Origin of the sequence: Streptomyces sp. NPDC048288 (assembly GCF_043201555.1) — a bacterium.
GTDB lineage: Bacteria > Actinomycetota > Actinomycetes > Streptomycetales > Streptomycetaceae > Streptomyces.
The window spans coordinates 395,161-443,331 of the sequence record NZ_JBICZD010000011.1; the positions used below are offsets into that span (position 1 = coordinate 395,161).

The following is a 48,171-nucleotide window of genomic DNA, read 5'->3' on the forward strand; positions in this document are numbered from 1 at the left end:
GCATCGCCAGCGCCATCGCGGTGTTCCTGCTCCTCCTGGTGATCCCGGTGATGTGGTTCAACGTGCGCAGGCTGCGGCGGGAGGAGCGGCGATGAGCTGGGTGCTGGAGAAGCTCAACAGCGGTCTGGTCCGGGTCTTCCTCATCGTCGTCGCCCTGTTCTGGCTGGTCCCGACGATCGGTCTGCTCGCCTCCTCCCTGCGCTCCCCGGAGGACATGAGCGCGAGCGGCTGGTGGACCGTCTTCAGCAAGCCGTCCCAACTCACGTTCGACAGCTACCAGAAGCTCCTCGAAAACCCCGACATCACCAGCTCCCTCTGGAACACCGTCCTGATCACCGTCCCGGCGACGATCCTGGTGGTGGTCATCGGGGCGCTGGCCGGATACGCGTTCGCGTGGATGGAGTTCCCGGGCCGGGACTGGTGGTTCCTGATCGTGGTCAGTCTGCTGGTGGTGCCCGTGCAGGTGGCGCTGATCCCGATCGCGGAACTCTTCGGCAGGATCGGCCTGTTCGGGACGATCCTCGGGGTGGTCCTGTTCCATGTCGGCTTCGGGCTGCCGTTCGCGGTGTTCCTGCTGCGGAACTTCTTCGCGGAGATCCCGCGCGAGCTGCTGGAGGCGGCCCGGCTGGACGGCGCCGGCGAACTGCGGCTGTTCGCACGGGTCGTGATGCCCCTCGGCGGACCGGCGATCGCCAGCCTGGGCATCTTCCAGTTCCTGTGGGTGTGGAACGACATGCTGGTCGCGCTGGTGTTCACCAAGTCCGGGACGCAGCCGATCACGGTCGCGCTGCAGACCCAGGTCCGCCAGTTCGGCAACAACGTGGACGTCCTGGCCCCCGGCGCCTTCATCTCGATGGTGATCCCGCTGGCCGTGTTCTTCGCGTTCCAGCGGCAGTTCGTGACCGGGGTGATGGCGGGCGCGGTCAAATAACTCTCCGGAGCTACTCACATGGAGTCACTCACATGACGTAACGAACCGTAACCGAATCACTCCATTGGCCGTTCCCGGGCAGAACGCCCGCGCCGACCGACCCATGGATGCCCCTTGCCCAGGTTCAGTGTCATCGTCCCCGCGTACCAGGTCCAGGCGTATCTGCCCGAGTGCCTGGACTCGGTGCTCTCGCAGTCGTACCCCGATCTCGAACTGATCGCCGTGGACGACCGCTCGCCGGACGCCTGCGGCACGATCATCGACGAGTACGCGGCCCGCGACGCGCGCGTGCGGCCCGTGCACCTGCCGGAGAACCAGGGCCTGGGCGGCGCCCGCAACGCCGGGACCGCGCAGGCGCGCGGCGACTACCTGCTCTTCCTGGACGGCGACGACACCCTGACCCCCGACGCGTTGCGGGCGATCGCCGACCGGATCAAGGAGACCGGCGAGCCGGACGTCCTCGTGTACGACTACGCGCGGACGTTCTGGACCGGCCGCGCGGAGCGCAACAAGCTCGCGTCGCAGCTGGCCGAGCAGGGTCCGGCGCCCTTCCGGCTGGAGGACCGGCCGGGTCTGCTCCGGGTGCTGATGGTGGCCTGGAACAAGGCGTACCGGCGGGAGTTCGTCGAGAAGCACGGCTTCCGCTTCCCGCCCGGCTACTACGAGGACACCCCCTGGACCTACCCGGTCCTGATGACCGCCGGGACGATCGCCACCCTCGACCGGGTGTGCGTCCACTACCGGCAGCGGCGGGGCAGCATCCTCGGCACGACCAGCCGCCGGCACTTCGACATCTTCGAACAGTACGACCGGGTCTTCGCGTTCCTCGACGAGCGGCCCGAACTCGCGCTCTGGCGGCCGGTGTTGTTCCGCCGCATGATCGACCACTTCTCGACGGTGTTCACCCGCCGGGACCGGCTCCCGAAGGGCGCCCGCGCCGAGTTCCTGCGCACGGCCCGCGCCCACTGCCGCCGCCACCGGACCAAGGGCGCCCCGGTCCCCTTCCGCACCCGCATCCGCCACGCCCTCGTCCACCACGGTCTGCACCGCACCTACCGCGCCCTCCAGCTGGCGATGTCCGTCCGCCGCCGCGCGGTCAAGGCGGGCGTCAAGTCCCTCCGCGGCCTGCGCTCGGCCCTCCTCCAACTGCACTACCGGGTCCAGCTGCGCCTTCCGCTGCGCGCCGACCGCGCGGTGTTCGCCGCCTACTGGAACCGCGGCCACGGCTGCAACCCGGGCGCGCTGGAGGCCGCGTTCCGCAGCCACGCCCCGCACATCCGCACCGCCTGGATCGCCCGCCCCGAGCACCAGCACACGGTCCCGCCGGGCCCGCGCCGGCTGCGCCCGGGCAGCTTCGCCTACTGGACGGCGCTGGCCCGCTCCAAGTACCTGGTGAACAACGTCAACTTCGACCGCCGGCTGAAGAAGCGCCCCGGCCAGGTGTTCGTGCAGACCCAGCACGGCACCCCGCTCAAGCACATGGGCCTTGACCTCCAGGAACACCCGGCGGCCGCCGCCGACCTGGACTTCGAGGAACTCCTGCGGGGCGTCGACAAGTGGGACTACCTGCTCTCCGCCAACCGCCACACCACCCTGACCTGGGAGCGGGTCTACCCCGGCCGTTACACCACCCTCGAATACGGCTATCCCCGCAACGACGTCTTCCAGCGGGCCACCTCGGCCGACGTGGCCCGGATCCGGGAGTCGCTGGGCGTCCCCGAGGGCGCCGTCGCCCTCCTCTACGCGCCCACCCACCGCGACTACCGGCGCACCCAGCGCCCCGCCCTCGACCTGGACCGGATCACACGCCGGCTCGGCCCGCGCTTCGTGGTCCTGGCCCGCGCCCACTACTGGCACGGCGGCCCCCTCGGGTCCGGGGGCCGGGTGATCGACGTCAGCGGCCACCCCGGCGTGGAGTCCCTCTGCCTGGCCTCCGACGCGCTGATCACCGACTACTCCTCCCTCATGTTCGACTACGCCAACCTGGACCGGCCGATCGTCGTGCACACCGAGGACTGGGACGCCTACCACGCGGCCCGCGGCACCTACTTCGACCTGCGCTCCGGCCCGCCCGGCGCGGTCGCCCGCACCGAGGACGAGCTGATCGACATCTTCGCCAGCGGCCACTGGCGCGGCTCCCGCTCGGCCCAGCTGCGGGCCGCCTTCCGCGAGCGGTTCTGCCGGTACGACGACGGACGCGCCGCCGAACGGGTCGTACGGCATGTGGTGCTCGGCGAGACGGCCGGGCTGCCGGAGTTCATCCCGCTCGCCGAACGCCACCCCGTCCCCTCGGCCGCCTCCGGGCTCGCACACTCCCCGCTGGCCACCGTTCCGCAACCTTCCGGCCATCTGCCCGTCACCGAGGGCCGCTGAACACCGTTTGCCTTCCAGGGAGTCTCCTCATGCCCCCCAACACCTCGCGGCCCACTCCGTCCCGGCCGTCCACCTGGCGACCCGCGGGGAGGCCGGGCCGCATGGACACCTGAGAAAGAGCAGCATGCCCCGCTTCAGCATCATCGTCCCGTCCCACGGGGTCGCCGGCCGGCTGTCCCAGGCACTGGACTCGGTCCTCGCCCAGTCCTTCGGCGACCTGGAGCTGATCCCGGTCTGCGACGCGCCCGACGCCCCGGCCGCCTCGGTCGCCGCCGGTTACGCCGAGCGCGACTCCCGGGTGGCCCCGGTGCACTCACCGCCGTCCGCCGGGCTGAGCGGGGCCCGCAACACGGGACTGCGGGCGGCGAACGGCACGTATCTGCTCTTCCTCGACGGCGACGACACGCTGGTCCCGGGTGCCCTGGCGGCGCTCGACGCACGGCTCGCCGAGACCGGCGACGTGGACGTCCTGTACTTCGAGCACGAGCGGACGCCCTGGTGGGAGGGCGAGCCGACCAACCCGGCGGCGCCGCTGCTGGCGGTCACCCCGCCGGGCGGATTCGCCCCGGACCGGGCGCCGGCGCTGACCGGCGTGGCGCTGCCGGCGTGGAGCGCGGCCTACCGCCGGGCGTTCCTCACGGACCAGCGGCTGCTCTTCCCCGACGGCCACTTCACGGACCTCGGCTGGGGCGGGCTGACCGGCATCGCCGCCTCCCGTCTCGCGGTGCTGCGCTCGGTCGTCGTACGGCACCGGCCGCGCCGGCAGGGCAGCCGGCTGAATCTGCCGGGGCCGCACCAGCGGGACCTCCTCGACCAGGTGGAGCTGGTGCTGGAGCGGGCCGCCGCGCTGCCCGGCGAGCGGGCGCGGCCGCTGTTCGAGCAGCTCTTCGGGGTGGTGCTGAAGACGGCCGCGCGGCCGGACCGGCTGCCGTCCGGGCACCGCGCCTTCTTCCGGCGGGCGGGTCGGCTGCACCGCAGGCACCGGCCGGCCGGGTTCCGGATGCCCGCCGGGAGCCTCGGGATCCAGCACCGGCTCCTCGCGGCGGGCGCGTACACGGCGTTCCGGGCGCTGCGCGGCGCCAACCGGGCGGCGGCCCGGGCGGCCGAGCGGCTGCCCCGCCCGCGGCTGCCGCTCACCCGGCTGCGCTACGCCCTCGACCTGCGCCGCCCGCTGGATGCCAACCTCGCCGTGTACTGCGCGTACTGGGGGCGCGGCTATGTCTGCAACCCGGCCGCGATCCACGCCGTGGCCCGCGTGCTCGCCCCGCACATCCGCTCCGTGTTCCTGGTCGAGGCCGGCCAGGAACACACCGTGCCCGAGGACGTCGAGTACGCGGTGATCGGCAGCCGCCGCTACTGGCAGGTGCTGGCCCGCGCCAAGTACCTGGTGAACAACGCCAACTTCGCCGAGGGGGTCGTCAAGCGGCCGGGCAGCGTGCACCTGCAGACGCAGCACGGCACCCCGCTGAAACGGATGGGCGTCGACCAGTCCACGTACCCGGTGGTCGCCGCGCAGACCGGCAGCTTCGGCAAGCTGCTCGGCCGGGTCGACCGCTGGGACTTCAACCTCTCCGCCAACCGCCACTCCACCCAGACCTGGGAGCGCGCCTTCCCCGGCTCGTACCGGACGCTGGAGTACGGCTATCCGCGCAACGACGTCTACTACACGGCCACCGCCCACGACGTGGTCCGCGTCCGGCGCGCGCTGGGCGTCCCGGACGGGAAGACAGCCGTCCTGTACGCCCCCACCCACCGCGACCACCACACCGGCTTCGAACCGGGCCTGGACCTGGAGGCGTTCTGCGCGGCGGCCGGCGAGAACGTCGTCGTCCTGCTGCGCGCGCACTACTTCTACGACCGGGGGCGGCGGGCGGGCGGCGGCCGGGTCATCGACGTCACCGCGCACCGCTCGGCCGAGGAGGTGTGCCTCGCGGCGGACGCGCTGATCACCGACTACTCCTCCATCATGTTCGACTACGCCAACCTGGACCGGCCGATCGTCGTGTACGCCGACGACTGGGAGGTCTACCGGCAGACCCGGGGCGTCTGCTTCGACCTGATGGCCGAGCCGCCGGGCCCGGTCGCCCGCACCCCGGAGGAACTGGCCCGGATCTTCCGCGACGGCTCCTGGGCGGGCCCGGAGTCCAAGCGGCTGCGGGCCGAGTTCCGCACCCGCTTCTGCCAGTTCGACGACGGGCTGGCCGCCGAGCGGGTGGTACGGCGGGTGTTCCTGGGCCGGCCGCCGGAGACGGTCCCGGCGGTGATCCCGCTCGCCGAACGCCTGCCCGCCCCGGCCGCGACCCTCGTCAGGAGCTGACCGTGCCCCGACTCAGTCTGATCGTCCCCTGTTTCCAGGTGCAGGGCTTCCTGCGCGAGTGCCTCGACTCGGTCCTGGAGCAGTCCTTCCACGACATCGAGGTGATCGCCGTCGACGACCGCTCCCCGGACGGCTGCGGCGCGATCCTCGACGAGTACGCGGCCCGCGACCCTCGGGTGCAGGTCCTGCACCTGCCGGAGAACGTCGGCCTCGGCCGCGCCCGCAACGCCGGACTGCCCTACGCCACCGGGGACTTCGTCTTCTTCCTCGACAGCGACGACACCCTCACGCCGGGCGCGCTGGGCGCGATCGCCGACCGGCTGGCGGAGACCGGCGACCCGGACGTGCTGGTCTTCGACTACGCCCGCACCTACTGGTGGGGCGGCACGCGCCGCAACGCGCTCGCGGAGGTCCTCGGCGCGACCTCGGAGGTCTTCACGGCGGCCGGACACCCCGCGATCCTCGACCTGTTGATGGTGGTGTGGAACAAGGTCTACCGGCGGGACTTCGTCGAGGAGAACGGCTTCCGCTTCCCGCCGGGCTACTACGAGGACACCCCCTGGACCTTCCCGGTCCTGCTCAGCGCCGCCCGCATCGCCACCCTCGACCGGATCTGCCTGAACTACCGCCAGCGCCGCCAGGGCAACATCCTCTCCACCACCAGCCGCAAGCACTTCGACGTCCTCGACCAGTACCGACGGGTCTTCGCCTTCCTCGACTCCCGCCCCGAACTGGACCACTGGCGGCCCTATCTGCACCGGAAGATGGGCGAGCACTGCCTGGACATCCTCGCCAAGCCGGACCGGCTGCCGCCCGCCGCCAAGGCCGAGTTCTTCCGGCGAACGGCGGAGCTGTACCGGGCGCTGCGGCCCGAGGGAACCGACCTGGGGGTGCTGGGCGGCACGTACCCGGCGTACCTGCTGCGGCAGCGGGCCGGGCGGCTCGGCCGGGAGGGCGGCCGGCAGGCGCAGCGGGTACGGCGGACGGCGGGGGCTCCGGCCCGGCGCGCGCTCACCGGACTGCGCGGCCTGCGCGCCCTGGACGAGGACCTGGTCCTGTACTCGGCGTCCTCGCACCGGGGCCTGCTGGGCGACCCGGCGGCCGTGTACCGCACGGCCCGGGAGATCGCCCCGCATCTGCGCGGGGTGTGGGTGGTGAAGGACGCGGAGGTGGCGGCGGGGCTGCCGGCGGACGTGGAGCACGTACTGCTGGACTCCCCGGACTACCGCCGGCTCACCGCCCGGGCGAAGTTCTTCGTCAACGACGTCAACTGGCCGGGCGCGCTGGTCAAACGCCCCGGCAGTGTGCACGTCCACACCCACCGGGGCACCCCGCTGAAGTACCTGGGCGCCGACCTGCTGGGCAAGCCCGGCGCCCGGCTCGGCCTCGACGTGCCGCAGATGCTGCGCCGGGCCGACCGCTGGGACCACAGCCTGGTCGCCAACCGCCACTCGGAGCTGGTCTGGGAGCGGGCCTACCCCTGCCACTTCGCCTCGGCCCGCACCGGCAGCCCGCGCAACGACGTGCTGGTCAGAGGCGGCCGGTCGGACTTCCGGGACCGGCACGGCATCCCCGCCGACCACACGGTCGTGCTGTACGCCCCGACCCGCCGCGACTACATCCGGGGCGGGCACGTCGACCGGATCGACCTGACCCGGTTCGCGGCCGACCTCGGCGCGGGCCGCACCCTCGTGGTCCGGCTGCATCCGTCCCTGGTGACCGGTCCCGCGCGCGGACTGGGCCTGGCCGAGCTGCACCGGCGCGGGATCGTGGTCGACGCGACCGCCGAACCGCACGCGGCGGAGGTCATGCTGGCCGCGGACGTCCTGGTCACCGACTACTCGTCCCTCATGTTCGACTACGCCACCCTGGACCGCCCGATCGTGGTGCACGCCGACGACTGGGCCACCTTCACCGCCAGCCGGGGCGCCTATCTCGATGTCACCGCCGAGGCACCGGGCCATGTGTCCCACTCCTACCGGGAGTTGGCGTGGCTGTTCGCCTCGGGCGGCTGGCGGGACGAGGAGTCCGCGCGACTGCGGGCCGACTTCCGGTCCCGGTTCTGCGAGTTCGACGACGGACGGGCCGCCGAACGGGTCGTCCGGACGCTGCTGCTCGGCGAGCCGATGCCCATCAGTGGCGTACGGCTGCCGGAACCGGCCTCGGGCCACCGCCTGCCGGCGTCGACATGAGGCCGCGCATGAGGCCGTACTTGGGGCCGCGCGCCTGGGTTTTGCTGCTGGCGGCCGTGTTCGCGCTGTGCCAGCTCGCCGACGTGACCGGCCGGGACACGCCCGACTCCAAGAACTACGTGTCGTACGCGCTGGCCCTGGGCGGGGCGGGCGAACGGCGGGCGGCTGCCGAGACGGTCGACTGGGTGTGCGCCGGCGAGGCGTCGGCGGCGGCCCGCGCGCAGCGCGTGGACGTGGTGCGCTTCCATGCGCCGAGCCCGGCGGGACGGGTGTTCGCGGACTGCTGGGACAGTGAACTGCGGCGCGTGGACCGGCGGCTGGACGCCGGGCGGACGGACGGGCACATCGTGCCCTTCGTCGGCCCCCGGCTGCGGGCCATCTTCGAGGTGCGCCCCGGCTATCCGGTGTTCCTGCTGCCGTTCGTCACCGTGCTCGGGGTGACCTGGGGGGTGTGGCTGGCGAGTGTGCTGGTCACGGTGGCGGGCGGGGTGCTGGTCTTCCGGGTCCTGCGGACGGTGTCGGTGCCGGTGCCGCTCGCGCTGACCGGGCAGGCCCTGTACTTCGTCCTGCCGGTCGGCACGACCGCGATGCGGCCGATGACCGAGGGCCTGCTGCTGGCGCTGACCCTGACCGCCCTGTGGGGGTGCGCGCTGGCCCTCACCGGGCGGATCCGGGCGGGCACGGCACTGGTGGCGGGCGCCCTGCTCGCCCTGTTCGCGGTGAAGCACTCGCAGGCGCTGTTCCTCGGGGTGTGCCTGGCCGGGGCCGGTGCGGCGGTCGCGCTGTGGCGGCGCCGGCACGGCCGGCCGCCCGGGCGCGGGGTGACGGCGATCGCGGCGGCGGGCTGCGCGGCGGTCGCGGGCACGCTGCTGCTGGTACGGCTGCTGCGCTACCCCTCCGAGGCGGAGAGCGTGCAGGACCTGCTGACCAGCCACTACACCCATCCGGACCGGGTCCACCCGTGGCGGGAGTTCCTCCATCTGGAGTGGGACTTCTGGGTGGAGTGGCTGCGCCGGCAGCTGACCGTGCCGCTGTTCCTCGTCGCACTGGCGGCCGGGGCGCGGGGTGCGCGGCGGCGGCCGGCCTTCGGGGTCTTCCTGCTGGCGGCGGCGGGCACCGGGATCCTCACCCAGGCCGCCCATCCCGACATCACCATCGGCGGCGACCGGCTGATCGTGCTGGCCTGGCTGCTGCCGGTGGTGGGGGTACCGCTGCTGCTCGAACCGCTGGTGCGGCGCGGGGCGGCGGTGCCGGCGCAGGGCGCTCCCCGGGCCGTCGGCATCACCCGATGACCGCTTCACCCGATGACCGGCGTCACCCAATCAGGTGAAGGTCGGCAAAGCCTGCGGGGCGGGCGGGAAGACTCGGCAAATGGTCCGACCTGTCCGTTCCCTCCGGTGAGCACCGGCGCCCTGGTCCGGCGCGCCACCGGCGGCTCCACCGCCCTGCGGGGCGGCCGGGTCCGCAGACTCACCCCGTACCAGGTCTTCGGCCTGCTGTTCTGGCTGCTGATGACGCTGGCGTACTGGCGGGTGCCGCCGTGCTGCGAGGCCGGTCAGCACGCGGCGGCGGTGGAACGGCTGCGGGCCGGTCTCACGGACGCCGCGGTGTCGCCGTACGTGCTCGCCCAGGGCGCGCTCGCCCGGCTGACCGGACTGACGGGGTGGCAGCTGCTGCGTGTCTGCGGCCCGGTCCATCTGCTGGTGCTGCTGACGGGCCTGGGCCGCCTGGTTCGGGTGCTCACCCCGCGCCCCTGGGCACCGGTGCTGGCCCTCGCCTTCCTGGCCGTGCTGTGCGGTACGGAACCGGCCCCCGGCGCCGGCTCGCTGGCTCTGCTGCCGCTGACCGGGAGCCTCGGCTATCCGTCCGCGCTCGCCCTCGGCCTCACGTTCTGGGCCTGGGCCCTGACCGGCGCCCGCTCCCGCGACCTGCGCCGGGTGCGCTACGTCGGCCCGAGCGGGCTGCGCAGCCTCTCCGGATACGCGGTGCTCGGGGCGCTGTACGGGACGGTCGCGCTGATCGACCCGGTCACCGGCGTCGGCGCGGGGGCCGGGGCGGTGGCCTTCGCGGCGGGGTGGCAGCGGGGGTGGCGGGGCGCGGTGCGGTGGCGGTGGGGGGTGCTGGGCGGGGTGGCGGCCGGGGTGGTCGTCCTGGGGATGCATGCGGGTGTGCTGGCGCGGGCTTACGGGGCGTACGGGTCGTACGGGTCGTATGAGGGGGCGATCCCCCAGTGGTGGCTGGCGCTGATCGGGGTGCCGGCGCTGTGGCTGCGGGCGCGGCGGGCGGCCGGGCGGGGGATCCGGGGGCGGGCGGCGAGGGAGCGGGCGGTGCGACGGCGGGCTGCGTGGCTTGCGGCTTGGCGCGATCCGCTCGTACTGCTGTTCGCGCTGGAGTCTCTGCTCGCGGGATACGGCCGACACGGCCTGGGCGAGCTGCTCGGGCCGGCGCTGCTGGCGCCGCAGTGCGCGCTCGCGGTGGAGCTGGCGGCGGAACGCCCCTGGCCGGGGTGGCGGCGGGCGCTCGGCTGGGCCGCGGCCGGCGGGGCCTGCCTGGGCTTCCTGGCCGCGCAGGCCGGGGCGGTCGTGCCGCGTTCGGTGGACCCGGTCGGCTTCGTCCAGCCGCCGCGCTGGCCGTCGTACGACTGGGCGGCCCGGCACATCGGGCCCGGCGAACCGGTGCGCACGGACGCCTACCACGCCGTCCGGCTGCTCCCCGGGTACGGCATCGAACTGGACGACGGCCACGACCACCGCCCCCGGGTGCGCTGGCTGCTGCTGACGCGGCAGGAGCGGCTGCCCGCGGGGGCGGTGGTCGTGGACTGGAGCCGGCGTACCGGGGAGGTGCTCGCGCGGCTCACCCGTACGAGGGAGGTACCGGTGTCCGCTCGGCCGACTACTCGACGATGAGCTCGACCGGGATGTTGCCCTTGGTGGCCTTGGAGTAGGGGCAGAACTCGTGGGCCTGGTGGACCAGCTTCTCGCCGGTCTCGTTGGCGAGCTCCTCGGGAAGCTCGACGCGCAGGGTGACCTTGAGCGCGAAGCCGCCGTCGGACTCGTCCTTGCCGATACCGACCTCGGCGGTCACGGAGATCTCGCCGGTGTCGACCTTGGCCTGGCGGCCGATGGCGCCCAGGGCGCTGGCGAAACAGGCGGCGTAACCGGCGGCGAAGAGCTGCTCGGGGTTGGTGCCCTGGCCGTTGCCGCCGAGCGCCGGCGGGAACGCCAGCGCGAGGTCCAGCTGCCCGTCCGAGCTGACCGCCCGTCCCTCCCGGCCGGTGGCGGTGGCGGCTGCGGTGTAGAGCGCGTCCATGGAAGACCATCCCTCTCGAAATTCGCTGGTTCGGTGGTCCGGCGGCCCTGGTCCGGCCGCCCTCACGACCACAAGTAGAGCACACAACTAAGTTGTGCACAACTGAATGGCTCGCAAGAGCTACGATTGAGCCATGACCGCGACGACCCCGACCCCAGCCCCCACCCCCGCGTCCGCCCCCGAGTCGGAGTGGCTCCGTCTGGACCGCCAGATCTGCTTCTCCCTGCACGCCGCGTCCCGCGCGTTCAACGGCGTCTACCGCGTGATCCTCAAGGACCTCGGGCTCACCTATCCCCAGTACCTGGTGATGCTGGTGCTGTGGGAGCAGGGCGACCTGCCGGTCAAGAAGCTCGGCGAACACCTGCGGCTGGACTCCGGCACCCTCTCCCCGCTGCTCAAGCGCCTGGAGACAGCGGGCCTGGTCCACCGGGAGCGCAGCGCCCGCGACGAGCGCTCGGTGGAGATACGGCTCACGGAGGCGGGCGCCGCGCTGCGCGAGCGGGCACTGGAGGTACCGCGCCGGATCGTGTCGGCGACGGGCTTCGACGTCGACGAGATCCGCGATCTGAAGGCCCGCCTGGACCAACTGACGGGGACGCTGGACGCGGCGGCAGCGGAGGAGGGCACACGCTCAAGCGCCCCGCACTGAAGCGCCCCGCCAGGGGCGCGGGGCCGTATCGATGTGCGGCTACCGCCGCGTGGGCGCGACCAGCCCCCACCGGCCCGCACGTCACACCCGACCTTCCTCCCCCCGAATCGGCCGCACATACAACCGCAGCGCGACCCGATCCACCACGATCTCCTCCCGCAACACGAACTGCTGGTTCAGCACGGCCACTTTCGCCCGCTCCGTCGACAACCGCGGCCGATACCCGCTCACCAGCGCGTACTTCTCCACCACCGCCCACACCTGATCCACCCCGGCCAACCGCCGCCGCAGCGTCCCGGCCCCCACCTCGTGCCCGTACAACGTCCCCGAATCCGGCCCCGGCTCGGCCAGGGCGACGTCCCACGTGGTTCCGAAGTCGGCCGGATAGGCGAGCTGCGTCCCGCGCGCGTGCGCCGGCAGGTACAGCACCGGGTCGCCCGGCCGCAGCGCCCGCGCCGCCGCCTCCGCGACCGCGCCGAGGTCGTCGGGCCGGGTGCCCGCGATCCGGTCGTGTCGCAGCAGCGGAAGCTGGTGGGTGAAGGCGAGGACGAGTGCCAGCACCCCGGCCAGGGTGAACGCGGGCGACCGGGACACCGTCGCCGTGCCGTGCGTCCAGAACCGGCCCAGGAGCCCGGCCACCCGGTCCGCGCCCAGCGCCACCAGCAGGGGCGCACCGGCGAGCGCGTACAGCACATACCGGTCGACGTACAGCGGTGTGAGCTGCGAGGCCAGCATCAGCACCACCGGCGGCAGCACCGCGAGCGGCAGCGCGACCGCCGCGAGGGTCAGCTCACCGCGCCGGCCCACCAGCCGGGTCAGCCCGAGCAGCCCCAGCGCCAGGCACGCCCAGTACACCCCGTCGGTCGGTCCGAGGTACTGGCGCAGCAGTTCCTGCGCGGTCTCCACGTCCGGCTCCCGCAACCACGCGACCTGGGCCGACTGCCTGTGCGAGACGACGACCATCGGCAGCAGCGACAGCGCCACGCCCCCGGCCGCGCAGCCCCAGCCCCGCCACACCCTTCCCGACGAACGGGCCAGCGCCAGAGTTCCCGCGTGCGCGAGCAGCAGCAGGACGGCGAACTCGTGCAGCCAGCAGGTCAGTCCGAGGACGGCGCCGTACCAGCACCAGGCCCGCCGCCCGTCCCGTTCCGCCGCCCGTACGAGGAGCAGCGTCGCGCCGGTCGCGCCCGCGGCGACCAGGGCGTACGAGCGGCCCTCCTGCGCGTAGTGGCCGACCAGCGGGGTGAGCGCGTACATCAGCCCGGCCCACAGGCCGACGCGCGGCCGGGCCAGGCGGGTGCCGAGGGCGGCCACCAGGCCCGCGGTGACGGCGGCCGCGCACACCGAGGGCAGCCGGAGGTCGACCTCGCCCGGGCGGCCGGGGGCGGCGCCGAGGACGATGTGCATCAGCAGGTAGTAGAGGCCGTGCACGGCGTCGACCTCGTGCAGCAGCCGCCAGATCTGCGGCACCGTGCGCCGGGCGACCTGGTAGGTGACGGCCTCGTCGCGCCACATCCCGCCGCGGTGCAGCCCCCAGAGTCCGACCGCGAGCATCACCGCGGCCGGAGCGGCCACGGCCGCTCCGCGGCGGCCGCGGCCGGGGCCGGGGCGCCCGCGCGGTGATCCGCCCAACGGGTTCGGCCGACTCGATGGAGTCGGCCGTCCGGTGTCCGTCGTTCGCGAGGTCCGCGGATGTGCTTTTACGAGAGGCCCGATACTCACCACGGCCCGATCTTTTGCGATTAGCCAACCTTTGCCGGGTATTGACGGCGTATCGGCATGGATACACCATCCGCGCGGCTTACGCTCACGGTTGATGAATCGCCGCTCGTACTTCCCGCTCCCCCGCGCCCCGTTCGCCTCGGCTGTTCGACTCCCGGGTCTCCCACGGCCCGTCCGGCTCCCCGCTCTCCTCTGCCTCACCGCCTTCTGGATCGCCACGCGCGCGCTGATGCTGTGGCTTCTCGCCCACAACAACGAGCGAGTGCTGGGACACGGAGCGGTCGCGCGGGAAGTGCGGCGGCTCTACTTCCACTGGTACGGCGTTCTGTCACACGGCGCGTTCCCGGCGCACGACACGTTGTGGCAGTACCCGCCGGGCGCCGGCGCGGTGCTGCTCGCGCCGGGGCTGGTGCCCGGGCTCAGCTACTTCCAGGCGTTCGTGGCGCTCACCCTGGCCACCGACGCGCTGATCACGGCGGCGCTCGTCCGCGCGGGCACGCGCCCCGGCCGCACCCTGCTCGGCGCGGCCCTGTGGACCGGCGGCCTCCCCCTCCTGCTGCACCTCCCGCTCGCCCGCTACGACATGGTGGTCACCGCCCTCGCCGTGCTCTCCCTGCTCACGCTGTCGCGCTCCACGCGCGCGTGCGGGGTGCTCGCGGCCCTGGGCGCGCTGGTGAAGGTGTGGCCGGCGCTGGTGCTGCTGGGCGTCGAGCGCGGACGCCCCACCCGTACGTCATGGAGCTGGGCGGCCGTCACCGGAGGCGTGACGCTCGCCTTCTTCGTGCTTTCGTTCCGCAACCCCCTCGCCTTCCTCCGTCAACAGGGCGGCCGGGGCGTGCAGATCGAGTCCCTCGGCGGCACCGCGCTCAGCCTCGCGCGGCACGCCGGCTGGCCCGGCAGGGTCCGCTACCAGTACGGCGCGATGGAGCTGGTCGGCCCGCACGTACACGCCGTCGCGACCGCCTCCCTCGTGCTCACCGCGGTCGCTTTCACGCTCCTGCTGCTGTGGCGCGTCCGGGCCCGGCGCTGGACCGAGGCCACCCCCTACGACGCGGCGCTGAGCGCCGTGCTCCTCTTCACCGTCACCAGCCGGGTGATCAGTCCGCAGTACATGATCTGGCTGCTCGGACTGGCCGCCGTGTGCCTGACCTCCCGGCACACCACCCAGCGCCCGGTCGCCGCGCTGGTCGTGACGGCGACCGCGCTCAGCTCCGTCGCCTACCCCGCCTTCTACTCGGAGGTCGTCGGCTGCACCTGGACGGGCTGTCTGCTGATGCTGGCCCGCAACGGGCTGCTGGCCGCGGCGGCCGTCCTCTCCCTCACCCGCCTGTGGCGCGCCACCCGCCGCCGTACGAACACGGTGGTCGACCCCGTGATCGCCGGCAGCCGTCCCGGCCGTCCCCGGATGTCCGTCGCAGCTGCTTCACTGGGAGAGGACCGCGGCTGAAGCAGACCACTGACGGAGGGGACCGCCACACATGACCTGGCTGATCACCGGCGGCGCCGGCTACATCGGGGCGCATGTCGTCCGCGCGATGACCGAGGCGGGCGAGCGGACGGTCGTGTACGACGACCTGTCCACCGGCATCGCCGAGCGCGTGCCGGAGGACGTGCCCCTGGTGGTCGGCTCCACCCTGGACGGCGAGAGGGTCGCGCACGCCCTGGCCGAGCACGAGGTGACCGGGGTCGTCCATCTGGCGGCGAAGAAGCAGGTGGGCGAGTCGGTGGACCGTCCCCTGCACTACTACCACGAGAACGTCGAGGGCCTGCGCGTCCTCCTGGAGGCCGTGACGGAGGCCCGGGTCCCGTCCTTCGTGTTCTCCTCCTCGGCCGCCGTCTACGGCATGCCGGACGTCGACCTGGTGACGGAGGAGACGCCCTGCGTGCCGATGTCGCCGTACGGCGAGACGAAGCTCGCGGGCGAGTGGCTGGTCCGCGCGACGGGCCGGGCGACCGGCCTGTCGACCGCGTCGCTGCGCTACTTCAACGTGGCGGGCGCGGCGAGCCCCGAACTCGCCGACGTGGGCGTCTACAACCTCATCCCGATGGTCTTCGAGAAGCTCACGGAGAACGCGCCGCCGCGCGTCTTCGGCGACGACTACCCCACCCCGGACGGCACCTGCGTCCGCGACTACATCCACGTGGTGGACCTCGCCGAGGCCCACGTGGCCGCGGCCCGCGCCCTCCAGGCCGACCCCGGCCGCGCACTCACCCTCAACATCGGCCGCGGCGAAGGCGTCTCCGTCCGCGAGATGATCGACCGCATCAACACCGTCACCGGCTACGACCGCCCCCCGGCCGTCACCCCCCGCCGCCCCGGCGACCCCGCCCGCGTCGTCGCCTCCGCGGACCGCATCACCACCGAACTCGGCTGGAAAGCCAAACACGACGTCCACGACATGATCACCTCAGCCTGGCACGGCTGGACCCGCCTCCACCCGGAAACGCCCCGGGGCTGAGCCGCGGCGGTTCGTGAGCTGTCGTCAGTCGCGCTCCCGGCGGGCCTGTTTGAGCTCTTCGGAGAGGGTCCAGGCGTCGGCGACGGGGCCGAGGTGGGCGAGTTTGTCGGGGTTGAGGACGAGGCGGATGGTGTGGACGCGGCCGTCGAGGATGTCGAGGGAGAAGGTCTGGAGGGTTCTGCCGTCGCGGTCGCGGAAGACCGCGCCGGGCTGACCGTTGACCTCATGGGGTTCGCAGGTCACCTGGACCCGGGCCAGTACGGGGAAGACGGCGGCGAGGAGGCGGGCCACGTTCTGGGCGCCGGCGACCGCGCGGGCCAGCTGCGGGGCCTTGCCGCCGCCGTCGCCGACCAGGGAGACGTCGGCGGCGAGCAGGTCCTGGAGGGCGGCGACATCGCCCTCGTGGAGGGCCTCGAAGAAGCGTGCGGCCAGTTCGTCGCGTTCCCGGCGGTCCGCCTCGAAGCGGGGGCGGCCCTCCGCCATGTGGCGGCGGGCCCGCGTCGCAAGCTGACGGCAGGCCGGCTCCGAGCGGCCCACGGCCGCCGCGACCTCGGGGAAGCCGAAGTCGAACACCTCGCGGAGGACGAAGACGGCGCGCTCCAGGGGGCTGAGGCGTTCGAGGAGCAGCAGGGCCGCCATCGAGAGCGAGTCGGCCAGTTCCGCCGACCGCTCCGGGTCCTCGTAGGGGTCGGCGAGCAGCGGCTCGGGGAACCACGGGCCGACGTACGCCTCGCGCCGGACGCGGGCCGAGCGCAGTACGTCGATGGAGATCCGGGTCACCGCGGCCGACAGGAAGGCCTTGGGCGACCTGACCTCCGTCGGTGAGGTCTCGAAGCGCAGCCAGGTCTCCTGGACCGCGTCCTCCGCCTCGCTCACGCTGCCCAGGATCCGGTACGCGATCGAGAACAGCAGCGGCCGCAGCTCCTGGAACTCCTCGGTCCTGTTCATGTCCCGCTTCCTCCCCCTTCGGTCGTCCGGCACTTCGGCATCAGAACGCGCCGGGGCCGAACCGGCCCACCGCGACGGCCAGCGCGATCACGAGATAGACCAGGTTCAACGCGACGAACGCCCGTTCGCCGCGCCGGCCGTGGGTGATCATCGCGCCGATCATCAGCAGGGTCCAGGCGGTGGCGGTCACCGGCACCAGGACCGGTGCGATACCGGTGGCGGCCGGCAGGACCAGGCCCGCCGCGGCCAGGAGTTCGAGGACCCCCAGGGTCTTCACGAAGCCGTCCCCGACGGCACCGGTCCAGCCGCCGCCGTGGGCCGCGGCCAGCTTCTCCCGCGGCACGAACGTCTTGCTGACGCCACCGGTCAGGGCCACCGCGGCGAGCAGTCCGGCGGCGATCCACAGGGCGAGGTTCATCGTCCACTCCCAGGTCGAGGATGTCTGCGCCCCCTACGACGAGACGGCCGACCCGCCTGTGACATCCCCGGCCGAGTGGTTCACAGCGCCTTGAGCGCCTCCGTGGTCCCGCGGGCCAGCGCCCCCAGATAACCCTTCGGCAGCTTCGGGGTGCGGATCACCACCGAGCGCCAGTACAGCGGGCCGGAGATCAGGTCCATGGCCAGGTCGTCGTCGAGGTCGGCGGCGAGTTCACCGCGCCGCTGCGCCGACTCGATGATCTTGCTGGCGACGCCTTCCTGGCCCTCGCGCAGCGTCTTCTGCATGGCCTCGGCGATCTCGGGGTTGCGGGCCGCCTCGGCCTGGAGGTCCGGGATGATCTGCGAGGCGACGGGGTGGCGCAGCGCACGGGACGTGACCTCGTACAGGAGCCGCAGGTCGCCCTCCAGGGAGCCGGTGTCGGGCACCGGCAGGCCCAGCACGGCGAGCGCGGAGACGACGTCGAGGACGAGGTGCAGTTTGGAGCGCCAGCGGCGGTAGACGGCGGTCTTGCCGACGCCCGCGCGGCGCGCGATGCCCTCGATGGACATCCGGGCGTAGCCGACCGCCGCGAGTTCCTCGAAGACGGCGGCCCGGATGGCCTCGGTCACGTCCTCGCGGAGGACGGCCGCCCCGGCGGGGGCTCGTCGGCGCGGACGCGTCTGGGACTCCTCGGCGTTCGTCGTCATGCCACCCAGCATAGGGGCGTAACGACGAAACGGTTGCGTCCCGACGGGTCACCCATACCGGGCCGCCACCCGATCGCCGCAACGCGGTCGCGCTGAACACCCCGCAGCTCACCGCCGTACCCGAACACGCGCTCCACCCTCTCGCACAACGAATCGGTCGCGCCCCGACCTCGGAAGTGTCACGGCACACACGCACCCGTGACGACGAAACGGTTGCGTTCCGACGCCAACTCGGCCTACGCTCCCGTTGCGACGATACGGTCCCGTCCCGACGTAAGAAAACGTGAAGAGAAGCGTAAGGAAACTTCGGATGACGGGCCCGGCGCCCAGCCGGACGCCGCAGCACCCCCACCCCCCGAGTGAAAGCAGCGGATGTGACCCAGGTTCTCCACACACCGCCCCCGACTCCGGTCATGGCCGAGGACGACCTCGCGGCGCTCGCCGCCCGGCACGGCCTCACGGTCAGCGGCGCCCGGCCCACCCTGCCCCAGTACATCCGGCAGCTGTGGGCCCGACGGCACTTCATCGTCGCGTTCGCCACCGCCAAGCTCACCGCCCAGTACGCCCAGGCGAAGCTCGGCCAGGTCTGGCAAGTCATGACCCCGCTGCTGAACGCCACGGTGTACTACTTCATCTTCGGCATTCTGCTGGAGTCCAAGAAGGGCGTGCCGGACTACATCCCGTTCCTGGTCACGGGCGTGTTCATCTGGACGTTCACGTCGAGCTCGATCATGACCGGCACCCGCGCCATCGCCGGCAACCTCGGTCTCGTCCGCGCCCTGCACTTCCCGCGGGCCGCGCTCCCGATCTCCTTCTGCCTCCAGCAGCTGCAGCAGCTGCTGTTCTCCATGTGCGCCCTGATCGTCATCCTGCTCTGCTTCGGCGTGCCGGTGGCGGCCTCCTGGGTGCTGGCCATCCCGGCGCTGCTCCTGCAGTTCATGTTCAACACCGGCATGTCGCTGATCATGGCCCGCTGGGGCGCCAAGACCCCGGACATCTCCCAGCTGATGCCGTTCGTGCTGCGCACCTGGATGTACATCTCGGGCGTCATGTGGAGCATCGACAAGCTGACCGGCAAGCACAAGGGCATGCCGGACTGGGTGGGTCCGGTACTCAAGGACAACCCGGCCGCCGTCTACATCGACCTGATGCGCTACTCCCTGATCGACAGCTTCCACGGCAGCCAGCTGCCGCCCCACGTATGGCTCGTCGCGACCGGCTGGGCCCTCGTCGTCGGCGTCGGCGGGTTCATCTACTTCTGGAAGGCTGAGGAGACGTACGGCCGTGGCTGAGAACGTGAACGACACCCCCAGCGTGGACGAGACACCCATCGAGCGTGAGCCCCGCACCGTGAGCGACATCCCCACCGTCGTCTGCGACGGCGTCGACATCGTCTACCGGGTCAACGGCACCGGAGCCGGACGCGGCTCCGCCACCGCCGCCCTCAACCGCATCCTGCGCGGCAAGAAGAAGGCCGAGAACGCGGCGGGCGTCCGCAAGGTGCACGCGGTCAAGAACGTCTCCTTCGTCGCCTACAAGGGCGAGGCGATCGGCCTCATCGGCAGCAACGGCTCCGGCAAGTCGACCCTGCTCAAGGCCGTCGCCGGCCTGCTCCCGGTGGAGAACGGCGCCATCTACACCGACGGCCAGCCCTCCCTCCTCGGCGTCAACGCGGCCCTGATGGGCGACCTGACCGGCGAGAAGAACGTCTACCTCGGCGGCCTCGCCATGGGCATGTCCCGCGAGGAGATCAAGGAGCGCTACCAGGACATCGTCGACTTCTCCGGCATCAACGAGAAGGGTGACTTCATCACCCTCCCGATGCGGACCTACTCCTCCGGCATGGGCGCCCGGCTGCGCTTCTCCATCGCCGCCGCCAAGGACCACGACGTCCTGCTCATCGACGAGGCCCTGGCCACCGGTGACGCGTCCTTCCGGATGCGGTCCGAGGAGCGCATCCGCGAGCTGCGCCAGCACGCGGGCACGGTGTTCCTGGTCAGCCACAACAACAAGTCCATCCGTGACACCTGCGAGCGGGTGCTGTGGCTGGAGCGCGGGGTGCTGCGTATGGACGGCCCCACCGAGGACGTCCTCGCCGAGTACGAGGCCTTCACCGGCGACAAGTCCGACAAGACCAAGCCGAAGCCCAAGCCCAAGCCGAAGCCCAAGGTCGCCCCGTCTCCTTCCTGACCGGGACCTACGACAGGAAAGGCGCCCCCGGCCGTCATGGCCGGGGGCGCCTTTCCTGTCACTGCCTACTGCTCGTACTACCGCGTTGTACGGCTACGAGTGCGTGCGCAGCAGCGTCCGCATCGTCCGCATGGCCACCGACAGGTTGGCCAGGTCGAAGGAGTCCGAGCTGCGGATCTCCTCCAGGGTGGCCCGGGCCCGGCCCAGGATCGCCGAGTTCTTCTGCTCCCAGGCCGCGTAGCGCTGCTCGGGCGTCGAGGTGCCGTTGCCCACGGCGAGCACGTCGGCGGTGAGCATCGCGTGGGCCGCGTACAGGTCCTCGCGGATGGAGGCGCGGGCCATCGACTGCCAGCGGTCGGCGCGCGGGAGCTCGATGATGCGGTCCATCAGCTGGGTGACGCCGAGCCGGTCGGCGAGGTCGTAGTAGACCTCGGCGACATCCAGCGGTTCCCTGCCCATGCGGTCGGCCACCGAGACGATGTCCAGCGCCGGGAAGGCGGAGGAGAAGCCGGCCACCCGGGTCGCCAGCTCGTCCGGGACACCGGACGCGGACAGCTCGTCGTACACGTGCTGGTACCACTCCGCGTCCGCGCCGCGCAGCAGCTTGGGCAGCTGCTGCCAGACCTGTTCGACCCGCTCGGAGAAGAAGTCGACGGTCTCGGCGAGCTCCAGCGGCTGCGGGCGGTTGTTGAGCAGCCAGCGGGTGCCGCGCTCGACCAGACGGCGCGAGTGCAGCCGGATCCGGGTCTGGACGGCCGCGTCGACCCTGTTGTCCAGTTCCTCGACGCCGTCCCACACCGGGGCGGAGCGGAAGATCGCGCGGGCCGCGGTCTGCGCCCGGACGATCTCCTCCAGGGAGGCCCCGGTCTCCTCGCGGAGCCGGTGCAGATACGTCGTACCACCGGTGTTGACCGTGTCGTTGACCAGGACCGTGGTCGTGATCTCGCGGCGCAGCGGGTGGCTGATGAGCGCGGCGGCGAACTGCTCGCGCAGCGCGGTCGGGAAGTAGGCGTGCAGCAGGCTGCTCAGATACGGGTCGTCCGGCAGCGAGGTCGCCAGCAGCTCGTCGGCGACCGTGATCTTCGTGTACGCCAGCAGGACGGCCGTCTCCGGGCCGGTCAGGCCCTGGCCGGTGCCGATGCGCTCGCGGATCTGGCGGTCCGTGGGCAGGAACTCCAGGGCGCGGTCGAGGTGGCCCTCGCGCACCAGGTGGCGCAGGAAGCGCTGCTGGGCGTGGAGCATGTCCCCGGACTGGGCCAGCGCGTTGGCGATCGCCACGTTCTGCGCGTAGTTGTTGCGCAGCACCAGGGCGCCGACCTCGTCGGTCATCTCGGCCAGCAGCTTGTTGCGCTGCTTGACCGTCATGTCGCCGTCCGCGACCACGCCGTTGAGCAGGATCTTGATGTTCACCTCGTGGTCCGAGGTGTCCACGCCCGCGCTGTTGTCGATGGCGTCGGTGTTGATCTTGCCGCCCTGGCGGGCGAACTCGATCCGGCCGAGCTGGGTCAGGCCCAGGTTGCCGCCCTCGCCGACGACCTTGACGCGCAGGTCGGCGCCGTCGACGCGGATGGCGTCGTTGGCCTTGTCGCCGACGTCCGCGTTCGACTCGGTGGACGCCTTGACGTAGGTGCCGATGCCGCCGTTCCACAGCAGGTCGACCGGTGCCGCCAGGATCGCCTTCATCAGCTCGGCCGGGGTCACCTTGGCGACCTTGTCCTCGATGCCGAGGGCCTCGCGGATGTGGCCGTTGACCGGGATGGCCTTGGCGCTGCGCGGGAAGATCCCGCCGCCCGCCGAGAGCAGGTCGGTGTTGTAGTCGCCCCAGCTGGAGCGGGGCAGCTCGAACAGGCGGCGGCGCTCGGCGTAGGAGGTGGCCGCGTCCGGGTTCGGGTCGATGAAGATGTGCCGGTGGTCGAAGGCGGCGACCAGGCGGATGTGCTCGCTGAGCAGCATGCCGTTGCCGAACACGTCACCGGACATGTCACCGATGCCGACGACCGTGAAGTCCTCGCTCTGGGTGTCGACGCCCAGCTCCCGGAAGTGCCGCTTCACGGACTCCCAGGCGCCGCGCGCGGTGATGCCCATGCCCTTGTGGTCGTAGCCCGCGGAGCCGCCGGAGGCGAAGGCGTCGCCGAGCCAGAAGTTGTAGCTGCCGGCGACCTCGTTGGCGATGTCGGAGAACGTCGCCGTGCCCTTGTCGGCCGCGACCACCAGATAGGTGTCGTCCTCGTCGTGCCGGACCACGTCCTGCGGGGGCACGATCTCGCCGGCCACCATGTTGTCGGTGATGTCGAGCAGCGCCGAGATGAACGTCTTGTAGCTGGCGATGCCCTCCGCGAGCCACGCGTCCCGGTCCTTGCCCGGGTCCGGCAGCTGCTTGGCGACGAAGCCGCCCTTGGCGCCGACCGGCACGATGACGGTGTTCTTCACCATCTGCGCCTTGACCAGGCCGAGGATCTCGGTGCGGAAGTCCTCACGCCGGTCGGACCAGCGCAGACCGCCGCGCGCGACCTTGCCGAACCGCAGGTGCACGCCCTCGACACGCGGCGAGTACACCCAGATCTCGTACGCCGGGCGGGGCGCCGGGAGGTCGGGGATGGCCTGCGGGTCGAACTTCATGGAGACGTAGGAGTGCGGCCTGCCCTCGGCCGTCTCCTGGAAGAAGTTGGTGCGCAGCGTCGCCTTGATGACGGTCAGGAAGGAACGCAGGATGCGGTCCTCGTCGAGACTCGCCACCTGGTCGAGGGCCGCGTCCAGCTCCTCCAGGAGGGCGTCGGTGATCTCCAGGCCGGCCTTCTGCCGGTCCGGCGACATCCGCGCCTCGAAGAGGGAGACCAGCAGCCGGGTGGTGTGGACGTTGTGGCGGAGCGTGGTCTCCATGTAGTCCTGGCTGAACGTGGAGCCGGCCTGCCGCAGGTACTTGGCGTACGCCCGCAGCACCATCGCCTGCCGCCAGCTCAGCCCGGCACTCAGCACCAGCGCGTTGAAGCCGTCGTTCTCCGCCTGGCCGGTCCAGGTCGCCGCGAAGGCGTCCTGGAACCGCTCACGGCCGTCCTCGCCGAGGTAGTCGCCGTTCGCGCTGCCCTGGACCTTCGGCACCCGCAGGCCGAAGTCGTAGATCCAGGCGGTCGTCCGGTCCGCGCAGCGCAGTTCGTACGGCCGCTCGTCGATCACCTCGACGCCGATCCGGTTGAGCACCGGCAGCACGGCCGACAGGGAGATCGCCGCGCCCTTGCGGTAGATCTTGAAGCGGCGCTCGTCGGGGGCGGCGCCCACCGGCTCGTAGAGGCTGAGCGCGAAGTCGTTGCCCTCCTCCTCGGTGAGCCGCTCCAGGTGCACGAGGTCGGCGACCGCCGCGCGCGGGGTGTGGTCGGCCTTGTAGCCCTCGGGGAAGGAGTTGGTGTACTTGCGCAGCAGCTCGGCCGCGCGCTCCTCGCCGCACTCGGCGTTGAGCGCCTCGCCGAAGGCGTCGGCCCAGGAGCGGGCCGCCTCGACCAGGCGGGCCTCGATGCGGTCCTTGTCGGTGTCGGACAGCTCGGGCAGCTCGGTGCCCTGCGGGACACGGACGACGAAGTGCAGCCGGGAGAGGATCGACTCGGTGTTCCAGGCCGTGAAGTCGACGCTGGTGCCGCCGAGCTCCTCCTTCAGGATGTCGATGATCCGCAGCCGGACGCCGGTGGTGTACCGGTCCCGGGGGAGGTAGACGAGGGCCGAGTAGTAGCGGCCGTACTCGTCCTGGCGCAGGTACAGCCGCAGCCGGCGGCGTTCCTGCAGGTAGAGGACGCTGGTGACGATCGACTCCAGCTCGGGGACCGGGGTCTGGAACAGCTCGTCGCGCGGGTAGGTCTCCATGATCTGGAGCAGGTCGCGGCCGTCGTGGCTGTTGGGCGAGAAGCCGGCCCGGTCCAGCACCGCGTCGACCTTGCGGCGGATGACGGGCACCCGGCGCACCGACTCGGTGTAGGCGGCGGACGAGAACAGACCCAGGAAGCGCCGCTCGCCGACCACGTTGCCGTCCGCGTCGAACTTCTTGACGCCGACGTAGTCCAGGTACGACGGCCGGTGCACGGTCGACCGGCTGTTCGCCTTGGTCAGCACCAGCAGCTTGTGCTCGCGGGCCTTGGCACGCGCGTCGGCCGGGAGCCGCTCGAAGGAGGGGCTGACCGGGTGGCCCTCCTCACCCGCGTGCTGCGGGTCGGAGCGCAGGATGCCGAGGCCGGTGCCGGGCACGGCGGCCAGGGAGTCGTCCTCGCGGAGCTGGTACTCGCGGAAGCCGAGGAAGGTGAAGTGGTCGGCGGCCAGCCAGCGCAGCAGCTCGCGGGCCTCCTCGACCTCGGGGCGCGGCAGGTCGCCGGGCACGGGCTCGTCACCGAGTTCCTCGGCGATGCGGGCGGCGGCCTCCCGCATCTTCTCCCAGTCCTCGACGGCCTCCCGGACGTCGGAGAGCACGCGCAGCAGGTCGGCGGTGATCTGCTTGAGGTCGGAGCGGTCGGTCTCGCGGTCGATCTCGACGTGGATCCAGGACTCGATGTGCGCGTCGTGCGGCAGTTCCCCGTCCGTGGCCGGGGTCGGCAGCACCTCGATCAGCTTGCCGGTGAGGTCGCGGCGGACGACGAACTGGGGGTGGATGACGACGTGAATGCCCCGCCCCTGCCGGGTCAGCTCATTGGTGACCGAGTCGACGAGGAACGGCATGTCGTCGGTGACGACCTCCACCACGGTGTGGCTGCAGGTCCACCCGTTCTCCTCGACGGTCGGGGTGTGGACCCGGACGTTGGCGGTGCCCTGCGGCCGGGTCTCGGCAAGACGGTAGTGCGAGACGGCGGCGCCGAAGACGTCGACCGGGTCGCGGTCGGCGAGGTCCTCCGGTGCGGTGTGCAGGTAGTAGCGCTGGAGGAACGCGAACACGGACTCCTGGTCCGCCTCTCCCGTCGTCCCAGTCGGTAGGTGCCCCCCTGCCGGGCTGTTCTCAGCTACCCGGGCGGCCCGATCGAGCAGCTCGGCCTTGGCTTCGTCCAGCTTGGTCTGCATTGTCCTCTGGCTCCTGTCGCGCGCCATTGCGTGACGTAGAAGGAAGTACGGGCTCTTCCCCCTGCGGCTCGACGCCACGGCCGGGGTGTCCGGTCTGCTCCGACGCTATGCCGCAAGGTGAGATGAGCGGGGGGTATTGAGCCATATTTGAGCTGCTCCGCAGGTGTGATGCTGCTCTCGGCAGCGCCCCTGCCAGGGCCGCTTTCGGCGCCCTCCGCCCGGGAAGACCAGCGACCGCCGCCCGGTCACGGAGGTGTTCCGTGCTCACCGGGCGCAGGGCAGGGGCGGTGACGCCCCCGCGAACTATCGCGCTGATCACGCCACCAGGCTATCGCTCCCCACCCGGGGCCCGTCATGAGCCGTATGTGTACAAAACAGGGGGGCGAACTTTGACACTCTGCACAGGGACGGCGGCCCCGAGGAGGCTCACGCCACCATCCGCTCCGCTTCCTCGACCGCCTCCGCCAGCGAGTCCACCACCGGGACCCCGACCTCCTCCAGGCTCGCCCGGCCGTGCGACCCCCCGGTGTACAGCACCGCCTTCGCGCCCACGGCGTGCGCCGCCACCGCGTCGTCCGCCGCGTCCCCGATCACCACGGTCCGCCCCGGCTCCACGTCCCCCAGCTGCCGCAGATGCCGGACCATGTGCTCGGCCTTGCTGCCCCCGGACGGCCCGACCCGGCCCTCCACCCGTACGAAGTGCGGCTCGATCCCGAACCCCCGCACCAGCGGTACGAGTTCGTCGTGCACGTACATGCTCAGCAGCGACTGGCTGCGCCCGGCCGAACGCCAGCCGGCCAGCAGCTCGGCCGCCCCGTCGGTCAGCCCGCACAGACCGCGGTGCTCGGCGTAGTAGCGGTGGAAGATCACGTCCATGACCTCCCACTCGGTGTCCGTCGGCAGCCGCCCCATCAGCCGCTCGTAGAACCTCGGCACCGGCACGCAGTACAGCGCCCGGTACTGCTCCAGTGTGATCGGCGCCAGGCCCAGCTCGGCCGAGGCCGCGTTCGTCGCCCCGATGATCGCGTCGTTGTCGTGGAACAGCGTGCCGTTCCAGTCCCAGACAATGTGTGCGCTGTCGTGCTTCCCCATGCCAAAAACGCTACCCGCCGCCACTGACAATCAAGACCGCGGATGCGTCACCGCAGGTCACACACGCCTCGTCGGCTCAGCCGAGCCCCATCAGGTTCGGGATCTCCTGCGTGGCGTACCAGAGCAGCTCGTGGTCCTCGGCCCCGTCCACGACGAACTGGGCGTCGTCGTCCCCGCCGTCGGCCGCCGCCAGCGCCCCGGCCGCGGCGGTCACGTCCTCCTCCGCGTCGTCGGAGTCGACGTGCACCGCGGCCGCCTTGGCCAGCGCGACCGTCCCGGTCACCCGCACCTCGCCCAGCGCCGCCGGGTCGAGCCCGCGGTCCGGGTCGGCCGTCGCCGTGCCGTCGGGGACGTCCACGGCCACCACGACCCGGCGCCGCGCCGCACCCGGCTCGGCGGCCAGCAGCCGCAGCGAGGCCAGGGCGGCCCGGTTGAGCGCCGCGTACTCCAGCTCCTCCATGTCGTCGGAGAGGTACCACTCCCGCAGCGCCGGCGTGACGGCGTAGGCGACGAACGGACCGGTCCCCAGCTCGCCCGTCTTGTGCGCCTCGGCAAGCCCGGGGAGGGTCAGGGGGACATAGACGCGCATGCTGGCCGCTCTTTTCTCGACTCTTCGACTCCGCGGGTCCCCCGGAGGTCCTGACGCCTCCCGGAGGGCCTTCAGGATACGTGCGGGCGTCCCCTTTCGGGTCCCGGGCGGTGACGCCGGGAGCGTCCACCCGGCACCCTCCGATTCACCCGGTACCGGCCGCCGCCCGACCGGGTCCGGGCGCCCCGGATCACTCGGATAGGTGAACATTCCCGGGCCTCCGACACGGGCCGCAGGCGCCTTGCTGCCGCCGTCCCGGCCCCCGTACAAGATCCCCGACCGCAAGTTACCGCCCGGTACTCCGGGCCTGCCGAACGGGGATCCCCATGAACAAGGTCATGACCAGGACCGCCCAGCTCCGCCCGGGCACCCGCCCGCCCGGCCGCCGGGACTCCCGCCGCCCCGGAACGCCCTCGTCCCGCAGGCCGCTCACCCCTCCGGCGACCCCGCCGAGCCCCCGCCCCACGGACCTCTTCGCGGAGCGCCTGCTCGCCGTCCTCAGCGGCCGCCGACCGGTCCACTGGATGCTCCGGCACACCGCCGGTCCCGCCTACGACGATCTGGCCCGCCTCGCCGAACGCGGCCCCCTGCGCACCCGCGGCGCCGACCCCGTCGTCCGCGACATCGGCTACTACGTCCCCCGCGCCGGCGCCCTTGAGGTCTTCGCCCGCATCGCCGCCGGCGACCAGCTCCGCGCCATGGCCTTCCGCCTCGAACAGGGCCCCGACCTCCGCTGGCGCTGCACAGCCGTAGAACTGGGCGGACCCCGAGCACCGCGCGCCAGCTAGGGGGCTGGGCCGGTCCTGAGGGCCCGGTCCCGGGGGGTGGTCCTGGGGGGTCCTGGGAGGGGGCTCGGCCAGTCCAGGGGGCTGGGCCGGTCCCAGGGGAGGCTGGGCCAGCCTCCTAGGGGGCTGAGCCTTGGGCCGGTCCAGAAGGGAGGCTGGGCCTGTCTGGCAGGCGCGAGAGGGCCTTGTGGCAAGCCTGGGAGGGCTCGGCGTGGCCAGAAGCCCGGAGGGGCCTGGGCAAGCCCCAGAAGGCCCGCCGGGCACACCGAAGGGCCGGGCACGCCGAAGGGCCGGCCCCCTTGTGGGGTGGCCGGCCCCTCGGCGTGGTGGTGTCGGCGTCACTTCCTGCGGCGGCGGCTGCCCTTCGCCTGCTTGCGGCGCTCCGCGCGGGTCAGGCCGTCCGCCTCGGAGCGGGCCGGCTCCTCGTCGTCGTAGGTGAAGTCGCCCTCGACGAGGCCGCCCTCTCCGTCCACGGTGGCCGCGGAGAAGTGCATGCCCCGGCGCTGCGGTGCCTCCAGGCCCTTGGCGCGGATCTCGGGACGGGAGCCCGCCTGGGCCGGCACCGCGTCCTGGACGCTGTCGGAAACCGCCTCGGTGTCCTCGACCGGGACCTCCTCGACCTGCTGCTCGACCTGGACCTCCAGGTTGAACAGGTAGCCGACGGACTCCTCCTTGATGCCGTCCATCATGGCCGTGAACATGTCGAAGCCCTCGCGCTGGTACTCGACCAGGGGGTCCTTCTGGGCCATCGCGCGCAGGCCGATGCCCTCCTGGAGGTAGTCCATCTCGTAGAGGTGCTCGCGCCACTTGCGGTCCAGGACCGACAGCACGACGCGGCGCTCCAGCTCCCGCATGATCTCGGAGCCGAGCTGCGACTCGCGCGACTCGTACTGCTCGTGGACGTCGTCCTTGATGGACTCGGAGATGTACTCGGCGGTCAGGCCCGCGCGGTCGCCGGCCGCCTCCTCCAGCTCGTCGACGGTGACCTTCACCGGGTAGAGCTGCTTGAAGGCGCCCCACAGCCGGTCGAGGTCCCAGTCCTCCGGGAAGCCCTCGGCGGTCTCCGCGCCGACGTACGCGTCGATGGTGTCGTCCATGAAGTGGTGGATCTGCTCCTGCAGGTCCTCGCCCTCCAGGACGCGGCGGCGCTCGCCGTAGATGACCTCGCGCTGCCGGTTGAGCACCTCGTCGTACTTCAGGACGTTCTTACGGGTCTCGAAGTTCTGCTGCTCGACCTGCGACTGCGCGGACGCGATCGCGCGGGTCACCATCTTGTTCTCGATCGGCACGTCGTCCGGCACGTTCGCCATGGACATCACGCGCTCGACCATCTGGGCCTTGAACAGGCGCATCAGGTCGTCGCCGAGGGAGAGGTAGAAGCGGGACTCACCGGGGTCGCCCTGACGGCCGGAACGACCGCGCAGCTGGTTGTCGATCCGGCGCGACTCGTGCCGCTCGGTACCGAGGACGTAGAGCCCGCCGAGCTCCTTGACCTCCTCGAACTCGGCCTTGACCGCCTGCTCGGCCTTCTCCAGGGCGGCGGGCAGCGCCTGCGCCCACTCCTCGATGTGCTCCTCGGGGTCGAGGCCGCGCTGGCGCAGCTCCGCATCGGCAAGGTCCTCGGGGTTGCCGCCGAGCTTGATGTCGGTACCACGGCCGGCCATGTTGGTGGCCACCGTGACGGCGCCCCGGCGGCCGGCCTGGGCGACGATCGTCGCCTCACGCTCGTGGTGCTTGGCGTTCAGCACCTCGTGCTGGATGCCGCGCTTGGAGAGCTGCTGCGAGAGGTACTCCGACTTCTCGACGGAGGTCGTGCCGACCAGGATCGGCTGGCCCTTCTCGTGCTTCTCCGCGATGTCGTCGACGACCGCCTCGAACTTGGCGACCTCGGTGCGGTAGATCAGGTCCGACTGGTCCTTGCGGACCATCGGCCGGTTCGTCGGGATCGGCACCACGCCGAGCTTGTAGATCTGGTGGAACTCGGCGGCCTCGGTCATGGCCGTACCGGTCATGCCGGACAGGCCGGGCTGTTCCTTGCCGTTGTGGTCGTGGCGCTTGTAGAGGCGGAAGAAGTTCTGCAGGGTGATCGTGGCGAGCGTCTGGTTCTCGTCCTTGATGTCCACCCCTTCCTTCGCCTCGATCGCCTGGTGCATGCCCTCGTTGTAGCGGCGGCCGGCGAGGATACGGCCGGTGTGCTCGTCGACGATCATGACCTCGCCGTCGAGGACGACGTAGTCCTTGTCCTTCTTGAAGAGCTCCTTCGCCTTGATGGCGTTGTTCAGGTAGCCCACCAGAGGGGTGTTCACCGACTCGTAGAGGTTGTCGATGCCCAGCCAGTCCTCGACCTTGGAGACGCCGGACTCGTGGATGGCGACCGTGCGCTTCTTCTCGTCGACGTCGTAGTCGCCGGTCTCCTCCTCGCCCTTGAGCGGGTTGCCCGCCTCGCCCTTCTTCAGGCGCAGGACCAGCTTGGCGAAGTCGCCGTACCACTTGGTGGCCTGGTCGGCCGGGCCGGAGATGATCAGCGGCGTACGGGCCTCGTCGACCAGGATGGAGTCGACCTCGTCGACGATGGCGAAGTTGTGGCCGCGCTGGACGAGCTCGTCCTGGGCCCACGCCATGTTGTCGCGCAGGTAGTCGAAACCGAACTCGTTGTTCGTGCCGTACGTGATGTCGGCGGCGTACTGCTCGCGACGCTGGGCCGGGGTCATGTTGGCGAGGATGCAGCCGACCTCGAGGCCCAGGAACTTGTGGACGCGGCCCATCATCTCGGAGTCGCGCTCGGCCAGGTAGTCGTTGACCGTGATGAGGTGCACGCCCTTGCCCGACAGCGCGTTGAGGTACGCGGGCAGGGTGCCGACGAGGGTCTTGCCCTCACCGGTCTTCATCTCGGCCACGTAGCCGAGGTGAAGGGCCGCTCCGCCCATGATCTGCACGTCGTAGTGACGCTGGCCGAGGGCGCGCTTGGCGGCCTCACGGACGGTCGCGAACGCCTCGGGAAGCAGGTCGTCGAGGCTCTCGCCGTCTTCGTAGCGCTGCTTGTACTCATCGGTGAGGGCCCGCAGCTCGGCGTCGGAGAGGTCGACGAAGTCCTCTTCGATGGAGTTGACCTGGTCCGCGATGCGGTGCAGCTTGCGCAGGATCTTGCCTTCGCCTGCACGCATGATCTTCGAGAGGACGGACACGGGGGTTTGTCTCCTTGCCGGTCGGGCCTGGGACGGTCGGTTTCCATTGGACGTACTGAGCAACGGCCATCGTATGCGAGGACCCGGGCGCGCCGGGAGGCCTGTCGGCCCGACGACCGCCCACCGCTTCCCTGAGGGCCCTGTGAGCCCGTTTCGTATGACCGGTCCGGGTGGTCGCAGGTTGTCTGCCGCTTCACAGGGGACAACGGCCGGGCCCCGCGGATAGTGCCGCGCCGGGGCGAGGAATTGCGCGAAATGTGATCACGCGCTCACAGACCGCGAAACACATGGCGCCCCGGACGCCCGGGCGAGCAGAATCGGCCGATGGAACCCGTCACGCTCACCACCCCGCGTCTGCTGCTGCGCACGGTCGGCCCGCAGGACACCGACGCGGTGTACGCGGCTGTCCAGGACCCCGACATCCAGCGCTGGACGACGATCCCCTCGCCCTATCTCCCGGAGCATGCCCGCAGCTTCACGGAGCAGATGGTCCCCGACGGCTGGACCGAGGGTTCGATGTTCACCTTCGGTGTCTTCCTGCCGGCCGGGGAGCTGGCCGGGATGCTCGCCCTGACCATGCGCTCCCTGGGCGCGGCCGAGGTGGGCTTCTGGACCGCCAAGGAGCACCGCGGCCACGGCTACACCACCGAGGCCACCCGCGCGGCCGCCCACTGGGCCTTCACGCGGATGGCGATCGACCGGGTCGAGTGGCGTGCCGAGGTAGGCAACCACGGCTCCCGCGCGGTCGCGGAGCGCGCCGGATTCACCATCGAGGGCACACTGCGCTCCTCCCTCAACAACAAGGGCGTACGACGCGACTGCTGGGTGGGCTCCCTGTTGCCCTCGGACCTGGGTCTGCCCTCGGCCGCGCCCTACCTGCCGGCCCCTTCGCAGGGCTGAGGTCCGAGCCATAGTCCCAGCTCACGCCGTACTGTCAGTGCCACCCTCTATCGTCCGGCCCATGACGACCCTCCCGCGCCCCACCGCCGCCCTCTCGGCGGACGAAGCCCGCCGTGTCGCCCTGAGGGCGCAAGGCTTCCTCGGCGCTCCCGACCGCCGCTCGGGCGTCCGGGGCGTGCTCCGCCACCTCGGCGCGGTCCAGCTCGACACCATCTCGGTCCTCGCCCGCTCCCACGAGCTCATCCCGTACGCCCGTCTCGGCTCCGTCGGCCGCAGAACGGTCGAGGCCGCCTACTGGACGACCGGATCCGCCGGCGCGTCTCCGACGCGACCCCACGCCTTCGAGTACTGGTCGCACGCGGCCTGCATCCTGCCCATCGAGGAGTGGCCGCACTTCGCCTTCCGCCGCCGCGCCTACCGCGACCGCCCGCACTGGGGGCACGAGCTCCCCGACGGCGTGTACGACCAGGTCATCAAGCAGCTGCGCACCGAGGGCCCGCTGACCGCCACGGAACTGGGCGGCGCGAAGAAGACCAGCGAGTGGTGGGACTGGTCCGGCACCAAGGTCGCCGTGGAGCGCGCGCTGATGTACGGCGAGGTGGTGTGCGTCGAGCGGCGCGGCTGGAAGCGGGTGTACGACCTCGCCGAGCGCGCGGTCCCTGAGTCGCTGCTCCACGACGAGCTGGACGACACCGAGTGCCTGCGCCGCCTGGTCCGGCTGGCCGGGCAGTCGCTGGGCGTGGGCACGCGTGCGGACATCGCCGACTACCACCGCCTCAAGGGCGAGCAGGTCGACGCGGTGATCGCCGACTCGGGTCTGGTCCCGGTGGAGGTGGAGGGCTGGTCCAAGGCCGCGTGGGCGGATCCGGCGGCCCTGGCCGCGCCCCCGCGCGGCCGACACCGCACCACCCTGCTCTCCCCGTTCGACTCCCTGATCTGGGACCGGGCGCGTACCGAGCGGATCTTCGGCTTCACCCACCGCCTGGAGGCCTACGTCCCGAAGCCCAAGCGGGTGCACGGCTACTACGCGATGCCGGTGCTGGCGGGCGGCCGTCTCGTGGGCCGTGTGGACCCGGCGCGCGAGGGCAGCGACACCCTGGTGGCCCGCCAGGTCACGCTGGACGGCCCGAAGGCGGTCCCGGCGGTGGCGGAGGCGCTGGTCGAGGCGGCGAGCTGGGTGGGCTGCACGACGGTCCGCGTGGAGCGGGTGGACGCCCCCGAGCTGCGCGAGCCCCTCCTGCGGGAGGTGACCCGCGCGCTGATCGCCGCGCTGCGCTGACCGGCGCCGGCGGTCTCAGCGGATCTCGAGGATCTTCTCCCGCATCGCGTAGACCACGGCCTCCATCCTGGAGTGCAGCTGCAGCTTCTCCAGGATGTTGCGCACATGGTTCTTCACGGTGTTCTCGGAGATGAACAACTCCTTCGCGATATCGCGGTTGTTCATCCCCGTGGCGACGAGCTTGAGCACCTCGAGTTCCCGGTCGGTGAGCCGCGGCGCCGGCACCAGCCGGCGCTCGTCGGTGCGCTGGATCATCGACTTGAACTCGGTGAGGAGTTTCGACGCCATGGACGGGCTGATCTGCGACTGTCCGTCGGCCACCGCGCGAATGGCGGTGGCCACCTCGTCGGTGGAGATCTCCTTGAGGAGATATCCGGTCGCGCCCGCCTTGATCGCGTCGTAGAGATCGGCCTCTTCGTCGCTGATCGTCAGCATGATGATCTTCGCGCTGGGCGCGACCTCCTTGATGGAGGTGCAGGCCTCGATTCCGCCGCGCTTGGGCATCCGGACGTCCATCAGCACGATGTCGGGCAGCAGATCGGCGGCCTTGTCGACGGCCTCCGCGCCGTCACCCGCCTCGCCGACGACCTGGATGTCCTCCTCGGCGGCGAGCACGATCTCCAGCCCCCGGCGGAAGAGGGCGTGGTCATCCACCACAAGGACTCTGATCGGCTCCTTGCGTGGAGTACCGCCCGCGTCCGGGCCCATGCCGACGACGCCGTCGTCGGCATCCCCGTCCCGCATCGGTCCGAAGCTGTCCGCCATCGTTCCTCCCCCTGAAGGCTGTGGCCTGTGGTGCTGTGCCATCGCCAACCCAAGGCAGCGGCCCACCGGTTGGGCCGTTGTGGCCATGATTCCATGCCCGGGTGACAACGCGGTGACCGAGCGGGGCGCGAAGTGGTCGCACACCGGTGCCCCTGGGGCGCACACGCGCTTCCAGGGGCACAGGCTCACCTGCCGGCCGAGCCGGTCAGCCGCCCAGCGTGCCTCCCGCCGCGGGCGGTTGCGCCTGGGCGACCATCGGGTCCGTGTTGAGGTGGATGACGCCGTAGTCGTACGCGTGCCGCCGGTAGACGACACTCGGCTCCTTGGTCTCGGAGTCGACGAACAGGTAGAAGTCGTGTCCGACCAGTTCCATCTCGTAGAGAGCCTGGTCGAGGGTCATCGGGGCGGCGACATGCGTCTTCTCGCGGACGATGAGGGGGCCTTCGCCCTGCACCTCGAGGGAGCCCATCTTCGTGGTGGGCACTCCGTCCGTGTCCCCGGAGTGGACGGGGCTGCCGTTCCCGTTGAGCGTCGCCGCGCCCGGGACGTGGTCGGGGACCTCGGCGGCCGGGATCCGCCGTGCGCCGCGGCGCGAGAACCGCTTGTCGTGCTGCTTGCGCAGGCGTGCGTCCAGCTTCTCCGCCGCCAGGTCGAGCGCCGCGTACGGGTCACTGGCCGCTGCCTCCGCCCGGATCACCGGACCGCGGGAGCGGAGCGTAATCTCCACTCGGTCGCAACGGTCGGCCTGTCGGGGGTTGGGCTCCTTGGACACCTCGACGTCGAGGCTGATCACCTTGCCGTCGAGCTTCTGGATCTTCTCCAGCTTCAGCTTCTCGGCCACGTGCTTGCGGAACCGCTCGGGCACCTCGGTCTTGCGGCCCTTGACGACGATGTCCACGCAGAACTCCGTTCCCGGATCGCTCCGCTCCACTGGCGGAGCATCTCCCTTTTGCACCCAACTCCGGTGAACCCCGGAGCCTCGGACTCGGCGACTTCACCTCCTCCTCCCCCATGGGCAAGATCTGCACCCCAGCACCGCGATGATTACGGAAAACCCGCGGCACGGCATTCGGATACGGGAGGTATGGCCTGCGGCTTTCTCCCTCACAACCGAACATATCTCGCCCGGACGGATGTCGTCACCCTCTACTGATGCGTACCTCCATTCAGGTGAATTGGTCCGGTCACTAACTGCAACGATGCACGTTCACAGTCAGTTCCGGTTCTTTTCGAAAGAATCCGGTGCGGCCGCGACCACAGCCGCACGGAGCGGCCACGTGGGGGCGTTCCCCTGGGCCATTCCCGGTGCGTCCCGTGTCCACCTCGTTCGTACTTCCCTCGGTCCGGCCGTCCGTTCCTCCCTTCCTTCCCAGGCCGCGCGCCGATACACAGCCGCTGTGCCCTCTCCTGCCCCGCCGGGCCCCGTCGCCTCCCGCACCGCACGCGCCGCCTCCGCGAGCGTGGCGCCGGTCGTGACGAGGTCGTCGACGAGGACGACCCGGCCGCCCGCGAGCAGCCTCCCGCCGCCCGCCGTCACCTCCAGCGCACCGGCGAGATTCGCCCGCCGCTGCCGGGAGTTGAGCCCCGACTGGTCGGCCACGGCCCGCCGCTGCCCCAGCACCGGGGCCACCCGGGCCGAGGTCCCTCCGCGCCGCAGCTCCGCCGCCGCCGCGAGCGCGATCCGGCGCACCGGATCGTGTCCCCGCGCCCGCACGGCCCACGGCGCGGAGGGCACCGGGACCAGCAGCACGGGCCCGGGCGCCGGGGCACCCTCCGGATCCGCCAGGTCGCTCCACGAGCCGACGACACGCACGGTCCGGTGTTCCCGGAGCCCCGCCCGCACCGCTCCCGCCAGCGCCGCGCCCAGGGCACCCGCGAGCGCCAGCGCGCCCCGTTCCTTGTGGGCGAGGAGGGCCGCCCGCACCTCGTCCGCGTAAGGCGCCGCCGCGTACACCGCCGGCAGCCCGGGCGGTTCCGACGCCGGACGCACCCGGCCCGGTACGGCCCCGCTCAGGGCGGCACGGCACTCGGGGCAGAGCACCGTGCGAGGCGTCCCACAGCCTCCGCACTCGGCCGGTAGCACCAGGTCGGTGAGGTCCTGCCACCACCCCCGCATGTGCCCACTGTGCCAACACCCGGCCGGACCGGCCACCCCTGTGGACAACCGCCTGTGGACAACTCCACGCGACCCGCACACCACGTCACCCACAGGAGTGAGAAGACCGGCGCTCCAGCCGGGAGAGGCAGCCTTGGGCACCCACAACGGTTGCCCGAAGCACACGCCCCGACGTACACGACAAAGCGGCCGCCCCGCCGGCTCGGTGCCGGACCGGGACGGCCGCTCACGCCGCTCTCCGCGCTCAGCCCGGATAGACCGGAGCCGACCCGTCCTTGAGGAGTTTCTGCCACTGGTCCCCGGTCGGCAGCCGGACGATCCCGTCGTCCTGCGAGTCGGCCACCAGCGGCACCCGGTCGTCCTCGGACGCGGCGATCGCCAGGACACCCGTGAGGGCGGCGGGCGCCGGACCGTCCGGTGTGGAGCCGTCGACCTGGACGTACCGCGTCTGCTGCACTCCGCCCTGCTCACGACCGACCACCACGAGGGTGCTGTCCCCGGCCCAGGACATCGCGGTGACCTCCTCGGACCCGGGCGTGGCGGAGCGCAGTTCGAGGACCGAAACCTCCTGCTGGTCATCGGACTTGGTGCGCTCGATCCGCCCGACGAGCAGCGACTGCTTGCCGTCCTTCTCCACGACGAGCGCGATCCGCACCCCGTCGGCGGCGACCCGCACGTCCTCGATACGGCCGTTCAGCTCGGGGACCTGCACGGTCAGCGGCTGGCCCACACCCTGCGCCAGCATGTACAGCTGCGGCTTGTCGGGATCCCGGTCGGCCACCCACAGGTCGCCCCGGGCGTCCCAGCTGGGCGCCGTCAGCCGGTCGTCCTCGGTCGCGCCGTGGCTGGTCAGCACGGCGTCCCCGAGCGAACCCGCGGAGGCGAGCGAGGTGACGTACAGCGACCTGCCGTCGCTGGTGACCCCGGCCGCGGTCCGCTCGTCGCGGGCGACCGCCACCGACCGCAGCGGCTTGGTGCCCGCGCCGAACGGTCCCGGTACCGCGACCGCGCTGGTACCCGTACCGCCGGTCGTCATCCGCACCAGCCGGTGCTTGCTGTCGAGGAGGTACAGGTAGTCGGGCCGCTTGGTGGACGGACGCCAGGCGGTGGTCTCGGCCTGCTCCTCGCCGACATCGCACATATGACCGCCGTTGACGGACTGCAGCGCGACCGTGTCCACGGTGGGCGTCAGGTTCCGCAGCGTGAACAGCAACTGGGTCGCCATCTCGGTGCACTTGGCCGTGCCGATCCGGGACGCCTTGACATTGAGCGGCACGGTGAGCCGGTTCTGGTCGTCCGGTACCAGCCCGGAGACGCCCTTCTTCAGCGCCGTACCGGTCGGGAAACTCGACCACACCACCGGGCCGAGCCAGCTGGTGGGCCCGTTGAGCAGCGAACGCACCAGCTGGGTGGTCGGATCCACCCGGGTGCGCACGAAGACGGGATCGGCGACCGCCACCGGCTGCCCGGTCCCCGCGGCCGAGGTGTCCGACGCGAAGTAGTACTTGTTGACGGACGTGTAGTTGCGCTGGAAGTCCGACTTGCCCATCACGACACCCTGCGGCAGCGTGTCGATCCGCCACTGCCCGCTCTTGGCGTCCTTCGTCAGATGCACCGTCTTGCGGTACGACCCGTCGGCGGGCGAGTAGGCCTGCTGCGCGTCGACGGTCGCCACCCGGCTGCCCTGCAGCGCGTAGGTGATGCTGTCCTCGTCCTCCCGGCCGACCGGGCGCGCGGCGGCCTGGATGCTGGGCCCGTTCGTCAGCACCGTGGCCCGCAGCTCCGGCCGCCAGGTCTTCGCGGCGGCCGTGGTCAGATACTTGCGCGCCGTGTCGTAGCGCGGGTCGTCGCTGGTCAGGGCCTCCAGGAAGCCCTGGAGGATCTCGGTGGAGGAGGCGTCCTGCTGCGGCGGCATGGCGAAGACCCGCACCTGCGTGTCCTGCCGTGGCGTGGACTCGACATCCCGCAGGTCGCCGCTGTCCGGCATGGAGGCGCAGCCGGCCAGCAGTACGGCCCCACAGGCGGCGTACACCACCGCGCGCACCGGTCCTCCGGGCCGGCCGCTCCCCTCGCGGTCAGCGCCCACGAAATGCCTCCCCTGGCTTGTTCGACTGCTCCGGCCCGGCGACGCTCCCGTCGTCGGCGGCACCGGTCTCGGACGTGCCCTCCTGGCGCCGCGCGCCCCCGGTGGGCCGGGGCACCACGCGCGCGCCGTTGCCGGGCAGCGCGGTCGGGTCGGCGGTGGGGGCCGCGGTGGCCAGCCGCTGCGTCATGGGGGCCAGCGGCGACGGCTGGCCGCCGCCGGGCTGCACCGGCACGGTCGCCCGCTTGTCGCCGCCGCCGCTCGGCAGACCGGCGTCGTCGAGTCCGCGGTTGCGCCGTGAGTCCTTGGGCTCCAGGGGTATCGGCGAGCCCCGCAGCGGCTCGTCCGCGGTGCGCGGCAGCGTCAGGCGGAACTGCGAGCCGCCGCCCGGCTCCCCCCACGCCTGCAGCCAGCCGCCGTGCAGCCGCGCGTCCTCCAGGGCGATCGACAGCCCCAGGCCCGTACCGCCGGTGGTACGCGCGCGTGCCGGGTCCGCCCGCCAGAAGCGGCTGAAGACCCGGGTCGCCTCACCGGGCTTGAGCCCGACGCCGTAGTCGCGCACCGCGACCGCGACCGCGCCGCCGGCCGCGGCCAGCTTGACCACGACGTCCTTGCCCTCGCCGTGCTCCACGGCGTTGACGACGAGATTGCGCAGCACCCGCTCCACCCGCCGGGCGTCCGCCTCGGCCACCACCGGCTGCAGATCGCCGACCACGCGTATGTGCGTGCCCTTGCGCTCCGCGAGCGGAGCCGCCCCGCTGACCACCCGCCGCACGACCTCCCTGAGGTCTATCGGCTCGGCCTCCAGCGCCGCCGCGCCCGCGTCGAAGCGGCTGATCTCCAGCAGGTCGGCGAGCAGCGACTCGAACCGGTCCAGCTGGTCGGCGAGCAGTTCCGCGGACCGCGCGGTCACCGGGTCGAAGTCCTCGCGCGCCTCGTGGATGACGTCGGCCGCCATCCGCACCGTCGTCAGCGGGGTGCGCAGCTCGTGCGACACGTCCGACACGAACCGGCGCTGCATCCGCGACAGGTCCTCCAGCTGCTGGATCTTCAGCTGGAGGTTCTGCGCCATCTTGTTGAAGGCCTCGCCGAGCCGGGCGATGTCGTCCTCGCCGGTGACCTTCATCCGCTCCTGCAGCCGCCCCGCCGACAGCCGCTCGGCAATCCCGGCCGCCATCCGCACCGGCGTGACGACCTGGCGCACGACAAGCCAGGCGATCGCCCCGAGCAGGACGACGACGAACAGCCCGGCGGTCGCCAGCGTGCCCTTGACCAGGCTGAGGGACTTCTCCTCCTGGGTGAGCGGGAAGAGGTAGTACAGCTCGTACGGATCGTTGTTCGGATCGCTGACCTGCTTGCCGATGACCAGCGCGGGCTGCGACTCCTTGTCGTCCGTGTAGATGATCCGGGTATAGCTCTGCGCGGCCGTCGCGTTGCCGTTGATCCGCGCGCGCAGGTCGTCGGGCACGCTGGCCGTCGGATCGACCTGCCCGGAGGCACGCGTGCGCCCGCCGCCGCTGTTGTTGTCGCCCGCGGGCAGGGTGACCACGTCGAAGGCGCCCTGACCACCGCTGGAGAGGGACTCGACGAGGTCGCTCATCCACGAGGTGACGTTCTGCGACTGCCGGCCGTCCGCCGACACCGCGGTGTCACCGGTGCCGGTCGCCGCCTCGTCGGCCTTCTGTTTGGCCACCGCGAAACCACCGGTGGCCTGGCTCTGCGACGCCTTCACCTTGGCGTCCAGCAGGCCGTTGCGCACCTGCCCGATGACCACGAAGCCGAGCAGCAGGACGACGCCCAGTGACATCAGCAGGGTCGTGACGACGACCTTGAGCTGGATGTTGCGCCGCCACAGCCGCATGACCGGCAGCAGCGGCCGACGCACCCAGCGCATGAAAAGGCGCAGGACCGGACTGCCCTGGACACCGCCCTGGAGCAGTCCGCCCTCGAAGAGCAGCCGCCAGCGCGAGCCGGGCCTCTTTCCGCCGACAGGCCGCCCCGGACGGTCCCCGGACCGGCCGGGGGCCGAAGCGGCACTGTCCCCGGACATGTCAGCTGGGTCCCGCCTTGTATCCGACGCCACGGACGGTCACCACGATCTCCGGCCGCTCCGGGTCCTTCTCGACCTTGGAGCGCAGCCGCTGGACGTGAACGTTGACAAGACGGGTGTCCGCCGCGTGCCGGTAGCCCCAGACCTGCTCCAGGAGCACCTCACGCGTGAACACCTGCCACGGCTTGCGGGCGAGCGCGACCAGCAGGTCGAACTCCAGCGGGGTCAGCGCGATCGACTGCCCGTCCCGCTTCACCGAATGCCCCGCCACGTCGATGACCAGGTCACCTATGGCGAGCTGCTCCGGCGCCGGCTCCTCCGACCTCCGCAGCCTGGCCCGGATCCGGGCCACCAGCTCCTTCGGCTTGAACGGCTTCACGATGTAGTCGTCCGCGCCCGACTCCAGGCCCACGACCACATCGACCGTGTCGCTCTTCGCCGTGAGCATCACGATCGGCACCCCGGACTCCGCCCTGATCAGACGGCACACCTCGATACCGTCCCGCCCGGGCAGCATCAGGTCCAGCAGCACCAGATCGGGCTTGGTCTCACGGAAAGCGGCCAGCGCCTTGTCGCCGTCGGCTACGAAAGACGGCTCAAAACCTTCACCACGCAGCACGATGCCGAGCATCTCGGCCAGTGCGGTGTCGTCGTCGACGACAAGGACTCGTCCCTTCATAAACGACATCATCCCATTCTCATAACAGTGAAGGTTGCGCAGGTGATCAGGGTCACCGGCCAGTGACCATAGTCGCAGGGGACCGTCACTGTCTGCCCCCGTCCGCAGACCTCGATACCGGCAACGGGTCTCCGTCCTCGGGCCGGGACCGTTCGCGGTACGACCTGCCCACAGCTGGTGGCCAGCAATACGCTACGCCCATGCCCCCGGGAGACACGGGGCGTGAGCTTCTCGCCGTGGGACCCGGTGGCCTGTCGGCTTCTCACCGAACGCACCGGGATCTTCCGCGCGACCGCCGTCCACCGGGTCGGCCGACCGTCACCTGGCGCACAGCTCGGCGAGGGCCTCGGCCGTCACGGGCGAGACGGCGCCTTCCTCGGTGACGATCGCCGTCACCAGCTCCGGCGGGGTCACGTCGAACGCCGGGTTGTAGGCCTGGGTGCCCAGAGGTGCCACCGGAATCCCGCCGCCCGCTCCCACCACCGGCATCTGCGGTGCTGTGAGCTCGGTCACCTCATATCCCGGGCGCTGTTCGACCTCGATGGCCGCCCCGTCCGGCGTCTCCGGATCCACCGTCGTCACCGGCGCCACCACAATGAACGGCACATGGTGGTACCGCGCGAGCACCGCGAGCGGATAACTCCCCACCTTGTTCGCCACCGAACCGTCGGCCGCGATCCGGTCCGCCCCGATCAGCACCGCGTCCACCTCCCCCGCCGCGAACAGCGAACCGGCCGCGTTGTCGGTGAGCAAGGTGTACGCCATACCGCTGCGCGCCGCCTCGTACGCCGTCAGGCGAGCGCCCTGCAGCAACGGGCGCGTCTCGTCCACCCAGAGCCGCCTGAGCCGCCCCGCCCGGTGGGCCCGCAGGGCCACCGCGAACGCCGTGCCCTCCCCTCCCGACACCAGCGAACCGGTGTTGCAGTGGGTGAGGATCCGGTGCCCTCCGCCCGGCAACAGCTCGTCCAGCAGCGCGAGCCCGTGCTCGGCCATCCGCGCGCTGGCCTCGGCATCCTCCCGGTGCAGCGCCCGCGCCGCACCCAGCGCCGCCGCGGCCGCCGTCCTGTCGTCACCACCGCCGGCCAGAGCGGACCGGTACGCCGCCACCGCCCTGCGCACCCCGACGGACAGGTTCACGGCGGTGGGCCGCGCGCTCGACAGCGCCATCGCGGCCTCGTCCACGTCGAAGCCCCGCACGGCAGCGAGCGCGACGCCGTACGCCCCCGCGATCCCGAGCAACGGAGCTCCGCGCACCGCGAGCGAACGGATCGCCTCCACCAGCGCCGGCGCGTCCGTACACACCAGCTCGACCTCCTCGGCCGGGAGTCTGGTCTGGTCGAGAAGGACCACGACGGGACCTTCGGGCGGCTCCTCCCATCGGATCACCGGTATCCCCGTCGGCCGCTTGTCCTCGCCGGTTTGCGCGTACTGATCAGCCATGCGGTCAGTCTGCCCCGTATCCGGCAGACAATTGAAGGTACGCAGCCTCTACCGCGGCCGGTCACTGGGCGACATCCCCATGGCACGATGGCAGCCAACCTGCCACCGCGACCGCGGACGGGCACCGTGAAGGAGCTTCGATGAACGACACTCCGGGCTGGGCCTCGCCCGGATCCGCCCCGTCCGACGGGCGGGAACCCGGCGCGTCCGCCCCTGCCGACCGCCCCGTTCCCGCAGGGCCTGCCGATCAGCCGGGTACGGACCCACAGGGCTCCGACTCGAAGTGGTCCAAGGAGCAACCCCCGCCCGGCCAGTGGTCCGCGCCCACGGGCCCCCCGGCACCAGGCCAGGCACCGCCGCCCCCACCCCCCGGCCCCGGCTGGGGCGGTCAGCCCCCCGGCGGCGGATACGGAGGCTACGGCGGCCCCGTTGGTCCCGGTGGCTACGGTCCCCCTGGCGGATACGGCCCGCCCGGTGGATACGGAGCCTGGGGCGGCGGCTGGGGCGGCCCCCCGCCCGCCGCCAAGCCCGGCGTGATCCCGCTGCGCCCGCTCGGCGTCGGCGAGATCCTCGACGGCGCCGTCTCCACCATGCGCACCTACTGGCGCACGGTCCTCGGCATCTCCCTGACGGTCGCCGTCGTCACCGAGGTCGCGGTGATCCTCCTTCAGGGCCTCGTCCTGAACGACACCGAGACCACCGACGCCCTCAACGACCCGAGCGCCTCCCTCAGCGAGGTGTCCCGCGCCGCGGGCGAGGTCATGCTCAGCTCGGGCGCCGTCCTGCTGATCTCCCTGGTCGGCACCATCATCGCGACCGCCCTGCTGACGACCGTCACCAGCCGCGCCGTGCTCGGCAAGTCCGTGACCACCGGTGAAGCCTGGCGCGACGCCCGCCCGCAGGTCATGAAGCTGTTCGGCCTCATCGTGCTGACCGGACTCATCGCGGTCGGCGTCCTGCTCGTCGGCGCGCTGCCCGGCATCGTCGTCGCGATCGCCGGCGGCCCGGGCGACGCCATCGCCGCCCTGCTCGTCCTCGGCATCCTCGCCGGCGTCGTCGTCACCGTGTGGCTGATGATCCGCTTCTCGCTGGCCTCGCCCGCGCTGATGCTGGAGAAGCAGGGCATCGTCAAGTCGCTGGGCCGCTCCGCGAAGCTGGTCCGGGGCTCCTGGTGGCGGGTGTTCGGCATCCAGCTGCTCGCCACGATCATCGCCAACATCGTGTCGTCGCTCGCCGTGATCCCCTTCACCGTGCTCGCCGCCTTCCTCAGCGGCGACGGCTTCTCCGGCTTCCTCGAGGGCACCAACGACAACTACGGCTGGACGTTCCTCGTCATCAGCGGAATCGGCTCGGTGATCGGCTCCATGCTCACCTTCCCGATCAACGCGGGCGTCACCGTGCTCCTCTACATCGACCAGCGCATCCGCCGCGAGGCCCTCGACCTCGAACTGGCCCGCGCCGCCGGCGTCGAGGAATACGGCACCGCCACCCCAGGCACCGTCGCGGGGAGCTGATGCGGTGAGCCTGACGGGGGGAGTCCTCACGGTGGTACCGGCAGCCCTGCCACGCGCCGCCGACGAGTCGCTACGTGGCCTGCTGCGAGCCCGGGACACGGCCTTGCTGTCGCTGACCGGCTCGGGCGACGAGCCGCCGGTGACCATTCCGCGCGACCCCGCGCGGGAGGCGGCGCGCCGTGAGCTGTCCAAGCGGATGTACCACGAGAACGATCCCGGACTGTTCCAGCGTGCCGTGAACGCCATCCTGGACTGGGTCGACCGCCTGCTCTCCGCGGCCGCGTCCGCGACGCCCGGCGGCGCGCTGGGCCTCGTCGTAGTGGTCCTGGCCGTCGTCGCCGTCGTGGGCGCCCTGTGGTGGCGGCTGGGCACCCCGCACCGCCAACCCACCTCCACCGCCGCCCTGTTCGACGACCGCCTCCGCAGCGCCGCCGAACACCGCGCGGCCGCCGAGGCCCATGCCGCCCAGGGCCACTGGAACCAGGCCCTCCAGGAACGCATGCGCGCCGTCGTCCGCGCCCTGGAGGAACGCGCCCTGCTCGACGTCCGCCCCGGCCGCACCGCCGACGAAGCCGCCGCCGAAGCCGGCCGCGCCCTGCCCGCCCACACGGACCGGCTGCGCGCCGCCGCCCGGGAGTTCGACGACGTCACATACGGCGGCCGCAGGGCGACCCAGGCGTCGTACGAGCGCATCGCCGAACTCGACCGCGACCTGGAACGCACCAAGCCGATGCTCGTCAGCAGCACCCACAGCACGGCCCACAACACCCGCCAGGGAGCCGCCGAATGACCCTCGGCACAGCCCTCCCGGCCACCACCTCCACCGCGCCCACCACCCGCCAGGTGTGGACCCGCACCCGAGGCATCGTCCTCGCCGTCGTGCTCCTGCTCGCCGGGGCCGTCGGCATCGCCGTCATCCGCTCCGACAGCAGACACGGCGATCTCGACCCGCGCTCCGCCGACACCTACGGCAGCCGCGCCGTCGCCGAACTCCTCGCCGACCGGGGCGTCGACACCCGTGTGGTCACCACCCTGGCCGACGCTCAGGCCGCCGCCGGCCGCGACACCACCCTCCTCATCGCCGTCCCCGACCTGCTGACCCCGCGTCAGCAGTCCCGGCTGAGGGCGTCGACCGCGGGATCGGGCGGCCGCACCGTCCTGGTCGCCGCCGGAAGTACGTCCGTCGAACGGCTCGCCCCCGGCGTCACCGCCGATCCCGCCACCAGCCTGAAGTCCACGCTGAACCCCCACTGCGACCTCGCCGCGGCCCGGCGGGCGGGCAGCGCCGACACCGGCGGCATCCGCTACACCACCACACACCTCGACGCCGACTCCTGCTACCCCAGCCAGCGCCTGGCCACCCTGATCCGCGTCCCCGCGGCCTCCGGAGGCGGCGACACCGTAGTCCTCGGCGCGCCCGACATCCTCCTCAACGACCGGCTCGACGAGCAGGGCAACGCCTCGCTCGCCCTGCAACTCCTCGGCTCACGCCCGCATCTGGTCTGGTACCTCCCCTCGCTCTCCGACTCCTCGGCCACCGGCACCGGCGAACAGAAGAGCCTCTTCGACCTGCTCCCCTCCGGCTGGCTCTGGGGCACACTCCAACTCTTCATCGCCGCAGGTCTCGCCGCCTTCTGGCGGGCACGCCGACTCGGCCCCCTCGTGCCCGAAAGACTTCCCGTGGCGATCCGCGCCTCCGAAACCGTCGAAGGCCGCTCCCGCCTCTACCGCAAGGCCAACGCCCGCGACCGCGCGGCCGCCGCTCTTCGCTCCACCACCCGCACCCGCCTCGCCCCCCTCGTAGGCGTCCCGGTCTCCCAGGCGCACGCGCCCGAAGCCCTGCTCCCCGCCCTGTCCGCCCACCTCCACGGCGACGGACAGACCCTGCACTCCCTCCTCTTCGGACCGCCGCCCGGCGACGACGAGGCTCTGATCGCACTCACCGACCAGCTCGACGCCCTCGAAAGAGAGGTACGCCGTCCATGATGGACCCGACCACTGACAACGCCGGGACCAGCAGGAACCCGGCCGACGCCCGGGCCTCCCTGGAAGCCCTGCGCGCCGAGATCGCCAAAGCCGTGGTCGGCCAGGACCCCGCCGTGACCGGCCTCGTCGTCGCTCTCCTCTGCCGCGGACACGTACTCCTTGAAGGAGTCCCCGGAGTCGCCAAAACGTTGCTCGTCCGCGCCCTCGCGTCCGCACTCGAACTGGACACCAAGCGAGTCCAGTTCACCCCCGACCTCATGCCGAGCGACATCACGGGCTCCCTCGTCTACGACACCCGCACCGCCGAGTTCTCCTTCCAGCCCGGCCCGGTCTTCACCAACCTCCTCCTCGCGGACGAAATCAACCGCACCCCGCCCAAGACCCAGTCGTCCCTCCTCGAGGCCATGGAGGAGCGCCAGGTCACGGTCGACGGCACACCCCGACCGCTCCCCGACCCGTTCCTGGTCGCCGCGACCCAGAACCCCGTCGAGTACGAGGGCACGTACCCCCTCCCCGAGGCCCAACTCGACCGCTTCCTCCTCAAGCTGACGATCCCCCTCCCCTCCCGGGAGGACGAGATCAACGTCCTCACCAGGCACGCCGAGGGCTTCAACCCGCGCGACCTGCGCGCCGCCGGCGTACGCCCCGTGGCAGGCCCCGCCCACCTCGAAGCCGCCCGCGCCGCGGTCGCCAAGACGACCGTCTCCCCGGAGATCACCGCCTACGTCGTCGACATCTGCCGCGCCACCCGCGAGTCGCCGTCCCTCACCCTCGGCGTCTCTCCGCGCGGCGCCACCGCCCTGCTGGCCACCTCACGCGCATGGGCCTGGCTGACCGGCCGCGACTACGTCATCCCCGACGACGTCAAGGCCCTCGCCCTGCCCACCCTCCGCCACCGCGTCCAACTCCGCCCCGAGGCCGAGATGGAGGGCGTGACCGCCGACTCCGTCATCAACGCGATCCTCGCCCACGTCCCGGTCCCCCGCTGATGCCCCTCACCGGCCGCGCCGCCCTCCTCGCGGCAATCGGATCGATCCCCATCGGCCTGTGGGGACCCAGCTGGACAGGCATCCTCGCGGTCGACGGCCCACTGGCCCTGGCCTGCGCCTGCGACTTCGCCCTGGCGGCACCGGTACGACGCCTCGTGCTGACCCGCTCCGGCGACACGTCCGCGCGCCTCGGCGAGACCGCGGACGTCACCCTGACGGTCACCAATCCGTCCGGACGACCGCTCCGAGCCCGCCTCAGGGACGGCTGGCCGCCCAGCAGTTGGCACTCCGGCACGGAGGTCGAGGCCTCGCGCCACCGTCTCACCGTCCCGCCCGGCGAACGCCGACGCGTCACGACCCGTCTGCGCCCCACCCGCCGCGGCGACCGTCAGGCGGACCTCGTCACGATCCGTTCCTACGGTCCTCTCGGGCTGTTCTCCCGCCAGAGCGGCCACAAAGTGCCCTGGACTGTACGGGTTCTGCCCCCGTTCACCAGCCGGAAGCATCTGCCGTCGAAACTCGCTCGATTGCGTGAACTCGACGGCCGCACCAGCGTTCTGACGCGAGGTGAGGGCACCGAGTTCGACAGCCTGCGCGAGTACGTCCCCGGTGACGACACCCGTTCCATCGACTGGCGCGCAACGGCACGGCAGTCCACGGTCGCCGTACGCACCTGGCGTCCCGAACGCGACCGGCACATCCTCCTGGTCCTCGACACCGGCCGTACCTCCGCCGGCCGGGTCGGCGACGCCCCGCGCCTGGACGCCTCCATGGACGCGGCACTCCTCCTCGCCGCCCTCGCCTCACGCGCCGGCGACCGCGTGGACCTGCTCGCCTACGACCGCCGCGTCCGCGCCCTCGTCCAGGGCCGCTCGGCGGGCGACGTACTTCCGTCCCTGGTCAACGCGATGGCCACGCTGGAGCCCGAACTCGTCGAAACGGACGCACGCGGCCTCACCGCCACAGCACTCCGTACGGCTCCACGCCGTTCCCTGCTCGTCCTTCTGACGACGCTCGACGCAGCCCCCGTCGAACAGGGCCTGCTTCCGGTGCTCTCCCAGCTGACCCAACGCCACACCGTTCTGATCGCTTCAGTGGCCGACCCACACATCGCCCGTATGGCAACGGCTCGCGGAGACGTCGACGCGGTCTACGAAGCAGCGGCCGCGGCACAGGCACAGAGCGAACGGCACCGGACCGCGGAGCAACTCCGTCGGCACGGAGTGACGGTTGTGGACGCCACGCCTGATGATCTCGCTCCGGCACTGGCGGATGCGTATCTGGCGTTGAAGGCGGCCGGTCGACTCTGAACCGCTAATGGGCGGGCCTGTCGCCGGACGGGCCTACCGATTACCCCCAAGCGCCAAGCCCATAAATACAGAAAGGCCCACGCCATACGGCGTGGGCCTTTCCCAATATTTGTTCGGCGGCGTCCTACTCTCCCACAGGGTCCCCCCTGCAGTACCATCGGCG

At 71.8% G+C, this 48,171-nt stretch carries 36 protein-coding genes (1 of these 36 only partly in view); 20 read left to right on the top strand and 16 right to left on the bottom strand.

Annotation, left to right across the window (positions count from 1 at the left end; genetic code table 11):
- The 7 genes from ACGFZS_RS36030 to ACGFZS_RS36060 all read left to right on the top strand — a co-directional run.
- Nucleotides 1–95 carry the end of a carbohydrate ABC transporter permease gene (locus tag ACGFZS_RS36030; protein WP_393798609.1) on the top strand. It extends 1,237 nt beyond the left edge of the window, so only the last 95 of its 1,332 coding nucleotides appear in the window; the start codon falls outside the window, past its left edge; the stop codon is at nt 93–95.
- On the top strand, nt 92–931 hold the full coding sequence (locus ACGFZS_RS36035) for a carbohydrate ABC transporter permease (protein ID WP_393533946.1): 840 nt from the start codon (nt 92–94) through the stop codon (nt 929–931). Before ACGFZS_RS36030 ends, ACGFZS_RS36035 begins: the two co-directional genes overlap by 4 nt.
- 114 nt (nt 932–1,045) lie before the next feature.
- Nucleotides 1,046–3,304 (top strand): CDP-glycerol glycerophosphotransferase family protein, encoded by a 2,259-nt coding sequence (locus ACGFZS_RS36040; protein ID WP_393798610.1) that lies wholly within the window; start codon nt 1,046–1,048, stop codon nt 3,302–3,304.
- 124 nt (nt 3,305–3,428) lie between these two features.
- A complete protein-coding gene (locus ACGFZS_RS36045; protein WP_393798611.1) occupies nt 3,429–5,621 on the top strand; it encodes a CDP-glycerol glycerophosphotransferase family protein in 2,193 nt (730 codons plus the stop codon).
- Nucleotides 5,622–5,623: 2 nt separating this feature from the next.
- Nucleotides 5,624–7,813: a CDP-glycerol glycerophosphotransferase family protein gene (locus tag ACGFZS_RS36050; RefSeq protein WP_393798612.1), complete on the top strand. Its 2,190-nt coding sequence runs from the start codon at nt 5,624–5,626 to the stop codon at nt 7,811–7,813.
- A gap of 8 nt (nt 7,814–7,821) precedes the next feature.
- A complete protein-coding gene (locus ACGFZS_RS36055) occupies nt 7,822–9,105 on the top strand; it encodes a hypothetical protein (RefSeq protein ID WP_393798613.1) in 1,284 nt (427 codons plus the stop codon).
- A 105-nt stretch (nt 9,106–9,210) separates the two neighbouring features.
- A complete protein-coding gene (locus tag ACGFZS_RS36060; protein WP_393798614.1) occupies nt 9,211–10,719 on the top strand; it encodes a hypothetical protein in 1,509 nt (502 codons plus the stop codon).
- On the opposite strand, the gene ACGFZS_RS36065 is transcribed toward ACGFZS_RS36060, so the two are convergent.
- The gene (locus ACGFZS_RS36065) at nt 10,706–11,122 is read right to left on the bottom strand and encodes an organic hydroperoxide resistance protein (protein WP_359221015.1); all 417 of its coding nucleotides are present in this window, start codon (nt 11,120–11,122) and stop codon (nt 10,706–10,708) included. The two genes, ACGFZS_RS36060 and ACGFZS_RS36065, sit on opposite strands and share 14 nt — an antisense overlap.
- 133 nt (nt 11,123–11,255) lie before the next feature.
- Between ACGFZS_RS36065 and ACGFZS_RS36070 the strand changes: the two genes are divergently transcribed.
- Entirely contained in the window at nt 11,256–11,771 is a 516-nt protein-coding gene (locus ACGFZS_RS36070) for a MarR family winged helix-turn-helix transcriptional regulator (protein ID WP_393798615.1), read from the top strand.
- An 81-nt stretch (nt 11,772–11,852) separates the two neighbouring features.
- Here the strand turns inward: ACGFZS_RS36070 and ACGFZS_RS36075 are convergent, their stop codons facing one another.
- The gene (locus tag ACGFZS_RS36075; protein WP_393798616.1) at nt 11,853–13,346 is read right to left on the bottom strand and encodes a glycosyltransferase family 39 protein; all 1,494 of its coding nucleotides are present in this window, start codon (nt 13,344–13,346) and stop codon (nt 11,853–11,855) included.
- A gap of 376 nt (nt 13,347–13,722) precedes the next feature.
- Here ACGFZS_RS36075 and ACGFZS_RS36080 point away from each other — a divergent pair, with 376 nt between their 5' ends.
- Both ACGFZS_RS36080 and galE read left to right on the top strand, forming a co-directional pair.
- Nucleotides 13,723–14,940, top strand: a complete 1,218-nt coding sequence (locus ACGFZS_RS36080; protein ID WP_393798660.1) for a glycosyltransferase 87 family protein — start codon at nt 13,723–13,725, stop codon at nt 14,938–14,940.
- Between the two features lie 31 nt (nt 14,941–14,971).
- A complete protein-coding gene (galE, locus tag ACGFZS_RS36085; RefSeq protein ID WP_393798617.1) occupies nt 14,972–15,952 on the top strand; it encodes a UDP-glucose 4-epimerase GalE in 981 nt (326 codons plus the stop codon).
- 24 nt (nt 15,953–15,976) lie between these two features.
- Here galE and ACGFZS_RS36090 read toward each other — a convergent pair whose 3' ends face one another.
- The 3 genes from ACGFZS_RS36090 to ACGFZS_RS36100 form a co-directional block, all read right to left on the bottom strand.
- Nucleotides 15,977–16,900 carry an RNA polymerase sigma-70 factor gene (locus ACGFZS_RS36090; RefSeq protein ID WP_393798618.1) on the bottom strand — a complete coding sequence of 308 codons (924 nt, stop codon included), beginning with the start codon at nt 16,898–16,900 and terminating at the stop codon, nt 15,977–15,979.
- 40 nt (nt 16,901–16,940) lie between these two features.
- Entirely contained in the window at nt 16,941–17,318 is a 378-nt protein-coding gene (locus tag ACGFZS_RS36095; protein WP_393798619.1) for a DoxX family protein, read from the bottom strand.
- A gap of 80 nt (nt 17,319–17,398) precedes the next feature.
- Entirely contained in the window at nt 17,399–18,025 is a 627-nt protein-coding gene (locus tag ACGFZS_RS36100; RefSeq protein WP_359221027.1) for a TetR/AcrR family transcriptional regulator, read from the bottom strand.
- A gap of 374 nt (nt 18,026–18,399) precedes the next feature.
- Between ACGFZS_RS36100 and ACGFZS_RS36105 the strand changes: the two genes are divergently transcribed.
- Nucleotides 18,400–19,317 (top strand): ABC transporter permease, encoded by a 918-nt coding sequence (locus ACGFZS_RS36105; protein ID WP_393798620.1) that lies wholly within the window; start codon nt 18,400–18,402, stop codon nt 19,315–19,317.
- Nucleotides 19,310–20,215, top strand: coding sequence for an ABC transporter ATP-binding protein (locus ACGFZS_RS36110; RefSeq protein WP_393798621.1), 906 nt, complete (start codon nt 19,310–19,312; stop codon nt 20,213–20,215). Before ACGFZS_RS36105 ends, ACGFZS_RS36110 begins: the two co-directional genes overlap by 8 nt.
- A 93-nt stretch (nt 20,216–20,308) precedes the next feature.
- Here ACGFZS_RS36110 and ACGFZS_RS36115 read toward each other — a convergent pair whose 3' ends face one another.
- The 3 genes from ACGFZS_RS36115 to ACGFZS_RS36125 form a co-directional block, all read right to left on the bottom strand.
- Entirely contained in the window at nt 20,309–25,246 is a 4,938-nt protein-coding gene (locus ACGFZS_RS36115) for an NAD-glutamate dehydrogenase (protein ID WP_393798622.1), read from the bottom strand.
- Nucleotides 25,247–25,672: 426 nt separating this feature from the next.
- Entirely contained in the window at nt 25,673–26,338 is a 666-nt protein-coding gene (locus ACGFZS_RS36120; protein ID WP_365692813.1) for an HAD family hydrolase, read from the bottom strand.
- A 76-nt stretch (nt 26,339–26,414) separates the two neighbouring features.
- A complete protein-coding gene (locus ACGFZS_RS36125; protein ID WP_393665809.1) occupies nt 26,415–26,927 on the bottom strand; it encodes a DUF6912 family protein in 513 nt (170 codons plus the stop codon).
- Nucleotides 26,928–27,253: 326 nt separating this feature from the next.
- Here ACGFZS_RS36125 and ACGFZS_RS36130 point away from each other — a divergent pair, with 326 nt between their 5' ends.
- Nucleotides 27,254–27,715 (top strand): Rv3235 family protein, encoded by a 462-nt coding sequence (locus tag ACGFZS_RS36130; RefSeq protein ID WP_393798623.1) that lies wholly within the window; start codon nt 27,254–27,256, stop codon nt 27,713–27,715.
- 335 nt (nt 27,716–28,050) lie between these two features.
- On the opposite strand, the gene secA is transcribed toward ACGFZS_RS36130, so the two are convergent.
- On the bottom strand, nt 28,051–30,897 hold the full coding sequence (gene secA / locus ACGFZS_RS36135; protein ID WP_359221039.1) for a preprotein translocase subunit SecA: 2,847 nt from the start codon (nt 30,895–30,897) through the stop codon (nt 28,051–28,053).
- A 324-nt stretch (nt 30,898–31,221) separates the two neighbouring features.
- Between secA and ACGFZS_RS36140 the strand changes: the two genes are divergently transcribed.
- Nucleotides 31,222–31,797 (top strand): GNAT family N-acetyltransferase, encoded by a 576-nt coding sequence (locus ACGFZS_RS36140; protein WP_393665815.1) that lies wholly within the window; start codon nt 31,222–31,224, stop codon nt 31,795–31,797.
- Nucleotides 31,798–31,858: 61 nt separating this feature from the next.
- On the top strand, nt 31,859–33,076 hold the full coding sequence (locus ACGFZS_RS36145) for a winged helix-turn-helix domain-containing protein (RefSeq protein ID WP_393798624.1): 1,218 nt from the start codon (nt 31,859–31,861) through the stop codon (nt 33,074–33,076).
- 15 nt (nt 33,077–33,091) lie between these two features.
- Here ACGFZS_RS36145 and ACGFZS_RS36150 read toward each other — a convergent pair whose 3' ends face one another.
- The 7 genes from ACGFZS_RS36150 to mtnA form a co-directional block, all read right to left on the bottom strand.
- Nucleotides 33,092–33,841 carry a response regulator transcription factor gene (locus ACGFZS_RS36150; protein ID WP_365692802.1) on the bottom strand — a complete coding sequence of 250 codons (750 nt, stop codon included), beginning with the start codon at nt 33,839–33,841 and terminating at the stop codon, nt 33,092–33,094.
- Nucleotides 33,842–34,046: 205 nt separating this feature from the next.
- On the bottom strand, nt 34,047–34,739 hold the full coding sequence (gene hpf / locus ACGFZS_RS36155; RefSeq protein WP_393533977.1) for a ribosome hibernation-promoting factor, HPF/YfiA family: 693 nt from the start codon (nt 34,737–34,739) through the stop codon (nt 34,047–34,049).
- Between the two features lie 315 nt (nt 34,740–35,054).
- Complete coding sequence (locus ACGFZS_RS36160; protein ID WP_393798625.1) at nt 35,055–35,957, bottom strand: ComF family protein; 903 nt, start codon at nt 35,955–35,957, stop codon at nt 35,055–35,057.
- Nucleotides 35,958–36,201: 244 nt separating this feature from the next.
- On the bottom strand, nt 36,202–38,043 hold the full coding sequence (locus ACGFZS_RS36165) for an LpqB family beta-propeller domain-containing protein (RefSeq protein WP_393798626.1): 1,842 nt from the start codon (nt 38,041–38,043) through the stop codon (nt 36,202–36,204).
- On the bottom strand, nt 38,033–40,090 hold the full coding sequence (mtrB, locus tag ACGFZS_RS36170) for an MtrAB system histidine kinase MtrB (RefSeq protein ID WP_365692787.1): 2,058 nt from the start codon (nt 40,088–40,090) through the stop codon (nt 38,033–38,035). The genes ACGFZS_RS36165 and mtrB overlap by 11 nt, the downstream gene beginning before the upstream one ends.
- 1 nt (nt 40,091) lies before the next feature.
- A complete protein-coding gene (mtrA, locus tag ACGFZS_RS36175; protein ID WP_015659998.1) occupies nt 40,092–40,781 on the bottom strand; it encodes a two-component system response regulator MtrA in 690 nt (229 codons plus the stop codon).
- 306 nt (nt 40,782–41,087) lie between these two features.
- Nucleotides 41,088–42,209 carry an S-methyl-5-thioribose-1-phosphate isomerase gene (gene mtnA, locus ACGFZS_RS36180; protein WP_393798627.1) on the bottom strand — a complete coding sequence of 374 codons (1,122 nt, stop codon included), beginning with the start codon at nt 42,207–42,209 and terminating at the stop codon, nt 41,088–41,090.
- A 140-nt stretch (nt 42,210–42,349) separates the two neighbouring features.
- On the opposite strand from mtnA, the gene ACGFZS_RS36185 reads away from it, so the two are divergent.
- Genes ACGFZS_RS36185 through ACGFZS_RS36205 form a run of 5 tightly spaced genes read left to right on the top strand, consistent with a single transcriptional unit; the run spans nt 42,350 to nt 48,008 of the window.
- Entirely contained in the window at nt 42,350–43,723 is a 1,374-nt protein-coding gene (locus ACGFZS_RS36185; protein WP_393798628.1) for a hypothetical protein, read from the top strand.
- Between the two features lie 4 nt (nt 43,724–43,727).
- Entirely contained in the window at nt 43,728–44,513 is a 786-nt protein-coding gene (locus tag ACGFZS_RS36190) for a DUF4129 domain-containing protein (protein ID WP_393798629.1), read from the top strand.
- A complete protein-coding gene (locus tag ACGFZS_RS36195; RefSeq protein ID WP_393798630.1) occupies nt 44,510–45,709 on the top strand; it encodes a DUF4350 domain-containing protein in 1,200 nt (399 codons plus the stop codon). Before ACGFZS_RS36190 ends, ACGFZS_RS36195 begins: the two co-directional genes overlap by 4 nt.
- Nucleotides 45,709–46,698, top strand: a complete 990-nt coding sequence (locus ACGFZS_RS36200; RefSeq protein WP_393798631.1) for an AAA family ATPase — start codon at nt 45,709–45,711, stop codon at nt 46,696–46,698. Before ACGFZS_RS36195 ends, ACGFZS_RS36200 begins: the two co-directional genes overlap by 1 nt.
- The gene (locus ACGFZS_RS36205; protein WP_393798632.1) at nt 46,698–48,008 is read left to right on the top strand and encodes a DUF58 domain-containing protein; all 1,311 of its coding nucleotides are present in this window, start codon (nt 46,698–46,700) and stop codon (nt 48,006–48,008) included. The genes ACGFZS_RS36200 and ACGFZS_RS36205 overlap by 1 nt, the downstream gene beginning before the upstream one ends.
- Nucleotides 48,009–48,171: the final 163 nt, after the last annotated feature.

Excerpts from the sequence above, each read along its gene's own strand:
- ACGFZS_RS36045 (WP_393798611.1), top strand. The coding sequence starts at position 3,429 with ATGCCCCGCTTCAGCATCATCGTCCCGTCCCACGGGGTCGCCGGCCGG.
- ACGFZS_RS36160 (WP_393798625.1), bottom strand. The coding sequence starts at position 35,957 with ATGCGGGGGTGGTGGCAGGACCTCACCGACCTGGTGCTACCGGCCGAG.
- ACGFZS_RS36125 (WP_393665809.1), bottom strand. The coding sequence starts at position 26,927 with ATGCGCGTCTATGTCCCCCTGACCCTCCCCGGGCTTGCCGAGGCGCAC.
- mtrB (WP_365692787.1), bottom strand. The coding sequence starts at position 40,090 with ATGTCCGGGGACAGTGCCGCTTCGGCCCCCGGCCGGTCCGGGGACCGT.
- ACGFZS_RS36130 (WP_393798623.1), top strand. The coding sequence starts at position 27,254 with ATGAACAAGGTCATGACCAGGACCGCCCAGCTCCGCCCGGGCACCCGC.
- ACGFZS_RS36150 (WP_365692802.1), bottom strand. The coding sequence starts at position 33,841 with ATGGCGGACAGCTTCGGACCGATGCGGGACGGGGATGCCGACGACGGC.
- ACGFZS_RS36140 (WP_393665815.1), top strand. The coding sequence starts at position 31,222 with ATGGAACCCGTCACGCTCACCACCCCGCGTCTGCTGCTGCGCACGGTC.
- mtrA (WP_015659998.1), bottom strand. The coding sequence starts at position 40,781 with ATGATGTCGTTTATGAAGGGACGAGTCCTTGTCGTCGACGACGACACC.
- ACGFZS_RS36095 (WP_393798619.1), bottom strand. The coding sequence starts at position 17,318 with ATGAACCTCGCCCTGTGGATCGCCGCCGGACTGCTCGCCGCGGTGGCC.
- ACGFZS_RS36145 (WP_393798624.1), top strand. The coding sequence starts at position 31,859 with ATGACGACCCTCCCGCGCCCCACCGCCGCCCTCTCGGCGGACGAAGCC.
- ACGFZS_RS36115 (WP_393798622.1), bottom strand. The coding sequence starts at position 25,246 with ATGCAGACCAAGCTGGACGAAGCCAAGGCCGAGCTGCTCGATCGGGCC.
- ACGFZS_RS36070 (WP_393798615.1), top strand. The coding sequence starts at position 11,256 with ATGACCGCGACGACCCCGACCCCAGCCCCCACCCCCGCGTCCGCCCCC.
- ACGFZS_RS36080 (WP_393798660.1), top strand. The coding sequence starts at position 13,723 with ATGCTGTGGCTTCTCGCCCACAACAACGAGCGAGTGCTGGGACACGGA.
- ACGFZS_RS36200 (WP_393798631.1), top strand. The coding sequence starts at position 45,709 with ATGGACCCGACCACTGACAACGCCGGGACCAGCAGGAACCCGGCCGAC.
- mtnA (WP_393798627.1), bottom strand. The coding sequence starts at position 42,209 with ATGGCTGATCAGTACGCGCAAACCGGCGAGGACAAGCGGCCGACGGGG.
- ACGFZS_RS36055 (WP_393798613.1), top strand. The coding sequence starts at position 7,822 with ATGAGGCCGTACTTGGGGCCGCGCGCCTGGGTTTTGCTGCTGGCGGCC.
- ACGFZS_RS36185 (WP_393798628.1), top strand. The coding sequence starts at position 42,350 with ATGAACGACACTCCGGGCTGGGCCTCGCCCGGATCCGCCCCGTCCGAC.
- ACGFZS_RS36100 (WP_359221027.1), bottom strand. The coding sequence starts at position 18,025 with ATGACGACGAACGCCGAGGAGTCCCAGACGCGTCCGCGCCGACGAGCC.
- ACGFZS_RS36205 (WP_393798632.1), top strand. The coding sequence starts at position 46,698 with ATGCCCCTCACCGGCCGCGCCGCCCTCCTCGCGGCAATCGGATCGATC.
- ACGFZS_RS36065 (WP_359221015.1), bottom strand. The coding sequence starts at position 11,122 with ATGGACGCGCTCTACACCGCAGCCGCCACCGCCACCGGCCGGGAGGGA.
- galE (WP_393798617.1), top strand. The coding sequence starts at position 14,972 with ATGACCTGGCTGATCACCGGCGGCGCCGGCTACATCGGGGCGCATGTC.
- ACGFZS_RS36090 (WP_393798618.1), bottom strand. The coding sequence starts at position 16,900 with ATGAACAGGACCGAGGAGTTCCAGGAGCTGCGGCCGCTGCTGTTCTCG.
- ACGFZS_RS36035 (WP_393533946.1), top strand. The coding sequence starts at position 92 with ATGAGCTGGGTGCTGGAGAAGCTCAACAGCGGTCTGGTCCGGGTCTTC.
- ACGFZS_RS36195 (WP_393798630.1), top strand. The coding sequence starts at position 44,510 with ATGACCCTCGGCACAGCCCTCCCGGCCACCACCTCCACCGCGCCCACC.
- ACGFZS_RS36120 (WP_365692813.1), bottom strand. The coding sequence starts at position 26,338 with ATGGGGAAGCACGACAGCGCACACATTGTCTGGGACTGGAACGGCACG.